A 53,204-nucleotide genomic window follows, 5' to 3' on the forward strand; every position below is an offset into this window, starting at 1 on the left:
CAACATGGTCCGAACGTTGCGGTCATGCCCTTTCGGCATGGTCGCACACATGACAAGGAATGGATTACCCTACTTTTAAAAGGAAATGTGGAACCGTTTCCGATCCCCCATTGATATCCTCGACGCAGCCAAGCCCGAAGACCCACAGCCATAAGCAAGTGATCAGCATAAGCTGATGGCAACGGCGCTATTAGTCCCCATGGACCTCAGTCGATCTACGCCGTTGACCTAAAGATAAGGCAGAGCGACCGGCGGGTCAAGGCAACGCCGGTCGTGTGGTAGTAAAGCCCCTGCCAAGCTTGATGGACCAAGCAACTCCCCAGCCAGGCGAACCCTCAACAGTCCATTGCCGCAACAGGCAGCCACCCACACGACAAGACGTACAGTGGTTCACATGCCCCTCACCGCAACAACCTCAGCGCATTCGTCGTCACCAGCACCGTCGCGCCCGTATCCGCGAGGATCGCCGGCCAGAGACCGGTGATGCCCATCACCGTGGTCACGAGGAACACCGCCTTCAGCCCGAGCGCGATGGTGATGTTCTGCTGAATGTTGCCCATGGTGCGGCGGGAGAGGGTGACCATGCGGGCGATGTCGGTGACGCGGGCGTGGAGGATGGCGGCGTCGGCGGTTTCGAGGGCGACGTCGGTACCACCGCCCATGGCGATGCCGATATCGGCGGCGGCAAGGGCCGGAGCGTCATTGATGCCATCGCCGACCTTGCCAACCACCAGGCCTTCTGCCTTCAGTTCCCGCACGATGCGCTGCTTGTCCTCCGGCAGCAGTTCGGCGCGCACATCGTCCATGCCGAGAAGAGTGCCGATCGCCTTTGCCGTGCGGCGGTTGTCGCCGGTCAGCATCACCGTGCGGATGCCGAGCGCCTTCAGCGCCCGCAACCCTTCCACTGCATCGGCGCGCGGCTCGTCGCGCATTGCCAGCGTGCCGGCGACGGAACCGCCAACCAGCAGGACCGACACGGTCTTGCCGGCGTCGTTGAGCGTCTGGATGTGCTGGGCGAGATCGGCCGGAAGCGTCACGCGCTCTGAAGCGGCCTGCGGGGCGCCGAGGAAGACCTCTTCGCCCTTCACCGTGGCGCTGACGCCCTTGCCGCCGATGGCGCGGGCATTGATGGCAGGCGGGACCATCACACCATCGGCGCCGGCGCGCGCGAGGATCGCCAGCGCCAGCGGATGGCTGGAGCCGGTTTCCAGCGCGGCGGCGAGCGCCAGCACATCCGCTTCCGTACGGCCGCGGGCAATGATGTCGGTCACCGCGGGCCGCCCTTGCGTCAAGGTCCCCGTCTTGTCGAGGGCGACCGCGCTCAACCGGCCCATGCCCTCCAGCACAGCCCCGCCCTTCATCAACAGGCCGCGCCGCGCGCCGGCCGAGAGGGAAGCCGCGATGGCGGCGGGCGTGGAGATGACGAGGGCGCAGGGGCAGCCGATCAAGAGCACCGCCAGACCCTTGTAGATCCATGCCGACCAGTCGGCCCCCGTGAGAAGCGGCGGCAGCACGGCCACCAGCGCCCCGGCCGCCAGCACGACGGGCGTATAAAAGCGGGAAAAGCGGTCGATGAAGCGTTCCGTCGGGCTCTTGGCCTCCTGCGCCTCCTCCACCAGCCGCACGACGCGGGCAATCGTATTGTCAGCTGCCGTCGCGGTGACGCGCACCGTCAGCACGGCTTCGCCATTGATCGTCCCGGCAAAGACGGCATCGCCCACCGCCTTGCGCACCGGCACGCTTTCGCCTGTGACCGGCGCCTCGTCGATAGCGCTTTCGCCGGAAATGATCAGGCCATCGGCCGGGACGCGATCGCCGGGACGGATGAGGATAACGGCGTCAAGGATCAGCGTTTCGGCCGGCACCTCCCGGGTCGACTCACCCTCGACAAGCCGTGCCGTCTTCGGCACCAACTTGCCAAGTGCCTGGATGCTGGCCCGCGCCCGGCCGGTCGCAATGCCTTCCAGGAGTTCTCCGACCAGAAAGAGAAAGACGACCGCCGCCGCTTCTTCCCCCGCATCGATGATGACGGCGCCGACAGCCGCAATCGTCATCAGCGTCTCGATGGTGAAGGGAATGCCGGCCCGCGCGGCCGCCAGCGCCCGCCGCGCGATGGGCACCAGCCCCACCAGCATGGCCGCCACGAAGGCGTAGGTCGAGGCCGCCGGGACAAGATGGCCAAGACCATAGGCCAGCACCAGCGCCGCGCCGCTCAAAAGCGTCAGTTGCGCCTTGCGCGACGCCCACCAGGGCCCGTCCGATGGCCTATGATCGTGACCGTGCAGGCCGTGGGGCGCGGCACCTGCCGTCGCAACATCCGGCTGATCGTGGTGGTGGTCGTGGCCGTTATGATCGTGATCGCAGGCAGCCGGCTCGTGCGCGACCGGTGCGGGATGCCCTCCATCCCGCGAAGCAACGCCGTAGCCGAGCTTGCGCACGGCCGTTTCCACCGCCGGCAGTTGCGCGGCATTTTCGAAGGCAAGGCTCATGCTGCCCGTGGTCGCCGATACCGATACGTCAGAGATGCCCGGCAGCCGGCCGACCGCCATCGCGATCTTGCTCGCGCAACTGCCGCAATCCATGCCCTCGACCTGATAGCGCTGGCGTCCCGTTTCCTTGCCCATCACACGGCTCCTTTCATTCTTTCTTCCGGCCTACATCCTCCAGCCGCTAGAGGAGCAAGAGGTTATTTCCGGCCGGGCTGAGAAAATGCGAGGCAGGGCGAGAGGCTTGAAAACGGCGCACGGAAGCGCCATCCTCCAGTGACTGGAGCATCTCGGCTCTGCGAAAGGACCGTCCATGAAGCCGCTGTCGATCAAGGATGCCGCCCGCGAGAGCGGTGTGAAGATACCAACGATCCGCTACTACGAGGAGATCGGCCTCTTGCCGGCGCCGGCGCGCGATGCCGGCAACCGCCGTGTCTTCAGCGCAAGCGAGCTTCGCCGCCTCGCCTTCATCCGCCATGCCCGCGCGCTCGGCTTCGAGGTGGAGGCGATCCGCACCCTGCTGGCGCTGCAGGACCGGCCGGACCAGCCCTGCGATACGGCCGACGCCATCGCGAAGGCCCGCCTTGCGGAGGTCAACCAGCGCATTGCCAGCCTGCTGGCGCTGAAAAGCGAGCTCGAAAGCATGGTCGAAGGCTGCCGCCATGGCCAGGTCTGCGAATGCCGGGTGATCGAAGTGCTCGCCGACCATGCCGAGTGCCTGCACGATCATCACTAGGCGCGCATGCGAGAGGGCAACCAAGACATAGCGCGGGTCTCTCCGCATCCCGAAACACAAAAGGGCCGCCCCGGGGGACGGCCCTTGAAGGATGTGACGATCGCAAACGCGATCGACGTCAGTTTGTGCCGAAACGCTTCACTTCCATGAAGTTGACGGCGGTGCCGCTGAAGCGGCCCGTATCGACGCGTACCGGTTCGTCGCTGGTAAAGCCGGCGGCATAGACGGTGGTCGGGGCGGCCCGCAGCGAACGGCTGACAAAACGCGGTGCCTTGACCGGCTTGGAGAGCGTCGCCATGCGGCCCGTCGACAGGGCCCACTCGGCAATGATCTTGTCCGTCAGCTTCGGCTCGGTGCGCTTCGCGCTGCGCGTTGCCGCCTCGGCATCGGTCTTCTTCGGGCGGGCACGCTTCTGCGGCTGCGTCTCGTCAACGTTGAGCGCCTTGTCGAAGGCGCCGCTGGCGGCCGGCGTCGCGCCGACGGGAGCGAAGGCGGCAAGGTCAGCCGGCTGCTGGTCCATGACCGAGCTCGGCGCGGCCAGCGCCACCTGCGTCTCGGCCTGGCTCGGCAGCTCGCGCGGACCGGCGGCAGAGGCCTGCTGGGCAAGGATCGCCTGCTGGGCAGGGCTCGTTCCGGCAACCGGCGCCATGGCAGCCACGGTCGCGGCCGCAACGGTGGACCGGTCAGCGGTCGCAGGTACCGCTACATTCATTTCGGCGACGCTCTGCAGCAGGGTCTCGTCCGCCGGACGCAAGCTCGGCACCGGCACGGAGGCGAGTTCCAAACCATCTTCCGTCTCCGCATCCGCCGCCGCAGCCAGTTGGCCGGCGAGGATGGCGCGGGCCTGCGGCACCGGCACCTTGTATTCGTTCAGATCGGCAAATTCGCTGCCGGCGGTTGCCGCCGGGGGCACGGCCTCGGCTGTGACGGCGGCAATCGCGGCCTGGCTCGCGGCCTGCTGTTCGTTGACAAGCGCGACAGCAACGCCGGGCTCTTCGACAGGCTGCTGGCGGAACGCCGGACGGTTGAGCGGTACGGGCGCATTCAGCGCTTCGGCGGTCTCGGTCTGCGGCTCGACAGCCGGCTGGGTCGCCGTAATGCCGGGCAGTGCCTCGTTGCGCGCGACGGCGGTCTGCGGCGCGGGCTTGGCGCGGGCTGCGGGTGCTTCCTCGTCATCACCGCCGGCACCGGGGCCTGCCGCGATCGCATCGGGTTCCTCATCCTCGTCGCCGCCGCCAAACAGCATGGCGAAGAGGTTTCCGGGACGCTTCTTCTGCACGTCGCCTTCGCCGGTCGCGCCGCCGCCAGCCACCTGGATGGCATTGGCTCCGACGCGCTTCTTGTAGTCGGCCACCGCCTGCGCGTAGCCCGGCAGCGGCTTGCCGTCGGAGGGAATGTGCATGGTCTTGCCATCGGGGAAGACGCGCGTGAGTTCCTGGCGCGTCATGCGCGGCCAGGCGCGCACGCCGCCGACATCCATATGCACGAAGGGCGAGCCGGAGGTCGGGTAGTAGCCGACGCCGCCCACCTGGAAGCGGATGCCGAGTTCACGCAACTTGGCGAGCTTGACGCCTGGAATGTAGAAATCCATCGCCTTGCCAAGCATGTGCTGGCTTTTCTTTGCGACGCCGCGCGAGCGGCTGCGCAGCATGTTGTTGGTGGCGGGAGAGCGATAGGCGGAAACGACGTGGATGTAGTCCTTGGCGCCGGCTGCCTGGTACACTTCCCAGACAAGATCGAAGAGGCGCGGATCCATGTTCGTCGGCTCGTTGCGACGCCAGTCGCGCAGGAACCGGTTGATCTGCTGCAGGCCCTTGCGATCGTAGCGACCATTGCGCTTGAAGGTAATGGCGGCCTTTTCGCCCGTATGCACGAAATAGAGCTTCAGCGTACGGGTCTGACCGGCGGCCTCGACCGGCGGGGCAAAACCCGGCGACACCATCGAAGCGGCCAGCACCAACGCCAGGGCAAAACGCGAAGCACGCTCCAGCAATGCTCCGCACGCGCTTTTCAGCGCCTGGCCCGCAGGCGTCATCAATCCGACTAAATTTGGCAAACTCAATCCCCGTCCGCAGGACAAACGCGCCGACCTGTCCCCTTTGACCGTGAAATAAGGTGACACAATGGCACTTTTGCAACAGTCGTCACCTATTCTTATAATATAGTGAACAGGTGCCTAACAAGGTCTAAACGACCTCAGGATTGAGGTAAGCCAAGTCAACCCTTGGAAAAATCGATTGTTTCGTGATCGGGCGCGGCCGAACCGTCCATCAGATGGGGCGCTCGACGGTCCGGAGAGGGCGCCAGCGCAGAATCAGGCGGCTTGCTCGACCGGATTGTCGGGATCGATTCCGTAATCCTTCAGTTTTCTGTAGAGCGTGGAGCGGCCGATGCCGAGCTTGCGCGCCACCTGGCTCATCTGCCCGCGATAGTATTTGAGGGCGAAGCGGATCAGTTCCTCCTCCACATCCGCGAGCTTGCGCACGTCGCCACCGTCATCGAGGGTAACGATCGCGTTGGCCGAGCGCATTTCCGCCGCCGCGGAGCGCAGGGCCGTCAGGTCCGGCTGGCCGAAATCGGGGAAGACGGTGGGACGCTGGGTGATCTCGACAGGCGCCGGCGGCGCAAGCGGGGCCTCTCCGAGATTGAGGCTGCCCATTTCCGTGACCACGAAGCCGGGGATCTGCGTGGCGATCTGCGGGAAATCGCGAACCGTCAGTTCCGGCCCCTCCGCCAGCACCACGGCGCGGAAGATGACGTTTTCGAGCTGGCGGATATTGCCCGGCCAGTCATAGGCCGTCAGCAGCGCCATCGCGCCGCGCGAAATGCCGAGCGTGGTCGTCAGGCGCTGTTCGTTGCTGAACCGCTCCACGAAGGCGCGCACGAGAACCGGAATGTCTTCCTTGCGCTTGCGCAGGGCCGGAATCGAGATCGGGAACACGTTCAGACGGTAATAAAGATCCTCGCGGAAGCGACCTTCGCGCACCTCTTCGATCAGGTCCTTGTTGGTGGCCGAGATCAGCCTGACATTCACCTTGCGCGGCTGGCTGGCGCCCACCGTCTCGATTTCGCCCTGCTGCACGGCGCGCAGCAGCTTGACCTGCACGTCGAGCGGCAGATCGCCGATCTCGTCGAGGAACAGTGTCCCGCCATCGGCTTCCACGAACTTGCCCGCATGGCGCTCGCTGGCGCCGGTGAAGGCGCCCTTCTCGTGGCCAAACAGGATGCTCTCGACCAGATTGTGCGGGATGGCACCGCAATTGACGGTAACGAAGGGGCGATTGGAGCGTTCGCTGGCGGTCTGAATGGCGCGGGCGACCATTTCCTTGCCGACGCCGGACTCCCCTTCCAGCACGACCGGAATGTTGGACTGCGCGGCGCGACGGCCAAGATCAAGCACGCGCAGCATCGCCGGGCTCGCGGACACGATGTCATCGAAGGAGAGATGCTGGCCGCGCGGGCGCCGCGCCGCGCTCTTGCGCGTCGAGCCTTCGGCCTCCAGCTTCAGGGCATTGCTTATCGCCACCGCGACACGCTCCGGCGTCAGCGGCTTGACCACGAAATCGAAGGCGCCGGCCTGCATGGCCTTGACGACGGTATCGATGCCGCCCTGCCCGGTTTGCACGATGATCGGCACCGTATAGCCATACTGGCGCGCCGTTTCGAGGAAGGTCTGGCCATCCATCTCCGGCATCATCAGGTCCAGCAACACCGCGCGAACGGGCGCACCCTTGCGCGAGAGCATGTCCAGCCCCAGGAGACCATTGTCCGCCTGCAGCGCCTCATAGCCGAGCCGCTCGACGATATTGACCAGCAGGCGACGCTGGATCGGATCGTCCTCAACAATGAGAATCCTGGTCATCAAAGCTCTCCTCACGCGAAATGGCGCGAAACGGGACGTCATGTGCCGTTCCATGACGCTATTGCTGCCAGAAAGGACTGAAGATCGGCTTTGGAGAAAGGCTCGCATTTTAACGGTTGCGCGCTTGCTCCCTCCGGCCCATATCCTGTCCACAAGCCATGGTCCTCTTTCGGGACCGGGCCTGCCTTGCCGCCGCCAACCCTGCGAGATGCCTCATGCCTGTCCAGCACCGTCCAGCCGCCCATTTCGACCGCCTCGCCATTCCCGCCGATGCCGGCGCAGCCAGAGCGAGCGAGAGCCTTGGCGAGCTTCCGGTCTGGAAGCTGACCGACCTCTATCCCTCGTCAACGTCACCGGAATTCACCAGTGACCTGAAAGCGGTGCGAAACGAGACGCTTGCCTTCGAGGCCCGATGGAAGGGCCATCTCGAAGCCGCGGCGGCCAAGACGGGCGACGAGGGGCTCGGCGCCGCCATCCGCGCCTTCGAGGCCATCGAAGAGCGCATGGGCCGCCTCGCCTCCTATGCTGGCCTCACCTATTTCTCCGACACGAGCGACCCGAAAAACGGCAAGCTCTACGGCGACGTGCAGGCGACGCTGACGGACCTCGGTTCGCACCTCGTCTTCTTCTCACTGGAGTTGAACCGCATCGATGACGCTGTGATCAACGCCGCTTTCGGTACCGATGCGCTGCTCGCCCACTACAAGCCTTGGGTGCTGGACCTGCGCCAGGACAAGCCCTTCCAGTTGGACGACAGGATTGAGCAGCTCTTCCTCGAAAAATCGATGACGGGCGCGGGTGCCTTCAACCGACTGTTCGACGAGACCATGGCGGCCCTGCGCTACACGATCGACGGCGAGGAGTTGCCCCTTGAAGTGGCGCTGAACCAGCTGCAGGATCCGGACCCGGAGGCTCGCCGCAAGGCCGCCGAGGCGCTTGCCAAAACCTTCCGCGACAATATCCGCACCTTCACGCTGATCACCAACACGCTCGCCAAGGACAAGGAAATTTCCGACCGCTGGCGTGGTTTCGAGGACATTGCCGACAGCCGGCACCTTGCCAACCGGGTCGAGCGCGAAGTGGTCGATGCGCTGGCAGCGGCCGTACGCGAGGCCTATCCGCGCCTTTCGCACCGCTACTATGCGATGAAGGCCCGCTGGCTCGGCATGGAGAGAATGGACTACTGGGACCGCAACGCGCCGCTCCCGGAAACGCCGAACGCGCTGATCGCCTGGCCGGAGGCGAAGAAGACCGTGCTCGACGCCTATAGCGGCTTCGCCCCCGAGATGGCCGCCATTGCGGGCCGGTTCTTCGAGGAAGGCTGGATCGATGCGCCGGTACGCCCCGGCAAGGCGCCCGGCGCCTTCGCCCACCCGACCGTGCCCTCCGCCCACCCCTATGTTCTGCTCAACTATATGGGCAAGCCGCGCGACGTGATGACGCTTGCCCACGAACTCGGCCATGGCGTGCATCAGGTTCTGGCCGGCGCGCAGGGCGCGCTGATGGCCTCCACGCCATTGACGCTCGCCGAAACGGCCTCCGTCTTCGGCGAGATGCTGACCTTCCGCGCCCTTCTCGACCGCACCACGGACAAGCGCGAGCGCAAGGCCATGCTTGCCCAGAAGGTGGAGGACATGATCAACACGGTCGTGCGCCAGATCGCCTTCTATGAATTCGAGCGCAAGGTACACACGGCCCGCCGGGAGGGCGAACTGACGGCCGACGATATCGGTCAGCTCTGGCTCTCCGTGCAGGAGGAAAGCCTCGGACCGGCCATTCGCATTTCCGAGGGGTACGAGACCTACTGGGCCTACATCCCCCACTTCATCCACTCGCCCTTCTACGTCTATGCCTATGCCTTCGGCGACTGCCTCGTGAACTCGCTCTACGCCGTCTACCAGAAGGCCGAGAGCGGCTTCCAGGACAAGTATTTCGACCTCTTGAAGGCCGGCGGCACCAAGCACCATTCCGAGCTTCTGGCTCCCTTTGGCCTTGACGCCACCGATCCGTCGTTCTGGGCCAAGGGATTGTCGATGATCGAAGGGCTCATCGACGAGCTGGAAGCGCTAGATAAGGCAGCCTGAACAGAGTTACATTTCGATGGGTGACCATGCCCCTTACGCGCTTTTCCGCGACGACCGCGCGGGAAAGAGCCTTGTCTTTGCCGATCCCGACGATCTCGTCATCGCCCGGACGGCGGCTGCGGTGCGCCCGGCGCTCGCCCGCATCGAAGCGGCGCGGCAGGCCGGCAAGTGGGTGGCGGGTTACATGTCCTACGAGGCCGGCTTCGTCTTCGAGGAGAAGCTCTCCCCGCTGATCGAGGACGAACGGCAAACACCCCTGATCGCCATGGGCATCTTCGATGCGCCGGCCAAAGACGATCATCCGCATGCAGCCGCCCCCTCGAACATCCCCAACGCACCCTTCCTGACACAGGCCCGCGCGGCCTGGGACCTCGACACCTACCGCGACCGCTTCGAGCGGCTGCACCAGCATCTGCGCAAGGGCGATTGCTATCAGGCCAACCTCACCATGCCCATCGAAGCCGAATGGAGCGGTGACCCGCGCGCTGCCTTCTGGTCGCTGGTCGGGCGCCAGCCGGTGCATTACGGCGCGCTGATCGATCTCGGCGGCCCGGTCATCCTGTCGCGTTCGCCGGAACTGTTCTTCTCCGTCGATGCCGACGGCTGGCTGGAAACGCGGCCGATGAAGGGCACCGCCCCACGCGGCGCTTCCCCGCAGGAGGATGAGGCGATCATCGCCGCCATGCTGGGCGATGAAAAGACGCAGGCCGAGAACCGCATGATCGTTGATCTCCTGCGCAACGATGTCTCCGTCATTTCGCAGGTCGGCACGCTCTCCGTCCCGAAGCTCTTCGCCATCGAGACCTATCCGACCGTGCACCAGATGGTGAGCTACGTGCGCGCCAAGCTGAGACGCGAGATCGGTCTTCCGGAAATTCTGGCCGCGCTGTTCCCCTGCGGTTCCGTCACCGGCGCGCCGAAAATGTGGGCCATGCGCATCCTGCACGGCCTCGAGGCCGGCCCGCGCGACGTCTATTGCGGCGCCATCGGCTGGTGCGATCCGGCCGGGCCGATGCGTTTTTCCGTTGCCATCCGCACCATCTCCCTGTTCAATCACGGCCGCGCGGTCTTCAATGTCGGCGGCGGCATCGTCTTCGATTCGAAGGCGGAGGACGAGTATGAGGAATGCCTGCTGAAGGCGCGGTTTGCCGTGGGTGATCAATGGATTTCTCGCTGATCGAGACGATGCGCTGGCAGCCGGGCGACGGGTTCGTGCGTCTCGACCAGCATCTGCGACGCCTGACGCGTTCGGCCGATGCGCTGGGCTTCCGCCAGCCAAAGGATCCGAAGAAGCAGCTTGCCGAGGCCGTCTCCGGCGAGACGCCGCTGCGCGTGCGGCTGGTCTCCAGCTTCCGCGGCAAGGTGGAGATCTCGACCACGCCCTTCGAGCCGCTGGCCGAGGAGACGGTCTGGCGCCTGAAAGTCGCCAAGACCCGCATGCCCTCCGAAGACGCGCTCTACCGCCACAAGACCTCGCGCCGTGATCTTTACGAGGCCGCCCGCGCCGAATTCACCAAGGAGGAGGCCGACGAGGTCATCCTGCTCAACGAGCGCGACGAGGTCTGCGAAGGCACGATCACCAACATCTTCGCCGAGGATACCGACGGCATGCTGGTAACCCCGCCCCTGACCAGCGGCCTGCTGCCCGGCGTGTTGCGTGCCGACCTCATCCGCGAGCGCAAGGCCCGCAGCGGCGTGCTCTCGCTCGCCAAGCTGAAGAGCCGGCCGCTCTACGTCGGCAATTCCCTGCGCGGCCTCATCCGCGCCGAACTGGTGGATTGACGCGGTGGAGGACGCCGCGCAAGGCGCGCGCCATCGCCCCACCCACACGCCCTATGACGGACGCTCGCAGGCCTTCACCATAGGGCTGCGGCAGATCGAGCCAGAGGCATGGCTCACGCCGGACGCGGAACTCTCCGCCTACCTTGCCGAAAAGCGCCGCCTGCTCGCCACTTGTCGCGAGACGGTGCTGCTGGTCGAGGAGGCCAGCTTGCCGGCCCAGCGCGAGCTTCTGGATTGGCTGGCAAGCCATCTCGAAGCCCACCATGGCGGCACACATCGCCGCGAGGGCGACCGTATCCACGTGGCCGGAGAGACGGTCGATCTCGGCACCGATCCGCCGATCCTCGCGGCCGGCCTGCTGGTCCAGGAAGACTTCGCCATCATGAGCCCCTCGCCGGAGGGCTGGCGGCTGACGGCGGCCTTCATCGCCTTCCCCTCGTCCTGGTCGCTGCCGGAAAAATTCGGCCGCACCATGGACGAGATCCACGAACCCGTGCCCGGCTTCGGTGCCGGCACGCGCAATGCCGACCTCGTCAACCGCATGTTCGACCGCCTGCCCGCCGACCGCATCGTCGAGCGCTTCAACTGGAGCATCAACGAGACGGGCGCGCTCCACACGCCAAAGACCAAGGCCGAGAGCGAGGCGGCCCTGCCGAGACCCTTCGAGCGCGACCGCACCTTCATCCGCATCGAGCGCCAGACACTGCGCCGCCTGCCGCGATCGGGCGCCCTGGTCTTTTCCATCCGCATCCACGCCGACCCGTTCGACATTCTGGAGCGCGCGCCGGACGCACCGGCGCTGGCCTTGAGCTTCATGCGCGAACTGGAAGGTCTGAGCCTGCCGGAAGCCGCCTACAAGGGGCTGGCCAGCCGTCGCGCGGGTCTGGTCGACGCACTGAAAAGAATAGCCGGCGAATAAAACGGACGCTTCCGGACGCCGCTTTTCAGGGGGCCTTGACCCCCGGCCTCTTTCTTGTGACATAAAACTGTGCTCTAGGGCCTGCAATTTCGCGGGCAACCGGATAGGGCTATGCCACCGGCTGGCGGAAAAAATTTCAGGAGAGAAGGCAAAATGTCAGACAGCAATTACCCGGTTTACGGCCAAATCACCGGCCCGATCGTCATGATCGGTTTCGGTTCGATCGGTCGCGGCACTCTGCCGCTGATCGACCGCCATTTCTCGTATGACCGGAACCGGCTGATCGTCATCGAGCCGCGTGAAGACGCTGCCAATGCCGAAATCTTCGCAAAGTATGGCGTGCGCCACATCAAGTCGCATGTCACGAAGGAAAACTACAAGGAACTGCTGAAGCCGCTCCTGAAGGAAGGCGGCGGCCAGGCCTTCTGCGTCAACCTGTCGGTCGATACCGGCTCGGTCGACCTGATGAAGCTGTGCCGCAAGCATGACGCCCTCTACATCGACACGGTCGTCGAACCCTGGCTCGGCTTCTATTTCGACAAGAACATGAAGAACTCCGAGCGCACCAACTACGCGCTGCGCGAAACCCTGCGCAAGGAGAAGGAAAAGAACCCGGGCGGCGCAACGGCCGTTTCGACCTGCGGCGCAAACCCCGGCATGGTCTCCTGGTTCGTCAAGCAGGCGCTCGTCAACCTTGCCAAAGACACCGGCCTCGAGATCGAGACCCCCGCGCAGGAAGACCGCGAAGCCTGGGCCAAGCTGATGAAGAAGCTTGGCGTCAAGGGTGTCCACATTGCCGAGCGCGACACCCAGCGCACCAAGAACCCGAAGCCGTTCAACGTCTTCTGGAACACCTGGTCCGTCGAAGGCTTCATCTCCGAAGGTCTGCAGCCGGCCGAACTCGGCTGGGGCACCCATGAAAAGTGGATGCCGAAGAACGCCAAGAAGCACAAGAAGGGCTGCCAAGCCGCCATCTACCTCGAACAGCCGGGCGCCAACACGCGCGTTCGCACCTGGTGCCCGACCCCTGGTCCGCAGTACGGCTTCCTCGTCACGCACAATGAATCGATCTCGATCGCCGACTACTTCACGGTCCGCGACAAGGACGGCGACGTGACCTTCCGTCCGACCTGCCACTACGCCTACCATCCCGCCAACGACGCCGTGCTTTCGCTGCACGAAATGTTCGGCAATGGCGGCACGCCGCAGCCGGTGCTGCACGTTCTGGATGAGCATGAACTGGTCGACGGCATCGACGAACTCGGCGTGCTGCTCTACGGCCACGACAAGAACGCCTACTGGTACGGCTCGCGCCTGTCGCTCGAAGAAACCCGCCGCATCGCGCCCTACCAGAACGCGACCGGTCTGCAGGTAACCTCGGCCGTTCTCGCCGGCATGGTCTGGGCCTTCGAAAACCCGACGGCCGGCATCGTCGAGGCAGACGAGATGGACTTCCAGCGCTGCCTGGAAGTGCAGTCGCCCTACCTCGGCCCGATCGAAGGCCACTACACTGACTGGACGCCGCTCGACGGCCGCCCGGGCCTTTTCCCGGAAGACCTGGACGAAAGCGATCCCTGGCAGTTCCGCAACATCCTCGTTCGCTGATCCGCGAACATCGAAAAGAGGGGCCCGGTCGCAAGCCGGGCCTTTTTCATGCCGTGTCATGGAAGCCGCAGGGGCGCGAAAACGACGTGGCACCGGCTGCCATCGCGACGGCCAAGCGCTTGCCTTGCCTCAGGAATCCGGGCATGCTGACGTCCAAGTCAATGCTCATCCCCGCGGGAGACACACCATGCACATCCGCACGCCCCTCATTCTTGCAGCGATCGCCGCAACCCTGTCGGCCTGCCAGTCCGAGCCGCGGGAAAGCTACCGTCCCATGCCGGTGGCACAGCAGCGCATCGGCGTCGACGGCGCCTGGAGCGATCCGAACGGCATCGTCTCGACCTTCACCGCAGGCACCTTCTCGACCCGCACGACGGACACCAACCAGCTTCTGGCGACCGGCACCTACATCAACGTGACCGACAAACTCGTCGAGATCAGCATGACCTCGCTGGTGCGCAACACGCAGCAGAAGGTCAATTGCGCGCTGGTGACCCCAAGCCAGCTCAACTGCACGACGGACAAGGGCGCGCAGTTCTCGCTTCAGCGCCGCGCCTGAGGGTGCACGCAGACGGAAAGGCATCGGAAACGACTGACCGCAGCGCAACGCGGCCTGTTCTCGTTAAAAGCTGCATGCAGGCGGCGTCTTTTCCCTTGAAGTTGTCGTAGCGGAATGGAAACATCCAGCGTGTCTGACGGCTTACGCGATGTCTTTTGCAGGACATCGCGACACTTTCACTGGAGAAGATGGATGAACCGACCTTTTCGCGCAGGCCTCTTTAGCGCTCTCCTGCTGGCTCTTTCCAGTGGAACCGCACTTGCCAATTATGAACTCAACATCCTGCACATCAACGATGTTCATTCGCGCATCGAGGCCATCAACCGCTTCGATTCCACCTGCACGCCGGAGGAAGCGAGCAAGAACGAGTGCTTTGGCGGCCTGGCACGCGTGAAGAGTGCCATCGATGCGGCCCGCAAGGCGATCCTTGATGCCAACGGCAACGTGCTGGTTCTGAATGCCGGCGACGAATTCCAGGGCTCGCTTTTCTACACGACCTACAAGAGCGGCCCGATCGCCGAATTTGCCAACGCAATCGGCTACGATGCCATGGCTGTCGGCAACCACGAGTTTGATGACGGCCAGCCCGAGCTCGTCAAGTTCCTCAATGCGCTGAAGATACCGCTTTTGTCCGGCAATACGATTGCTGCAGCCGACACGCCGATCGCCGGCCGCATCCCCGGATACATCGTCAAGGAAATCGGCGGCCAGAAGATCGGCATCGTTTCCGTCCTCGCCACCGATACGGGCGAAACATCTTCGCCGGGCAAAGGCGTGACCTTCGAGGACGAGATCAAGTACCTTAAGGAAACCGTTCCGAAAATCGAGGCGGAAGGCGTCAACAAGATCGTACTCCTTTCCCATGTCGGCTACCCGCGCGACAAGGAAATCGCCCCTGCGGTTGACGGCATCGACGTCATCGTCGGCGGCCACAGCCACACGCTGCTCTCCTCCACGGACGAGAAAGCCGCCGGCCCCTATCCGACACTCGTCAAGAACCCCTCGGGCACCGATGTTCCGATCGTCCAGGCCTATGCCTATTCCAAATACCTTGGCGAGTTGAAGGTCACCTTCGACGATGCCGGCAAGGTCATCTCCGCCGAAGGCGCACCGAAGCTGCTCGACAGTTCCGTTCCGGAAGATGCAAGTTTCAAGGCCCGCATCGCCGAACTCGGCGCGCCGATCGAAGAGCTGAAACAGAAGGAAATCTCCGAGGCGACCGACATCATCGACGGCAATCGCGATACCTGCCGCGTCAAGGAATGCTCGATGGGCAATCTGGTTGCCGATGCGCTCGTCGATCGCGTCAAGGACCAGGGCATCACCATCGCCATCCAGAATGGCGGCGGCCTGCGTGCCTCCATCGACAAGGGCGTCATCACCATGGGGGAAGTGCTGACGGTTCTGCCGTTCCAGAACTCCGTCGCCACCTTCCAGCTCAAGGGTTCGGATGTCGTCGCCGCACTCGAAAACGGCCTCAGCAAGATCGAGGAAGCGGCCGGGCGTTTCCCGCAGGTTTCCGGCCTGAAATACACCTTCGACCCGTCCAGGCCCGCCGGCAGCCGCATTGTCTCCGTCGAGGTCAAGGAAGGCCGCGCCTTCGTGGCGCTCGACCCGGAGAAGACCTACGGCGTCGTCTCCAACAACTACATGCGCGCGGGCGGCGACGGCTACAAGGTCTTCGCGACCAACGGCCTGAACGCCTACGACTTCGGTCCGAGCCTCGAAGATACGGTTGCCGCCTATCTTGAGAAGAACCGCCCCTACACGCCCTTCACCGATGGCCGCATTACCGAGGTGGCCGCGCCGGCAACGGAAACCGCGCCTGCAGCAACGGAAGGTGCTGCCAAGGCCGTAGAACCGACCCCGGCACCGGCCGCCACCGAGACGGCTGCCACGCCGGCGGAGACGGTTCCGGCTGCCACGACGACGACGGAGCCGGCCGCTGCGCCCGTCACCGGGAGCCACCGCATCGTTCCCGGCGACACGCTGTGGGATCTCGCTGCCAAGGCCTATGGCGATGCCCTCGAGTGGAAGACGATCTCCGAAGCCAACGGCAATCCGCACCCGCGCGCGTTGACCATTGGCAAGGAACTGGTCATCCCCGCCAAGTAAGCGGATCGACCAACCGCGACCGATTGGCCGCAGGGCATTGCGGCGGCCCGGACTTTCTCCGGGCCGCCGTTTATTTTATGGATGGGCCGTGAACCGTGCCGAGCGGATGCCGTATAGGCCCGCAGTGGACTGAAGATGCAGGGCCGGCAAGACGGCCGAGACAGGACTGATGATGAACCCGATGGATGCCGAGAACGCGGCGCAGATTGCTGCCATGACCGCCGTGAACCACCCGCCCGTGAAATTTGGCAAGGTCGGTGTGCTCATCGTCAATCTCGGCACGCCTGACGGCACGGACTATACCTCCATGCGTCGCTACCTGAAGGAATTCCTGATGGACCGACGCGTGATCGAGTGGTCGCCCTTCTACTGGTATCCGATCCTGTTCGGCATCGTCCTCAACCGCCGTCCGCAGAAGGTCGGCAAGGCCTACGAGGAGATCTGGAACCACGATCTCGACGAAAGCTACCTGCGCACCTACACGCGCAGCCAGTCCGACAAGCTCGCGGCCGCCTTTGCCGATCATCCCAAGGTGCGCGTCGACTGGGCCATGCGCTACGGCCAGCCCTCGATCCGCTCGAAGATGGACGAGTTGCAGAAGGACGGCTGCGAGAAGATCCTGCTTTTCCCGCTCTATCCCCAATATGCTGCCGCCACGACCGCGACCGTCAATGACGAGGCCTTCAAGGCGCTGCTCAAGATGCGCTGGCAGCCGGCGCTGCGGACCGTGCCGCGCTACCATGACGACCCCGTCTATATCGACGCGCTTGCCGTCTCCATCGAGAAGCACCTCGCCACCCTCGACTGGGAGCCGGAGGTCGTGCTGACCTCCTATCACGGCATTCCGAAGTCCTATTTCATGAAGGGTGATCCCTATCACTGCCAGTGCTACAAGACGACGCGCCTCCTGCGCGACCGTCTCGGCTGGTCGAAGGAAAAGCTGATGGTCACCTTCCAGTCCCGCTTCGGGCCGGAGGAATGGCTGCAGCCCTATACGGACAAGACAGTGGAGGAACTGGCGCAGCGCGGAATCAAGCGCATCGCCGTCCTCAATCCGGGCTTTGTGTCCGACTGCCTGGAAACGCTTGAGGAAATCGCGGGCGAAGCCGGCGAGAGCTTCCTGCACAATGGCGGCGAGAAGTTCGCCCATATCCCCTGCCTCAACGACAGCGCGGAAGGCATGAACGTCCTCGAACACATCGTGCGCCGCGAATTGCAGGGCTGGATCTGACCCAGCCTTTTCGCATGCCTTGCAAATAGAACCGCCACCTGCCACGTCTTAAAGGGAACGGGCCGTGCGACGCACGACCCTCCCGCGGTGCGGCACCCTCTGCGCCGCATGTCCCGCGCACGCGACGAGCCCTCGTGCGCCCTGGCAGGAGAGACCTATGGACATCCTCGATCTCGGCATCCTTTCCGGCACTGACATCGTCGTCATCGCCTTCGTCGTGCTCGTCATTCTCGTGCTCTTTGCCGGGATCAAGACGGTGCCGCAGGGCTATCGCTACACGGTCGAGCGCTTCGGCCGCTATACCCGCACGCTCGAACCCGGCCTCAACCTCATCGTGCCCTTCATCGACAAGATCGGCGCCCGCATGAACATCATGGAACAGGTGCTGGACGTTCCGACCCAAGAGGTCATCACCCGCGACAATGCCAGCTGCTCGGCCGATGCCGTCGCCTTCTATCAGGTGCTGAACGCCGCCCAGGCGGCCTATCAGGTTGCCGATCTCGAAAACGCCATCCTCAACCTCACCATGACCAACATCCGCTCCGTCATGGGCTCGATGGACCTCGACGAGCTCCTGTCGAACCGCGACACGATCAACGAGAAGCTGCTGAAGGTCGTGGACGAGGCCGCCAATCCCTGGGGCATCAAGATCACCCGCGTCGAGATCAAGGACATCCAGCCACCGAAGGACCTCGTCGATGCCATGGCGCGGCAGATGAAGGCGGAACGTGAAAAGCGCGCCCTGGTGCTCGAAGCCGAAGGCGCCCGCAATGCGCAGATCTTGAGGGCCGAAGGCGCCAAGCAGTCGGCGATCCTGCAGGCCGAAGGCCAGCGCGAAGCCGCCTTCCGCGATGCCGAGGCGCGCGAGCGTCTGGCCGAAGCCGAGGCCAAGGCGACGCGTGTCGTCTCCGAGGCCATTGCCTCCGGCGACGTACAGGCCATCAACTACTTCGTGGCGCAGAAATATACCGAGGCACTGGGCGCCATCGGCTCGGCGCCGAACTCCAAGGTCGTGCTGATGCCGGTCGAAGCCTCCGCGCTGATCGGCTCGCTCGGCGGCATCGGCGCCATCGCGCGCGAGGTCTTCGGCGATGGCGCGGCGCCCCCGACCCGCCCGGCCCCGCGCGCCCGCACCTCGACGCCCCAGACCGGCGCGACACCGCAGCCGACCAACGTCTTCCTCCCGCCGCAGCCGCAGAACGGGGACCCGGCATGATCGCCCGGATCATCACCGAACTCGGGCCCTGGGTCTGGTGGGTGGCAGGCTTCGTGCTGCTCGCCGCCGAAGTGGTGGTGCCCGGCGTCTTCCTGGTGTGGATCGGCCTTGCCGCCCTCATCACCGGGCTTGCCTCGCTTCTTCTCTGGGAGAGCGCCTGGTGGAGCTGGCATGTCCAGCTTGTCATCTTCGCGCTTCTGGCGATTGCTGTCACGCTGGCCGGTCGCCGCCTGCTTTCGGCGAGCGACAAGGGTTCGGACGAACCGCTGCTCAACCAGCGCACCGCAAGCCTTGTCGGCCGCACCGCCGTCCTCGAACAGCCGATCCGCGAGGGCCGTGGCCGCATCCGGCTGGACGACACGATCTGGTCGGTGGAAGGGCCGGATCTGCCCGCAGGCAGCCGGGTGCGCGTCGCCGGCGCCCATGGCGGCCAATTGCGCGTCGAGGCGCAATGAGAGGTTTGTAAAAGCATTTGGGTTCAAAGCCCTGAGCCAGTGTGAAAGCCGGCCTTTTAACGCCGCGTTAACCACGCCCGTTTACGATTGCGCAAGATTTGGTTTCGCCAGCATGGCGGGAACCGTTCAGGCTTGGCAATTGGAATCGGCGGCATGGCGTCAACGGGGCAGCATCGCGATCGCAAACGCAGGCGCGTGGCCGCTGCGCTCTCGGCCTGCGCCTTCACCTGCGCCATCACCGGCACCGCCCTGGCCCAGTCTGCGCCGCAAAGCCAGAGCCAGACGCAGGCGACCAGCGCTCTCGCCCTTGCCGCCGCCGCCAGCGTGACGTCGTCGCCCACGGCGACACCCGCGACCGGGACTGCAAGCGCAACGACGGCGAACCCTTCGGCGACGGTCGATCCGCAGGCCACCGGCTCGCTTGGCCGTGAGCCTCGCCTCGTCAGCGATCCCGATTTTGCCGCTGATGTCGGCCGCCTCAATGCGCGCGAAACCACGATTGACGGCCTTTCCAGGCGCACGCGACCGGATGACGGCACCGCCCCCGGCATCCGCCTCGGGAGTTTCATCCTCAAACCCTCGCTGACGACAAGCTACAACACCGAGACGACCCGCACCGGCGCGCGTCGCCAGACGCGCGGCTTCCTGGAAACCGGCCTCAAGGGCTCGCTGACCTCCGACTGGTCGCGCCATGAACTGGCGATCACCGGCGACGGAATCTTCCAGCGCAATCTGAGCGGCACGGGCGACGAAAAGCCCCGCCAGACGATCGACGCACGCCTGCGCCTCGACATCACCCGCGATACGGTCGCCACCCTCTCGGCCGGCTACGGTTTCGAACGGGAAAGCACGACCGATCCGAACGCAGTTGCCAACGCCCTCGAACAGGCCGGCATCAACACGTTCCGCGCCGGCGCAGGGATCACCCATGATTTCGGCCTGATCCGCGGCTCCATCAACACCAGTTTCAACCGCCGCACCTATGGCAATGTTGCCCTCGACAACGGTACGACGCTGACGCTGAAGGACCGCGACCGCAATGCGGTGACGCTGACGGGCCGTCTCGGCTACGAGCTCTCGCCCGCCCTTATTCCCTTCCTTGAGGCCTCGGTCGGCCGCACCCTTTATGATCTGCGGACCGACAGCCTCGGCTATGAACGTTCGGCCACCAGCTATGCCGGCCGCGCCGGGGTGCAGGTGGATCTCGGGGAAAAGCTGCGCGGCGAAATCGGCGCCGGCTACGAGACCGTGCGTTTCGACGACGGGCGTCTCGCCGCCATCGACGCCATCACCTTCGACGGTTTGATGAACTGGTCGCCACAGCGCGGCACCGATGTCGCCCTGCGCCTTGCGACCACGGTGGAGCCTTCCACCACCGCCGGCCAGAGCGGCTATGTCGCCTACCAGCTCTCGAGCGAGATCACCCATGCGCTGCGCGACAACCTCGTGGCCCGGCTCGCCGGCGGCGTCACCTTCCGCAATTATCCCTCCGGGTCGACTGGGACGGATGAGCGTGTCCTGACAGCGGGCGCGGGCCTGACCTGGGACTTCACCCGCTATCTCGCCCTGTCAGGCGATATCGGCTATGAGCGCACCACGCCCGCCGTCGGAAGCTCCACCGATGTCGCCCGCATCGGCGTTGGTCTGACACTGCGCCGATAGGGTCGTTCCTCAAACGGGCGGGAGGCGTCTCAGCCCGAGACGTCCAAGACGTCGCCGCTATGACAAAGGGCGCCCCGAGGAGCGCCCTTCAGTGTAACCAGATCCCGGTGAAGCAATCAGCGCGCGAGAAGCGCCTTCAACTGCTCCTCGACCGAGGGGCGGATATCCGCCCGGGCAAGCGCAAAGGCGACGTTCGCGAGGATGAAGCCATCCTTGGCGCCGCAGTCGTAGGTTTCGCCGCGGAAGTGGTAGGCCGCAAAGGCCTGCTTTTCGAGCAGCTTCAGCATGCCATCGGTCAGCTGGATCTCGTTGCCGGCGCCGCGCTCCTGGGTTTCCAGAATGTTGAAAATGTCCGGCTGGAGGATGTAGCGGCCGTTGATGAAGAAGTTGGAAGGCGCCGTACCCTTGGCCGGCTTTTCGACCATCTTTGTAATTTCGTAGCCGCCACCGACTTCCTTGCCGACACCGACGATGCCGTATTTGTGGGCCTGGTCCGGATGGCACTCCTCGACAGCCAGGACGTTGCCGCCGGTCTGCTCGTAGACTTCCATCATGCCCTTCAGGCAACCCTTTTCGCCGCGCATGATCATGTCGGGCAGAAGAACGGCAAAGGGTTCGTTCCCAACGATGTCGCGGGCGCACCAGACGGCGTGACCAAGGCCAAGCGGCGCCTGCTGGCGCGTAAAGCTCGTCATGCCGGCAGCGGGCAGAATGCCTTCCAGAAGCTCGATTTCGACCTTCTTGTTGCGTTCGCGCAGCGTCTGCTCGAGTTCAACCTGAATGTCGAAATAGTCCTCGATGACCGCCTTTCCGCGGCCCGTAACGAAGACGAGGTGCTCGATGCCGGCCTCGATGGCCTCATCGACGACATACTGGATGACGGGCTTGTCGACGACCGTCAGCATTTCCTTCGGCACGGCCTTCGTGGCGGGAAGGAAACGGGTGCCGAGCCCTGCGACAGGGAAAACGGCTTTGCGAACTTTATTCCTGGCACTCATTGACATCTCCGGTTCATGAGATTTGATCGTTTGGCCTAAGCTTCCCGGACGGCATAAGTTCCATTTGCTATTTTTTTAAGAATGGCCTCTGCCGAATGGGAGCATGGTAAAGAGTTTGTTGACTTCGTTTTCGTAATTTTGTCCGACCGGCGCCGAGGCGGCACCGGGCATTCCGAACGGCACGAGGCTCCAATCACGAGCAGTGCCGCAAACGTTAAAAACGCATGGTTGCGCGATCAACGCCATGTGCATGAGTACGGGAGCGACAAGCGATGTTCAAGCCGGCCAAGACCCTCCTTGCAAGGATCTCCGTTGCCACCTTCCTCCTCGTCGGCGCACCTTTCTCCTCGGGCGTCGCCCATGCCGATGCCGGCTTCCAGCAATGGATCCAGGATTTTTACAAGACGGCTGCCAAAAGCGGCATCACGGCCCAGACCTATCGCCAGGCCTTTGCCGGCGTGAAGACGCCGGACCCGACGGTGCTCGAAAAAGCACGCTACCAGCCAGAGTTCAAGCACAAGATCTGGGAGTATGTCGATTCACGCGTCAATCCTTACACGCGGGGCGTCGGTCAGGAAATGGCTGCCAAGCACGAGCGCACGCTGAACGCCATCGAGAAGCATTTCGGGGTCGACCGTACCATTCTGCTCGCCATCTGGTCGATGGAGTCCAACTACGGCGCGATCCTCGAAAAGGAAGACCGTCTGCACTATGTGCCGCGGGCGCTGGCGACACTCGCCTATGCCGATGACCGCCGCGCCAAGTTCGCCCGCACGCAGCTGATTGCCGCCCTGAAGATCCTGCAGTCGGGCGATATCACGCCGCGCGAGCTCACCGGCTCCTGGGCCGGCGCGATGGGCCACACCCAGTTCATCCCGACGAGCTACCTGCTCTACGCCATCGATGCGGACGGCAATGGCCATCGCGACATCTGGAACTCCGTACCGGACGCCCTTGCCACCGCCGCAAACCTTCTGAAGAAGAACGGTTGGCGCACCGGCGAGACCTGGGGCTACGAGGTCGTGGTTCCCGCCTCCGCCGCGCGCTATTCCGGCCAGTCGAAGACGCTCGCCCAATGGCAGAAGCTCGGTCTTGCCCGCCCCAACGGCAAAGGCTTCCGCAACCCGGACCAGCGGGCCGAACTGAAGATGCCGGCGGGGGGCAATGGGCCGGGCTTCCTGATGACGCGCAATTTCTTCGTCATCAAGCGCTACAATGCCTCCGATTCCTACGCGCTCGGCGTCGGCCTTCTTGCCGACCAGATCGCCGGCTACGGCGGCATGCAGCAGCGCTGGCCGCGTCCGGACGGATCGCTGGACGTCAGCGAAAAGTTCGAGCTGCAGAGCAGGCTGAAGCAGATGGGCTACTATGACGGCGAAGTGGACGGCAATTTCGGCTCCGGCTCCAAGGCCGCGATCCAGGCCTTCCAGCAGCGCAACGGCATGACGCCGGATGGCCAGCCCACCCAGCATCTCCTGAACCTTCTGCGCAAGTAACAGACGGCAGATCGCCGCGGCCCATAGGGGGCGCGCGGCGGCTCCCGCCCGAGGCATCATGACCGGGTCGATATCGAATGGACAGCGGCAGGCGAAACGCGCACGGATGCGATCGCTGCTGCGCGCGCTGCTGGCGTTCATCTGCCTTTCGCTTGGCTTCACGATCGCTGACACGGCCGGGGCGCAGGAACGCCGCCGCACGCTCTTCGACATGTTCTTCGGTCGTGAACGCATCGAGCAGGCGCCGCGCCGATTCGATGCCGGGCGAGGTGCCGACGCATTCCCCGAGCGGCCTGACGCGCGGCCACAGCGCAAGCGGCGCCCGGCAGCAGCGGCAGCCGGCAATGCCGTGCCCAAGGCGGCGCCGGCCGCTGAGAAGGCCGCCGATGCGAAGAAAGTTCTCGTGATAGGCGACTTCATCGCTGCCGGCCTCGGCGACGGGCTGAAGGAAGCCTTTGCGCAGGCGCCGGACATCGTCATCGAAACACGGGCGAACACCGCCTCCGGCCTCGTGCGCGACGACTATTACAACTGGCCTGAAAAGCTTGCCAGCGCCATCGCGCAGGTCAAGCCCGACGCCGTCGTCATCATGATCGGCGCCAACGACCGCCAGCAAATCCGCCTTGCGAATGGCACGCGCGAGAAATTCCGCACCGATGCCTGGCTTGCCGAATACGAGCGGCGTGTCTCCGCCTTCGCCGCCATCGGGCGGCAGACGGGCGCTCCGCTGATCTGGGTCGGCATGCCGCCATTCCAGACATCGTCGATGATGGCCGATATGGCGAGCTTCAATACGCTCTATCGCGAGGCAACCGAGACGGTGAAGGGCGATTTCATCGACATCTGGGATGGCTTTGTCGACGCCGACGGGAAGTTCATGGTGACAGGCCCGGATCTGAACGGCCAGCAGGTTCGCCTTCGCGGTTCCGACGGCATCAACATGACGCGCGCCGGCAAACGCAAGATGGCCTTCTATGTCGAAAAGGACATTCGTCGCATCCTCGGCGTCGGCATCGACCCCGGCCTGCCGCAGGCGACAGAGCAAGGACCCACGGACCTCAAGCCGACCCTCGCCCCGCCCTCCGAGATCACCCGCACGCCACCCATTGCGCTCACCGATCCCGCGCTGGACGGCGGCGATACACTGCTCGGCGCCGGCCCGACACCCGTCGCGGCCGACAAGAGCCCGATCGCCCGGCTGCTGGAAGGCGGCGAGACCGGCGAGGCCCCGAACGGCCGCGTCGATGATTTTCGCCTCGCCAAGCCGGCCAACGTCATCAGCAATCCCGTCATCCGGAACTGAACACCGGCGCCTTGCGGATCGCAAACAAAATGAAGGGCCGCGACGGCTGAACCGTCGCGGCCCTTCATGGTGATCCGGCAAATTGCGATCAGCGCGGCAGAACGCTGGCGCCCATCAGCGCTTCGTCGATCGCACGGGCAGCCTGGCGGCCCTCGCGGATGGCCCAGACGACCAGCGACTGGCCACGGCGCACGTCGCCGGCAGCCCAGACCTTGTCGACCGAGGTGCGGTAGTCGCGGTCGTTGGCGACCACGTTCGAGGAGCCGCGCTTGTCCGTGTAGATCGTCAGTTCGTCACCGAGGTCCTTCAGCACGCTCGAGGTGAACGGGCCGCGGAAACCGATGGCGATGAAGGCGAGGTCGGCCTTGATGATGAACTCCGTGCCCGGTATCGGCTTGCGGCGGTCATCGACCTGACAGCACTTCACGCCGGTCAGCAGACCGTCTTCGCCGACGAATTCGAGCGTGGCGACCTGAAACTCGCGCACGGCGCCTTCGGCCTGCGAGGAAGAGGTGCGCATCTTCGTCGCCCAGAAGGGCCAGACCGAAAGCTTGTCTTCCTTTTCCGGCGGCTGCGGACGGATGTCGAGCTGGGTGACCTTGACGGCGCCCTGCCGGAAAGCTGTGCCGACGCAGTCGGACGCGGTATCGCCACCACCGACCACGACGACATGCTTGCCACCGGCCAGGATCGGATCGGACGGCCAGCCGACGCTGTCGATCGTCTCGCGCCCGACGCGGCGGTTCTGCTGCACGAGATAGGGCATGGCATCGTGAACGCCGGTGAATTCGACGCCTGGAATGCCGGCATCGCGCGGCGTTTCGGAGCCGCCGCAGTAGAGCACGGCGTCGTGCTCGGCGATGAGGTCCGCCACCGGCTTGTCCACGCCGACATTGACGCCGTAGTGGAAGGTGACACCCTCGCCCTTCATCTGGTCGACGCGGCGATCGATGAAGTTCTTTTCCATCTTGAAGTCCGGAATGCCGTAGCGCAGGAGGCCGCCGGCCTTCGACTCGCGCTCGAAGACGTGAACCTCATGACCGGCGCGCGCCAGTTGCTGGGCAGCAGCCATGCCGGCGGGGCCCGAACCTATGATCGCAACCTTCTTGCCGGTCTTCACGACGGCCGGCTGCGGCACGATATAGCCCATCTCATAGGCCTTGTCGGCAATCGCCTGCTCTACCGTCTTGATGGTAACGGGCGCATCCTCGAGGTTCAGCGTGCAGGCTTCCTCGCAAGGCGCGGGGCAGACACGGCCGGTAAACTCCGGGAAGTTGTTTGTCGAGTGCAGGTTGCGGATCGCCTCTTCCCAGTTGCCGCTGTAGACGAGATCGTTCCAATCCGGGATCTGGTTGTGCACCGGGCAGCCGGTCGGGCCGTGGCAATAGGGCACGCCACAGTCCATGCAGCGCGCCGCCTGCTTCTGCACCTCGGCTTCCGACATCGGAATGGTGAATTCGCGGAAGTGACGGATACGATCCGACGCCGGCTGATACTTGGCGACCTGCCGGTCGATTTCCAGAAAACCTGTTACCTTGCCCATCTTCTTCCCACCTGTTTACCGGACCACGACAGCGGTGCCGGACGCCGAAACCATCAGCATCGACCCGCTGGAACCGGTCGAAATCGTCTCATAATCGATGTCGATGCCGACAATCGCATTGGCGCCGAGTGCGCGGGCTTCCGCCTGCAACTCGGCAATTGCCGTCTCGCGCGCATCGCGCAGAACCCGCTCGTAGGACCCCGAACGCCCGCCGACGATGTCGCGGATGCTGGCGAAGAAATCGCGGAACACATTGGTGCCGAGGATCGCCTCGCCCGTGACGATGCCCTTGTAGTCGACGATCTCGCGTCCCTCGATCGTGTTCGTCGTCGTGACGATCATGTCCATCCCTCCAGCGCGACGGCCTTACGCCATCCAGTTCTCGACCCTCAGCCCCGGCACCCGGGAAAATTCGCGTTCGTTGGCGGTCACGACAATCGCATCGGTCGCAACAGCATGCGTGGCGATCAGCATGTCCATCGTGCCGATCAGTTTTCCCTTCCGCTCCATCTCCGCGCGAAGCTCGGCGTAGACGTGGTCGAATGGCCTCTCCCAGTTTTCGACGACGATGCCGCCCAGAAACCGGTCGTAGGCCTCCTTGAGCCGCTTCGACGAGACCTTCGTGTAACCAAAGCGAAGCTCCGACACGACGATGATGCTCGTGAAGACATTCCCTGCCATGACTTCGGTCCGTACGCGCCGGGCAACCTTGCCCAGCGGATGGGCAATGACATTGGATATGATGTTCGTGTCGAGAAGATATCTCATCACGACCATCACAGATCGACGGGTTCCGGCAGCGGATCGTCTATCTCGGGAAACTCTTCCTCGAAAGGCTCCTGTGTTTCGAGCCAGTCCAGAACTTCCAGCAAGGACATCTTCTTCTCTTTGGGCGAGATGTGAATGATGCCCTTCTCGTCCTGGGACATCATCACGCTATCGCCCTCAATTTCGAAATCCGAGGGAATTCGAACCGCACGGCTGCGGCCGTTCCGGAAAATGCTGACTTCTCTTTCCTTCGTTGCACCCATCGCAGCCTCCGCCTTCGCCCTGACCTTGTCATATGCCAATGTCATATCACGAAGGCGGCGCTGCAACAAATCACTCGGCCGCGTCGGCCATCTTCATGCGCTCCATGTCTTCCAGCGCGCGGCGATATTCGACCGGCATCACCTTGCGGAACTTCGGGCGGAATTCAGTCCAGTTGTCCAGGATCTGCTTGGCGCGCGGCGAACCGGTGTAGTGCAGGTGGTTGGAGACCAGCTGGTAGAGCCGCTCCTCGTCGTGACGCGTCATGTCGCCGCTGACATCCACCATGCCCTTGTGCATGAGATCGCCGCCGTGGTGGTGCAGCTTCTCCAGCATGTCGTCTTCTTCCGGCAGCGGCTGCAACTCGACCATGGCCATGTTGCAGCGCTTGGCGAAGTCGCCGCTCTCGTCCAGCACATAGGCGACACCGCCCGACATGCCGGCCGCGAAGTTGCGCCCCGTCTCGCCGATGACCACGACGACGCCGCCCGTCATGTATTCGCAGCCGTGGTCGCCCACGCCCTCGACGACGGCGATGGCGCCGGAGTTGCGCACAGCGAAGCGTTCGCCGGCCACGCCGTTGAAGTAGCACTCACCGGCGATCGCGCCGTAGAGCACCGTGTTGCCGACGATGATCGACTGTTCCGGCACGATCTTGGAGTCAGACGGCGGGCGTACGATGATGCGGCCACCCGACAGACCCTTGCCGACATAGTCGTTGCCGTCGCCAATGAGGTCGAAGGTCACGCCCCGCGCGAGGAAGGCGGCAAAGGACTGGCCCGCCGTACCCTTCAGCGTCACATGGATCGTGTCGTCCTTCAGCCCCTTGTGGCCGTAGCGCTTGGCGACTTCGCCCGACAGCATGGCACCGGCGGAGCGATCGACGTTCTTGATCTCGACCTCGAAGGCGGTCGGGGTCTTGCTCTCGAGCGCGGGCTTCGCATGGGCGATCAGCGTGCGGTCGAGCACGTCGTCGATCGGATGCTTCTGCCGCTCGGTCCAGTAGGTTGCCTCCTTCGGCGCATCGACCTTGTGGAAGATACGGGAGAAGTCGAGGCCGTTCGCCTTCCAGTGGTTGATGAGGCGATCCTTGTCGAGAAGGTCGGTCGCGCCGATGATCTCGTCCAGCTTGGTGACGCCAAGCGAAGCCAGGATTTCGCGCACTTCCTCAGCAACGAAGAAGAAGTAGTTGATGACATGCTCGGGCGTGCCCTTGAAGCGCTTGCGCAGAACCGGATCCTGTGTCGCCACGCCCACCGGACAGGTGTTGAGGTGGCACTTGCGCATCATGATGCAGCCGGCCGCGATCAGCGGCGCGGTGGCAAAGCCGAACTCGTCCGCACCGAGCAGAGCCCCGATGATAACGTCTCGGCCGGTCTTCAGGCCGCCATCGACCTGAAGCGCGATGCGCGAACGAAGGCCGTTCAGCACCAGCGTCTGCTGGGTCTCGGCAAGGCCGATTTCCCAGGGGCTGCCGGCATGCTTCAACGACGTCAGCGGCGAGGCTCCCGTGCCGCCATCGAAGCCGGCGACGATGATGTGATCGGCGCGCGCCTTGGCGACACCGGCCGCAACCGTGCCGACGCCCACTTCCGACACCAGCTTGACCGAGATGTCGGCCTCCGGGTTGACGTTTTTCAGGTCGTAGATCAGCTGCGCCAGATCTTCGATCGAATAGATGTCGTGGTGCGGCGGCGGCGAGATGAGGCCGACGCCGGGCGTGGAGTGACGGGTCTTGGCGATCGTTGCATCGACCTTGTGGCCGGGCAGCTGGCCGCCCTCGCCGGGCTTGGCACCCTGCGCCACCTTGATCTGCAGCACGTCGGCATTGACGAGATATTCCGTCGTCACGCCGAAGCGGCCGGACGCCACCTGCTTGATGGCCGAGCGCTCGGGGTTCGGCTGGCCGTTGAGAAGCGGCAGATAGCGATCGCTCTCCTCGCCGCCCTCGCCCGTGTTCGACTTGCCGCCGATCCGGTTCATCGCCACGGCAAGCGTCGAATGTGCCTCGCGGCTGATCGAACCGAAGGACATCGCGCCGGTGGAGAAGCGCTTGACGATCTCGCTTGCCGGCTCGACGTCGTCGATCGAGACGGGCTTGCGCCCCCACTCCTCGGCCGCCTTGATACGGAACAGGCCGCGGATCGTGTTCATGCGCAGCGCCGACTCGTTGACGAGTTCGGCGAACTCCTTGTAGCGGTCGGCCGCATTGCCACGCACGGCATGCTGGAGCGAGGCGACGACGTCGGGCGTCCAGGCATGGCCTTCGCCGCGCATGCGGTAGGCATATTCGCCGCCGATGTCGAGCGTGTTGGTCAAAACCGGATCCGGACCGAAGGCTGCCTGATGGCGGGCAAAGGTTTCCCCGGCGATCTGGTCGAGGCCGATGCCCTCGATGGTCGTCGCGGTGCCGAAGAAGTACTTGTCGACGAGCTCCGACGAGAGACCGATCGCATCGAAGATCTGCGCGCCGCAATAGGACTGGTAGGTCGAGATGCCCATCTTGGACATGACCTTCAGAATGCCCTTACCGACTGCCTTGATGTAGCGGTAGACCACTTCCTCGCCATCGACTTCCTTCGGGAACTCGCCGCGCTTGTGCATGTCCGTGAGTGTGTCGAAGGCCAGGTACGGGTTGATGGCTTCCGCGCCGTAGCCGGCGAGGCAGCAGAAGTGGTGGATTTCGCGCGCTTCACCGGTTTCGACCACGAGACCGACCGAGGTGCGCAGACCCTTGCGGATGAGGTGATGGTGCACGGCCGCCGTTGCGAGCAGCGCCGGCAGCGCGACGCGGTCCGGGCCGATCTGGCGGTCGGAGAGCACGATGATGTTGTAGCCGCCCTTGACGGCCGCTTCGGCGCGCTCGCACAGGCGATCGAGGATTTCCGGCAGACCTTGAGCGCCACGCTCGACATCATAGGTGAAGTCGAGCGTCTTGGTGTCGAAACGGTCTTCGGTGTGGCCGATGGAGCGGATCTTTTCGAGATCGCCATTGGTCAGGATCGGCTGGCGCACTTCCAGACGCTTGGCATGGGCCGCGCCCTCATGGTCCAGAATGTTTGGGCGCGGACCGATGAAGGAGACGAGGCTCATTACCAGCTCTTCGCGGATCGGGTCGATCGGCGGGTTGGTGACCTGCGCGAAGTTCTGCTTGAAATAGGTATAGAGCAGCTTCGGCTTGTCAGACATCGCCGAAATCGGCGTGTCCGTCCCCATGGAGCCGATCGCTTCCTGGCCGGTCGTGGCCATCGGCGACATCAAAAGCTTCGTGTCTTCCTGCGTGTAGCCGAAGGCCTGCTGGCGATCGAGCAGCGACACGTCGCGGCGCAGCGCGCGCGGCTCGACGGGCTTCAGGTCTTCGAGGATGAGCTGGGTGTTTTCCAGCCACTTGCTGTAGGGATGGCGGGTGGCGAGCTGCGTCTTCACATCCTCGTCGGAAATGATCGCGCCCTTTTCCATGTCGATCAGCAGCATCTTGCCGGGTTGCAGGCGCCACTTCTTGACGATGCGGCTTTCCTCCACCGGCAGCGTGCCGGCTTCGGAGGCGAGAATGATGCGATCGTCGTCGGTGACGAGGTAGCGGGCCGGACGCAGGCCGTTGCGGTCAAGCGTCGCGCCGATCTGCTTGCCATCGGTAAAGCAGACCGCGGCCGGGCCGTCCCACGGCTCCATCAGGGCGGCGTGATACTCGTAGAAGGCCTTCCGCTCGGCGCCCATCAGCTGGTTGCCGGCCCAGGCTTCCGGGATCAGCATCATCACGGCATGCGCCAGCGAATAGCCGCCCTGCACGAGGAATTCGAGCGCGTTGTCGAAGCAGGCCGTGTCCGACTGACCCTCATAGGAGATCGGCCAGAGCTTGGAGATGTCGTCGCCGAAGAGCGGCGAGGAAACCGACGCCTGACGCGCCGCCATCCAGTTGACGTTGCCGCGCAGCGTGTTGATCTCGCCGTTATGGGCCACCATGCGGTAGGGATGCGCAAGCTTCCACGACGGGAACGTGTTGGTGGAGAAACGCTGATGCACGAGCGCGACGGCGCTCTCGAAGCGCGGATCGGTGAGGTCCTTGTAATAGGCGCCGACCTGATAGGCGAGGAACATGCCCTTGTAGACGATCGTCGAGGACGACAGCGACACGGGATAGAAATTGCTCTCCTTGCCCTCGTATTCCGCATAGATGCGGTTCGAGATCACCTTTCGGAGCGTGAAGAGACGGCGCTCGAATTCGGCGTTGGTCGCAGCGTTACGACCGGCACCGATGAAGATCTGCACGTGGCGCGGCTCGGTGGCGACGATGTCCGGCGCCTTCGACAGCGAGGAATTGTCGACCGGCACGTCGCGGAAACCGAGGAGGATCTGACCTTCTTCGGTCACGACATCGCGGATGACGGACTTGAAGTGTTCGACGAGGGCTTCGTCCTGCGGCATGAAGACATGGCCGACGGCATATTCGCCGGCCTTCGGCAGAACGACGCCCTGCGCCGCCATCTCTTCGCGAAAGAAGCGATCCGGAATCTGCACCAGAATGCCCGCGCCGTCGCCCATCAGCGGATCGGCACCGACCGCGCCGCGATGCGTGAGGTTTTCGAGGATGAAGAGGCCATCCTTGACGATCTGGTGCGACTTCTGGCCCTTCATATGGGCGACGAAGCCAACGCCGCAGGCATCATGCTCGTTGCGGGGATCGTAAAGGCCCTGCCGGTCCGGCAGGCCGGAGGGACGGGCGGCCGTTTTGACCACCGTCGCCTCATTGGCACGTCTTGCCTGAGACTCGAAAGATGGCGCAAATTCCGTCATCGTCTTCCCTCCTTGGTGCCCGGCTTGCCGGGGGGTTATCCTTCCACTCCACTTCCATCTGCGGCCATGAGTGTGCACCGCACGAAAGCGAATTCCAAATAAATCGTAAACCTGATCGGGTCGTGACAAAGTGTCCCGCGGCAGGCGCCTTCGAGACCGCAGGGCAAGATCGGCACCCGCAACAGGGTGTCCCGATCAGCCTGAAAGGTCGGCGCGCAGGATGCGACGGCCGACCCACTCGGTCAGAAGACCGAAATAGGACAGTCATGCTGTCCTATTTCATAGGCTCTATGCCAGAAACGTGACACCACCGCAAGGGAGCGGGCCAAAAATATTCGGGACAAGTGGTTCGAACATTTCGCAAAATTTCCGTTTCGCGCACGAAAATTACGCAAGGTGCGTATAATCTTTTCTTTGGTTTCAAAGTCCACCGGTTTTGGCACGAAGAGCCGCCGTCCGATTGCATCGCAACATCCAGCCGCTAATCTCCCCACGGCCCAACTCCCGGCCCATGACATCCCAGGTATCTTTCAATGATTTTCAGTTCGGACAATTGGGCTGGCGCCCATCCTGCCATTTCCGATGCGCTCGCTGCTGCCGCCAGCGGATATTCCCCCGCCTATGGCGCAGGCGAAATCGACCGGCGCGTGACGGCACGGTTTTCGGAAATTTTCGAGCGTGATGCCGCCGTCTTTTTCGTGTCGACCGGCACCGCCGCCAATTCGCTCGCCATGGCGGCGGTCAACCGGCCGGGTGGCCACATCCTGTGCCACCCCGAGGCGCATCTGGCCGTCGATGAGTGCAGCGCCCCGCAATTCTTCGCTCACGGAAGCAGGGTCACGGCCATTGGCGGCGCCTTTGGCCGAATGAACCCTGCCCCCCTCGAAACAACGCTCGCCACCCTTGCCGCGGGCAGGATTCCTGCCGGCCAGGCCATGGCGGTGACGATCACCCAAGGCACCGAAGCCGGTACGCTCTATGGCCTTGATGACATCGCCGCCATCGGCGACATCTGCCAGCGATACGCCCTGCCCTTCCATATGGATGGCGCCCGCTTTGCCAATGCGCTCGTCTCGCTCGGCACGACCCCGGCAGAGATGACCTGGAAGCGCGGTGTCACGCACCTCTCCTTCGGCGGCACGAAGAACGGCTGCTGGTGCGCCGAAGCGCTGATCGTGTTCGATCCGGGCAAGGCGCACGACCTGCCCTTCATCCACAAGCAGTCAGCGCAGGTGATCTCGAAGTCGCGCTTCGTCTCGGCCCAGTTCGAGGCCTATTTCAGGGATGATCTCTGGCTTGGCCTTGCGCGCACGGCCAATGCCGCCGCGGCGCGGCTCGCCGACGGCATCCGCCGCTCCCGTACAGCCCGCCTGGCCTGGGAGCCCGCCATCAATGAAGTCTTCGCCATCCTGCCGACGGCAACGGCCGCGGCGCTGCGCGCACGTGGCGCCGCCTTCTACGAATGGCCCGTTCCGACCGACCTTGCGCTCGGCGAAGGCGCGGAACTCTACCGCTTCGTCACATCCTTTGCGACAACCGATGCGGAGGTCGACGCCTTTCTCGCGGCCATCTGATGACGCCGCGGGCACAGATAGGCGGCACGAAGAAGGGCGGCGCCCTGCCGGACGCCGCCCCTGACAACACCTGACGAAATCCGTCAGCGAAAAAGAGGCTTTAGTGCGCCTGGGCCTCGATCTGCTTGGCCTGCGAAGTGGCCGACACGATCTCGATGCGGCGCGGCTTGGCGGCTTCCGGGATCTCGCGCACGAGGTCAATGTGCAGAAGGCCGTTCTTCAGCGAAGCGGCACGGATCTCCACATGGTCTGCGAGCTGGAAGCGGCGCTCGAAAGCGCGCTTGGCGATACCGCGATAAAGGAACTGGCCTTCATCGGCCTTGTCCTCGGCCTTCTCGCCCTTCACCGTCAGCGTGTGCTCACGTGCCTCGATCGAAAGTTCGGTTTCGTCGAAGCCGGCAACGGCCATTGTGATGCGGTAGGCGTTTTCGCCGGTACGCTCGATATTGTAGGGCGGGTAGCTCTGGGCCTGATCCGGCTGGCCGAGACTGTCCAGCATGGTGAACAGGCGGTCAAAGCCAACGGTGGAGCGATAGAGCGGCGAAAAATCAACGTGACGCATGGTGTCCTCCTTGGAGCAACGATTGCGGTTTCGATCCTCAACCTCCCGGTCAGCGGCGAGGCGGATCTTTGGAGCGCAGGCCCGTGAGGCACCTGCCATGCTCATTTGGGAATGCCGCTTTCGCGGTTCAAGAGGGTGGCGGCGCGAGATGCGGCATCGCTGAACGCGGCATGAACGCGCCGTTCCACCGGCATTCAGCCGCAGGCCGCTATCCCTTGCCGCATCGGAACATCGTTCCGGCGCTGAAGTGCAATGTCCCTTCTCCTTCAGCCGGGCGGCCGGCCCATTCACGTTCAAGGGGATCGCGTCTCCCCCGTCGCGATCGATCCGGACGAAAAGGCTGGCCGCCCCTTTTTTCTTCCGCAACCTCTCGCCTTTATGCTTCAAGGGCAGAAGCGGACCAACACCATGCGTGGCACAGAGCGATGAGCGACATCCTGTTCGAGACGGCAGACAATCCGGCACCTGGCGACGGGACGGCCGGCTTTTTGGATGGCGCGGGTGGCGCGAAAATCCGCTATGCGATCTTTCGCAGCGAAGGCAGCGCCCGCGGCACGGTGATCCTGCTGCAGGGGCGCAATGAGAGCATTGAAAAATATTTCGAGACGATCCGCGAGCTGAACGCCGCTGGCCTGTGGGTTGCCACCTTCGACTGGCGCGGCCAGGGTGGGTCGTCCCGCCTCCTGCGCAACGCCCCGCGCCGCGGCCATGTGCGCCGCTTCGCCGATTATGAATCGGACCTTCAGCTCTTTCTCGAGCGTATCGTTCTGCCCGACACGCGCATGCCGTTTTTCCTGCTCGCCCATTCCACCGGCGGCCTTGTCGCCCTGTCCATGGCGCCGAAGCTTTCCGGCCGGATCGATCGCATGGTGCTGTCGGCGCCGTTTCTGGCGCTCGGCGCCCAGGCGGTTGGCGAAGGTGCCATCGCGCGGCTCGCGTCCATTGCCTGCATGCTGGGGCTCGGCAGCCGCGCGCTGAACCGCGACCGTGGAAACAGGCCTTTCGAGACCAATCTGCTGACCTCCGATCCCATCCGGTTCCAGCGCAATGCGGCCCTTCTGGCCGCCCATCCCGACCTTGGCCTTGGCCCTCCCAGCGCCCGCTGGCTGCATGAGGCCTTCATCACCATCCGGCGGGTCGCGCGCCATGAACACCTGACGCGCATTACCATTCCAACGCTCGTGCTCGCCCCGACCGCCGACAGGCTCGTGCCTCATCTTGCGGTCGAAAATCTCTGCAGCATCTTCCGCGCCAGCCATATGGTGCCGATCGACGGCGCGCGCCATGAATTGTTTCAGGAAGCCGACCGCTATCGCAGCCAGGCCATGGCGGCCATCCTCGCTTTCATCCCCGGCAGCGTGGAGGAGGGTCCAGCCTCAATGGTCGGCAAGACGACCATCGCAGCCGGCTGAGCTCAGCCCTGAAGGACGGCAAGCGCTGCGGCGTGTAGCTCGGCGCTGCCGGCCGCGATGATCTCGCCGCCCATTTCGGCAGGTCCGCCATCCCAGGTCGTGATCACGCCGCCAGCCTGTTCGATGAGCGGAATGAGCCCCCCGACGTCATAGGGCTTCAAGCCGGCCTCGATGACAAGGTCCACATGGCCTGCAGCCAGCAGCGCAAAAGCGTAGCAATCGCATCCGTAGCGAAACAGCCGCACCTTGCCCTGCAGGGTTTCGAACGGCTTGAGCGCGCTGCCGGTAAACAGATGCGGCGAGGTGGTGAAGAGGATGGCATCGGCAAGGCCGACCCCCGTGCGGCTCTTCAGCCCGCTTTCACCGCCGGGGCCGCGATAGGTGGCAACGCCATCGGCGGCAAAGAAGCGCTCACCCGTAAAGGGCTGGTCCATCAGTCCCATGATCGCTTCGCCCTTGTGATAAAGACCGATCAGCGTACCCCAGACTGGGAGACCGGAGATGAAGGCCCGCGTGCCATCGATGGGATCGATGACCCAGACATAGTCCCGGTCAAGACCGACATTGCCGTGCTCCTCGCCCAGAATGCCGTGTTCTGGAAAATGCGTCTCGATCAGCGCGCGAATCGCCGTCTCGGCGGCGCGGTCGCCCTCCGTCACGGGGTCGAACCCGCCATCGAGCTTGTTGACGACGCCGGTGCCGGTGCGGAACCGCGGCAGGGTTTCGGCGCGGGCAGCATCGGCAAGGCGGTCGAAGAAGGCGCGGTCGGGCAGCATGGCAACACTCTATGGAGGAAGACGGAGGGATACGGACGCGAACCTAGCCGCTCGAACAGCGGACGGGAAGAGCCTCCAGCTGCATGAAATTCGGGCACGTCGCTGCCGGCTTCTTCAGCGACCGACGCTCCGACGCCAATTCGCGCAACGACTCCAAAGGACGACGAACGCGTCAATGTCTAAATTTTAAGCACGAATTGCAGACGTCTATTTTTTACACATTTTCCTTGACAATTGTGCGGCGCAATATTAGCGTATGGGTACAGTCACTTGTGGCTGTAAATACCCTCCTTGGGTGTTTCCTCCCTAGACTTGCCGCGCCAACAGGCGCGGTTTTTTTTGCCCGCACACCGGACGTCGACGCCGGATCTCCCGGCCACATCGGGAATAAAGCCAAGAATCGAGAGTAAAAGAGCGACCTATTCGGCCGCCAGCGGCAAATAGGCCGCCGCATCGTCCACATGGGCGGCAAGCGCGTCCACGAAGACCTGCAGGTCGGACGCCAGGGCAGCAAAGCCATGCTTCTTCTGCAGCGTCGCCTCGTCGATATAAAGACCGCGATTGATCTCGATCTGCAGCGCATGGAGGCCGCGCACCGGGCGCCCGTAATGCTCCGTGATGAAGCCGCCCGCATAGGGCTTGTTGCGCGACACGGTGTAACCGAGATCTTCGAGGAGCCCGACCGCGACCCGCGACAGTTCTGCCGCCGCGCTGGTGCCATAGCGATCGCCGACGATGAAATCGGGACGCTGGCTCGATCCTGCCACCCGGATATTGGCCGGCATCGAATGGCAGTCGATCAGGATGGCCATGCCGAAGGCGACATGGGTGCGCGCGATCAGCCGGCGAAGGCAGGCATGATAGGGCTTGTAGATCTCCTCGATCCGCCCCAGCGCATCGGCGACCGGCATACGGCTCCGGTAGATTTCCATGTTCTCCGCCACGAGCCGGGGAACGGTGCCAAGACCGCCAGCGACCCGGACAGAGCCCGTATTGGCATGCGGCGGCAGCGCGCCCTCGAACATGCGCGGATCGAGTTCGTAGGGTTCGCGGTTCACATCCAGAAAGGCACGCGGAAAATGCGCAAGAAGCAGCGGTGCGCCAAAACGCGGCACGAAACCGAAAAGCTCGTCCACATAGTGATCTTCCGACCGACGGATCGCCTGCCCGTCCAGCCGCGACTGATCGAGGAACGACTGTGGATAGACACGCCCGCTGTGCGGCGAGTTGAACACGAATGGCACACGCTGCGAAACGGGTTCGATCACCTCGAACGGCTTGCCATCGAAGGGCTTGCCGTCAGGGAGCCCGGTCTGGTCGTGTGTTCCCGCCATCGCTCCCCTTTACCATGTCCGCAAATCGGCCGTGCCGGTCATGTTGCCAGTCGCCCCCACCTGTGTCCATACTCTTTCACCACGGGAAGGGACCTTGATACGGCCCATTCACTGCATATTTACACTTGAGGTGGCTTAGTGATGCACACACCTCATCCCACATTGACGGACAGATGGCAGACCCCATGAGCCAGAAGATTCTTCTCGCCGAAGACGATAACGACATGCGACGCTTTCTCGTGAAGGCCCTCGAAAAGGCCGGCTACGAGGTTACCTCCTATGACAATGGCGCAAGCGCCTATGATCGCCTGCGGGAAGAGCCCTTCTCTCTGCTGCTGACCGACATCGTCATGCCCGAAATGGACGGCATCGAACTGGCGCGCCGCGCCACGGAGCTCGACCCCGACCTCAAGGTCATGTTCATCACCGGCTTCGCCGCCGTGGCGCTCAACCCGGATTCCAAGGCCCCCAAGGACGCGAAGGTCCTGTCCAAGCCCTTCCACCTGCGCGACCTCGTCGACGAGGTCAACAAGATGCTGGCCGCCGCCTGAAAACGGCACGGCTGCGGCTTCTCCACAGCCCCGTAAAAAATCCGTCACATGCCTATTGACGCGATTACGGGTTCTGTGGTGTAAGCCGCCCATCGAATGGGCGTGTAGCTCAGCGGGAGAGCACTACGTTGACATCGTAGGGGTCACAGGTTCAATCCCTGTCACGCCCACCATTCGATCAAAAATCCTACAGTATGGCGCGGCGCCTGAAGTGGCGGAATAGACGACAAGTTTTCGCCAGCTTGGCGACGGCTTGCGGGAAAGCACGACACTCGTGCGTCTTTCGGCAAGCCCATAGGCAAGCCCCGCCGAAGACCAGCCTGACCGGCGCGAACATTGTCGAAATTCAGATAACCCACCACCGCATCTGGTCGCCTTTGCGGACGTCAGGCAAACTCATCGAATGTCCGTTTCGTTGCCGCCACGATCGCGAAGACCAAAGCAAACGGCATTGTGCCTGCTCCACACCCTTTCATCATAGACGCCATTTCCCGCCGGGCTGTCGAGAAGCGGTGCCTCGCCGGCCTATTAACACCGCCGGACCGGCTGACCGTTATCCATGAGGCTGATGGCCGTTAACGTCGATCACAGATACGCCCACCCCGCCCTTGACGCCATCAACAGCCTCGGCAAACTTCCGACAAGGGTCGACGCCACTCGGCGGCACCATCGGCAGTAGACTCGACGGGTATTTATCGACTATCCAAGAAAGCAAATGCACCCCTCGAGAAGTCTCGCAACGAAAATCACGCGAATATTTGATAGCTAAATTACCTAATGTAGAATTTTAATTCCAAAATTACTTGACAACCGTTCAGTTTATTAAGAATCGGAAATTAAAAGTGAAAAATTCTGGCGTAGAATTACTGAGAATTTTTGCCATTTTTGCGGTTGTGATCATTCATGCAAAGGCTTATCCCGTTCGCACAGGTGTTAACCACATCTAGCGCTCACGCATGACGTGTCTCCCCTGCTCGGCTATACGAGCAGGATGAGCGAAAGCCTGTTTCCAACCCGTTGGGCCGAGGATCGGCCTCCATCGCTGGAGAAGTTCACATCGGACTTCGCCGACGACTACGCGTGTGCGGAATACCTGGCCAAGAAACGGTGGCGCAGCGGCTTCAAATGCCCGAAGTGTGGCGGCAACCGGGCCTGGCGGCTTGAGGCACGGCCATGGGTCTGGGAATGTCAGGGCGTTCGGGAGGATGCCAAGGGTCAACGGACGAGGACCGGCTGCCGTCATCAGACCTCGCTGATCGCGGGAACGGTCATGCACGGAACACATCTTCCGTTGCGCAAGTGGTTCCTGGCCGCCTACCTCATGGCGACCCATTCAAACGGTATGTCAGCCCTCCAACTTCAGGCCAAGCTCGGCATCGTCAGCTACAAGGCGGCCTGGCTCCTCCTCCACAAGCTCCGTCGCGCCATGGTCAATCCGGAGCGGCGACCGTTGAGCGGCGTCGTCGAGATGGACGAGACCAACGTGCCGTACCGCAAGAAGACGGACCCCGTCACAGGAGGACAAGGCCGTAGCCGCATAGGGAAGATGGTGCTCGTCGGCGCGGTCGAGATTGTCGATAAACACTATCCAGGCCGCATGCGGTTGCAGCGTGTCCAGGTCGCGGATCGCGAGACGCTGCAGCGGTTCATCGCCCAGAACACCGTTCGCGGGACACAGATCATCACCGACGGCTACAGCGCCTACGAACGGCCGCCTGAGCGGAAACACAAGGCGCATAACCTGAGTGCTAAGAATGCGATGCCAGCCCATATCGTGCTGAAGTGGGTTCATCGCATCTTCTCCAACTTCAAGCGCTGGGCCATGGGTACGTATCATGGCCTTCGTGAGAAACACGTCGACATCTACTGCAACGAATTCGTCTTCCGATGGAACCGCCGCCGAAGCTTCCAGACATCCATCGACACCCTTCTATGCCTTGGCCAGAAGATCGGCCCCATCACATGGCGCGGCATCGTCGGGGACACCCGCAAGTGGAAACAAGAGCACCGTACGCAGGTGCTGAAGATGGTTGATCCCAAGCGGCTGAAACGCGCCCAGGAATACGCCTTCGAGAACGGCATGGACATCTTCGACGCTCTGGACGACATCCGACGTGACGAGGAACGGCATAAGTATTTCCGTCGCGAGCCAATGCGCCCAGCGCTACCGCCACGGAGACCAGGCGAGGAACACAACACCCGCCGATATATTCATCCGCCGAGCCTGGCACCGGCGGAGATCGCCGCTGGGTATCTGCGCCACATCCCCGTCGGCTCCAAACTCACGTCACCGCGATTGAAGTCGCCTGTGGACGGAAGAGCCAAAGCCTCGGCCTAGCCACCTCTCCGATCGACGCACCGCAGCGAATCTGTCCATGTCCCTAGTGAAGCTGGGGGCCGAAGGACTTCTTTGCACTTTGTGCAAAGAACGCGGCATCTCGAATAGCAGACCTTCGACCTTGTTTTGCTACCAATGATAGAGATCGCCTCCTGAATTTAAGAGGTGCCTAATTCTCAATTAGTAGTGTGAACCTGTGCGAACGGGATAAGCCTTTTCATGCAAATGGCCTCGGCATGTTCTCTGAGAACAAGACAGCCGGATTTATTTTGGATGAGGCGTCGCGGTTTGCGGTTCCGTGCTTCTTTATCATATCCGGCTTTTTCTGGAGACCGGACCGGATCAGCGATGTCATACCGGCCTCTCTTTCAATTCTGAGAAAGATCGGCTTCTTCTTTGTTATCTGGACCATTTTCTACTTTGCGGTCGAGTTCAGCGGCATCTACCAGCCGGTCTTCACTGCAAAGCTCCGGAATTTCATCATTGCACTCGGAACAGGTGGGCCGGGATACCATCTCTGGTTCCTGCCAGCCCTTATCATGGGGTCCATATTGGTCTGGACTTCGCTGCGTATGCTCGGCACGAAATACACGGTCATTGCGTGCGCAGCCCTGTATTCAATCGGCGTTGCCATCGGAGCCTACGGGCCGCTGATCGGGGTCAAAGTGCCCACGTTCGTCTATCGCAACGGCATTTTCGAAGCGCCTTTGCTGCTCCTGTGCGGATACCTCATGCAGGCGAAGGCAACCTATGTCAGCCGACTGTGGTTCTTCTTGCTCGCCGTTGCAGGCATGATCCTGCATCTGCTGGAGGGTGGATTGACGGGAAAATTCCCGTCGGGCCACGATTATTCGTTCGGGACCCTGTTCTTCGCCATCGGTCTTTTCGGCCTGTTCAGGACATTGTCGGCTCCGGTCGGGCGATGGGGCGCAGACGTGCTCGGCGCCTACCTGATCCACCTCTTCCTCATCCGCATCGTGAACGAGACCTTCAGTTTCTCGAACATCGGCAGCGCCTTGTTTGCAACGCTCTGCGCGGCAGTCCTGTCGCTTCTCATTTCACGGGCCATGAAGATGACGGCCGTGACGCGGCGGCTAGTCACCCCTTGATCCATCGACGAATTGAACCATGGCCGGCTTGACGAAAACCGCGCGCAGAACGGCGCGAGACAAGACGATATCCGCGCGCCCGCAGGGCCTTCTCGCGAGGTCTTCTGGAAAAACCGGCCGCGGCCGCGGTTAACCACACCGCCTGACGCCCTGCGGCCATAATGAGAAATGCCTTGCACAGGAGGTGATTTGCGGTATCTTCCCGGCTGATTTTGAACGTTTTATATTTTGTTAATTGTTGAGGCCGTTATGATTTTAGACGGATTTAATCTCACCAATATTGGTGGCATGAATATCACGACCCTTTCACGGAAAGGGATTACCAAGGCTCTGGTCGAGGATTGCCTGGCACGAAACGCGGAGACGGACGGTTCCAAGCCGAAAGTTCTCTTCGACGTGAATGGCCAGGGGCTTTCGCTTTATCACACCAACGCATCCTTTCGCTCTGCGATGCAGCAAGCGGACATGATCCATGCCGATGGCGGCTTCCTCGTCACGCTTTCAAAGTTCTTCAAGGGGCCGGCCATCGAAGAGCGCAGCGCGACGACGGATTTGATTCACGACATCGCTGCGGAATGCGTCGCCAAGGGCCTATCCTTCTACCTGCTCGGTGGGGAGGAGGAACTCAACAGGGATTGCGCGATCATCCTTCAGAAGATGTATCCTTCCCTGCGCATCGTTGGGCGTCGGAACGGATACTTCACGGCCGCAGAGGAAGCGGACGTCGTTGCGGACATTAACCGCGCAAATCCCGATTTTCTTTGGGTCGGCATGGGCAAGCCTCGCGAGCAGACCATCTCGATACGCTGGAAGACCATGGTCAATGCCCGCTGGATCGTGACATGCGGCGGCTGCTACAACTTCATCACGGGTGGATACACGCGCGCGCCCCTGTGGATGCAGAACGCGAATCTGGAATTTGTCTATCGCGCTGCAACGAACCCGAGAACACATCTCTGGCGATATCTGGTGACCTCGCCGCATGCTCTGTGGATTGCCCTCACGGTCCGCGACAAGAACAACTCTCGGAACGATTTCAGCAAATGACAGACAAGATCCTTTTTCTGTGCACCCAGAAAGAAGCGGGCGGCGTCCAGACGCGCGCCACGCAGATGCAGGCCTCCATGGCGCAATTGGGATATGACACGGATGTCGTCTTCCTTTACGCAAAGCGTGAGCCGTTCCCGCCGAATGTGAACCACATTTCGCTGCTGCCGCATCCACCCCGCGGCGTTGCGGATATGATCCGGATTTTCTGGCGCCTCTTCAAGTACATGCTCTCGAACAGGCCCAAAGCGGTCGTGGGCTTCGCACACTACGCCTCACCCATCGCGGCCATTTTCGGCTTCATGACCGGCGCCAGGACCCGCATTGCCACCCAGACCAATCCGATCTCGTCCGTTCCGAAAATCGGCCGGGTCCTTGACTACATCTGCGGCATGACCGGCCTTTTCACGTCAAATATTTCGGCCTCGAAAGCGGTCCTCAACGGCTTCGCCGACTATCCCGCACGCTACAAGTCGCGGCTGAAGCTGATCTATAACGGCGTCCAGTCGCGCGTATCGCCTTTGAGCAAGGCAGAAAGCCGTCAAACATTCGGCCTCAGCGACACGATCAAGCTGATGGTGTGTTGCGGCAGGTTGTCCCAGCAGAAGAACCACGTGTTTCTGCTGCAGATTCTTGCAGAGTTGCCGGATGTCCATCTCGCAATCCTCGGCGATGGCGAACTGCGCCAGACAATCGAAGACGAGGCGACACGGCTGGGTGTGCGTGACCGCCTGCATCTCGTTGGTGAACTGCCGGCAAAGGAAGTGGGACGCTTTCTCAGGGCGGGCGACGTCTTCGTGTTTCCATCGCGGTTCGAGGCCTTCGGCTTGGCGCTTGCAGAAGCCATGCTTGAGGGCCTGCCCGTTGTAACGTCAAACCATCCAGCCCTCATGGAAGTGGTCGGCGAGGCAGGGTTCGTTTTGCCGCTTGAGAAGGAAGAGTGGAAATCGGCTGTTGAGCGCCTGACCAGCGATGCTGACCTGCGCGAGGAGATGGGACTGAAGGCCCGCGCGCAAGCCAAGAAATTCACTTACGAGGCGATGTTCGCAGGCTATCTGAACGAAATCGTGGGCTCGAACGGCAAGGGTTGACAATGCACCCGTTGATCAGAAAACTCGTCCGCGCGCCCAAGACGGCCTTTGAACAGATCTCCGCCGCCGCACTGCAGAGGTCGGTTGCAAAAACAGATCTTTCGAAGATAAAGGCACGCCCGCACCGCCTTCCTGGCAGGCTGATTGTATCGCTGACATCGTACCCGCCGCGCTACAAGCACCTCTATTACACGCTGATGTGTCTTCTTTCCCAGACGGTCAAGGCCGACGACCTGATCCTGTGGGTTTCAGAGAGCGATGAAAAGCAGCTCACTCCGGAAATCCGGTCGTTGCAGGCCCATGGACTGACAATCGGCATCTGCAAGGATTACAAGTCCTACAACAAGATCGTCCATACGCTGGAGGCCTATCCGGATGCCTTCATCGTGACCGTGGACGACGACCTGTACTACCGCCCGACTCTGCTGGAAGAGCTTCTGCAGCATTACAAGGGTGATCCCCACACGATCATTTGCCATCGCTGCCATCGCGTGAAGCTCGGGCCTGACGGCACGCCGGAACCCTATGCCGCCTGGGACTATAACATTTCCGCCTCTGCACCGAACTGGGATGTCTTTCCCACCGGGGTCGGGGGCATTCTCTATCCTCCGGGCTCCCTTCCAAAGGAAACCCTGGATAGTCAGACCTTCACCAAAATCTGTGCCAGTGCGGACGATGTCTGGCTTTACTGGATGGCGCTGCGCAATGGGAGCCTGTTCACGAAAGTCGGCCCCCCCAGACCGGTCCGGGCATGGCCGAGTTCACAGAAGATCGGCTTGCACCGGCTCAATACGCTTGGCGTGAACCAGAACGATACCAATATCGCGCGCATGCTCGAACATTTCGGTAAGCCGTTTTGACCGGGTCGCTCAGAGATCGCTCCTTCGTCGCCGTTCGATGGTCCGCGCTGTCGATGCTGGGAAAGGCAATCATTGCGTTTTTGCAGTTGATGCTTCTGGCTCGAATCCTCACGCCGGCCCAGATCGGCCTTCTCGCGCTGACGCTGACCGTGACGAACACGGCGCAGATGATCTCGGACATCGGCATCAGCAATGCCCTCATCCACTTTTCAGACCAGACCGAAAACGAGTTGCGGAGTCTTTACTGGCTGAATCTGCTGACCGGCTTCATCATCACCGTCATCGTCGCGCTGCTGTCCGAACCGATCGCAGCATTCTACCGAGCGCCCGAAATCGTTCCTCTTCTTCTGCTGGCGAGCATCTACTTTGTGGTCTGGGCCTCAGCGCAGCAGTTCAGGGTTCTGGCGGAACGCGATCTGGATATCTCGACACTGGCGAAGATCGAGCTGCTGTCGTTCTTCCTCGGCTTCTGCATCACCATCAGCCTGGCTCACCGTCTCGGCCCGATGGCTGTCGTGCTGGGTTTCATTGCCAATGCCGTCATCAATTCCGGCCTGGTCTGGGTTTTCCTTCGGAAAAACTTCTCCTTTGCTCCCCGGCTCCGCTTCAACGAGGTTTCTCGATACGTTCTTTACGGCGTGAAAATTCTGCTGACGAACGTTGTGAATACGTTCTCGCTACAGTCCGATGTCATCGTCGTCGGCCGCGTCTTCGGCAGTTCGACTCTCGGCCTGTATTCACAGCCCCGCGAATTCGGCCTCAGAATCATGTTTGTGATCAACCCGATCATCACACGTGTCGCATTCCCGCTGATGGCCAAGGCAAAGGACGATCGCGGCCACATCCAGCGGATCTATCACAAGACGCTCAGAATGACGGCGTCCATCAACTTCCCGATCTATTTCTTCATTGCAGTCTTTGCTGAAGATGTGACGGCGATCGTCCTCGGGCCTCAGTGGCAGCAGGCTGCCGGCTTGATGAGGCTGTTTGCCATATGGTGCGCCTTCCGCTCCGTCGGAAATCCAAGCAGCAGCCTCCTGTTCTCGACCGGCCACACGACACGCGCCCTGATGTCGGCAACCCTGGTCATGCTTTCGCTGTTCGGACTTGCCTGGATCGGTTCGTCCTTCAGCCATGAAGCCGTCATCTATCTCATGATTGGGTTCTACATCTTCCTGATCCCGGCGTTTTGGGCCGGCCTCGTCAGACCCGTCTGTGGAAGCTCGTTCTGGAATTATCACAAGCAAGTGATCATCCCCGCGGTTTGTGCCTCCTGTGCCGCGGTTGTCGCATTCTTTGCGACGCGGTATCTTGACCCCGGTTTCATAAGGCTCGGTGTGGGTGGCTCCGTCGGGGGGCTCGTCTATCTGGCTTCGAGCTACATCATCAATCGCGAATGGCTCGACGAAATGGTCGAATTCGCATTGAAGCGAAAACGCCGTCGCGGCGACGCAAGCTAAGGCTTTTTTCCAAGAATTTTAAAGTGTTAAGCCTTTTATCGACTGCATTTTAACGAAGAGGAAAAGACAATGACCTTGTCTCTGAACCGTCCATTCGTCAGACTGACCATTGCAACCGCAATCGCATTCGGTCTCCAGGCAGGATTGGCTAACGCACAGGCTCCCTCACCTCAGATTGAAGCGCTGCAGTCTGCCGCGGACAAGGGAGACGCTGAGGCCCTGCTCCGCCTCGGCTATGCCTATGAAGGCGGTAATGGCGTTGAAAAGAGCCCTGAAAAGGCATTTGACCTCTACACACGGGCCGTCGCAGCCGGGAATGCGGCTGCAAAGGTTGCCCTCGCAAAGGCGTATATTGCAGGGGTCGGGACAACGCCCGATGCCGCCAAGGGCGTCGCCCTGCTTCGGGAGGCGGATGAGGCCGGTCAGAGCGAAGCAGCTTTGCAACTCGGTTATCTCTACAGCGGAGGCAAGGCTGTACCGCAGGATATGCCCCTTGCGGCAAGCTACTATGAGAAGGCCGCAAAGAGCGGCAATGCGTCCGCTCAGGTTGCGCTTGGTCAGCTGTATTATAACGGCCAGGGCGTTACGATGGACCCTCAGAAGGGGTTTGCCCTGTTCAAGCAGGCAGCCGACGCCGGAAATGTGCGCGGCCTCGTCGCGGCCGGCAAGGCCTATGCAAGCGGCTCGGGTACCACTCAGGATCTCACGGCAAGCATAGACCTGTACAGGCAGGCCGCCGAAAAGAACGATCCCGAGGCTCTGCTCCTCCTGGGCTATGCCTATGGGGACGGCAAGGGCGTTGCGGCAAACCCGGAAGTTCCAAGGGGCGCGCGACATTCGCCCTGCTTCTTTGCTACGCCATCTTCGGCTTTTTCGAGGTGTCGGGGGGAGCACTCCCCAGCATCGGACTCTTGACGACGTTGATTTTCGTCATGGCTCTTCAAAGGCAACAAGTCGTGGCGGCAGAGCCTGAGCCGATTGCAGGGAAGGACCTGGAGCCGGCGAAGGCGCATGCGGGCTTCTCCAGCAGAAGCGTGAGGGCTTCGGTTTTGGACCATGGCGCAAAAACAAGAGAATAGGGCCTATCATGCGGCTGTGTGCGGGGCTTCGTGATCGCGATCTGCCCCACATAACCCCATTGACGGGCTTGAGCCACCGGCTCAACATATCGTATGTAATCCAACGACTTGCAATCGCGCGCCGCCTCCCGCGCACGCTTCTCGCTTAAAGGCAATCAGATGCAAAAAACAGTCCTCGTCGTCGGCGGCGCCGGATACATCGGCTCGCACACCTGCATGATGCTGGCCAAGCGCGGCTATATCCCGGTCGTCTTCGACAATCTCTACAATGGCCACGAGGAATTCGTACGCTGGGGCATCCTCGAGCGCGGCGACATCCGCGATCGTGCCCGCATTGCCGAGGTGATCGCCACGCACAAGCCGGACGCCATCCTGCATTTTGCGGCCCTCATCGAGGTAGGTGAATCCGTCAAAAACCCGCTTGCCTTCTACGAAAACAACGTCATCGGCTCACTGAACCTGCTGCAGTCGGCGATTGATGGCGGCGTGAAGCACATCGTCTTTTCCTCGACCTGCGCGACCTACGGACTTCCGGAAACGGAGACGCTGGACGAAACCCACGGACAGAAGCCGATCAATCCCTATGGCCGCACCAAATGGATCGTGGAACAGGCGATCCGCGACTATAGCGACCTTCTGGGACTGAGCGCCGTGATCCTGCGCTATTTCAATGCTGCCGGCGCGGATTTCGAAGGCCGCATCGGCGAGTGGCACAAGCCTGAGACCCATGCCGTGCCGCTGGCGATCGAGGCGGCCATGGGACGCCGACAGGGCTTCAAGATCTTCGGTACGGATTACCCGACCCGCGACGGCACCTGCGTACGCGACTACATACACGTGCTCGACCTCGCCGATGCCCATGTGCGCGCTGTCGATTACCTGCTGGCAGGCGGCAAGACCGAAGCCATCAATCTCGGCACCGGTGTCGGCACAACGGTCCGCGAACTGCTCGACACCATCCGAGCCGTTTCTGGACGGGATTTCACGGTGGAAGAGGCTCCACGGCGCGAGGGGGATTCCACACTGCTGGTGGCCGACAACAAGAAGGCGGCCGCCCTTCTGGGCTGGGCGCCGCGCTACGGCATCGAGGATATCGTCCGCTCCGCCTGGAACTGGCACTCGAAGCACAACGCGCCGCATTGATGCGTCGAGATATGGGATTTCTGGCGCGGCAGGCCCTTTTTGCAGGCGGCACCGGACATCCCGGTCCCGGCTGTGTTAACAATAGTTTGAAGATTGGGATGGGCCGTCATGACAGTGCCGCGCCCCACCTGTAAAAGCATGGGATGAGGGTTGCACATCCGTCCCGCATCTCACACCCGAACCCGTTTTGAATCGACATTTTATATTTTTGAAGATCATTAAGAAGGCTCGTTTTCCCATGAAGATTGCCGTGATCGGTCTGGGCTATGTTGGCATTTCCAACGCAGTCCTGCTTGCGCAGAACCACGACGTCGTCGCCCACGATATTTCCGAGGCGCGTGTCGATATGGTCAACCGGGGCATTTCGCCCGTCGAGGATGCGGATGTCAGCACCTTCCTCGCCACCAGGCCGCTGAAGCTGACGGCGACGAGCGACAAGGCGACGGCCTACAGTGGTGCCGACTACACCATCATCGCCACACCCACCAATTACGATCCAAACGCCAACTTCTTCGACACGTCCTCCGTCGAAGCGGCCATTCGCGACGCGCTGGCCTTCAATCCGGAAGGCACCATCGTCGTCAAGTCGACGATCCCCGTGGGCTTCACAGAGCGCATGCGTGCCGAATTTGACACCGACACCATCCTCTTCTCGCCGGAGTTCCTGCGCGAAGGCCGGGCGCTGCATGACAACCTGCACCCGTCGCGCATCATCGTCGGCGACCGCACCGATCGCGGCCGCATTTTTGCGGAGCTGCTGCATGAAGGCGCAGTCACGAAGGCGGTCGAGGTCCTGCTGACCGGCTCCAGCGAAGCCGAGGCGATCAAGCTGTTCTCCAACACCTATCTCGCCATGCGCGTCGCTTTCTTCAACGAACTCGACACCTACGCGGCCACCCGCGGCATGGACAGCCGGGAGATCATCACCGGCGTCTCCCTCGACCCGCGCATCGGCAATTATTACAACAATCCCTCTTTCGGCTATGGCGGCTACTGCCTGCCGAAGGACACCAAGCAGCTTCTGGCCAATTACGACAATGTTCCCCAGAACCTGATCCGCGCCATCGTCGATTCCAACTCGACCCGCAAGGATTTCATCGCCGCCGACATCATCCGCCGCAACCCGAAGACGGTCGGCATCTATCGTCTGACCATGAAGGCCGGCTCCGACAATTTCCGCGACAGCTCGATCCAGGGCGTCATGAAGCGGCTACGTGCCAAAGGCATCGAGGTGGTGCTGTTTGAACCGATGCTGAAGGAAGACACCTTCTTCCGGGCCCGTGTCCTGCGGGATGTCGAGACGTTCAAGGCCGAATCCGACGTCATCATTGCCAACCGCATGAGCGACGACATTCGCGATGTCAGCGAAAAGGTCTACACCCGGGACCTCTTCAGCAAGGATTGATCGAGGCACCGACCTAGCGAGCACGATGGCCCGATCATCCGCAAGGGTGGCCGGGCCTTGTCGTCAGCGCGACAGGATAACCGACGGGGCGCCGTCCTTGATGCGCACACCGGCCAGTCGCCCTGTCTGGTAGGCGCACAGGTCCACATTGATGCGCTTGCCGGAAAGGTCGATCCGCTCCACCGGGGTGTGGCCATGCACGATCGTGTGGGTCCCCTTGTAGAGGCTCCAGTCGAAGATGTGCGGCCGGCTGGTCATCAGCACCATGTCGTCCTGCTCTTCGAGCGGCAGTCGCGGATCGATGCCCGCATGCGCAAAACAGAATGTGCCCACGGTCGCCATCACCGGCAGGCGGCGCAGGAAGTCGATATGTTCGTCCGGGATATAGGCTTGCAATTTGGTCGCCAGACCACGGGCCGCGGTGTCGGGATAGATGCCGTAGGAGGCCAGCGTTTCCCAACCACCCAGTTGCAGCCAGGCGGCGTCCTTGCTGGGCGCAGCAAGGAAATCGAGGAACATCTGGTCGTGATTGCCGGTGAGGCAAAGGCGACGGAACCCGGCCGGTAAAGGCGTCAGCAGCCTGTCGATCACGCCGGCGGAAGCCGGGCCGCGATCGATGTAATCACCCAGAAAAATCACCAGCTTGTCGCCGGCAAGATCGGAGCCGTCGGCAAGGATCACGTCCTCCATCCGCTCCAGTTCTTCTTCGCACCCATGCACGTCACCGACCGCATAGATTGCGCTGAACGTGTCTTCCATTTTAAGCCGCGGGCGCGGCGGAACCTCGGGAACCACGACCGGCTCGCGCCGCGCAAAAAGGGAGGAAAGAAAGCCGCTCATGATGTGGAATCCCGAAAACTGTTTCCTTGGCCGCGGCGCTTGTCTTTACCGGATCTCTCCAGCCCTCGGCCGACACGATTGACCGGCGGCCATCAGCAAGGGAGATGACGCCAGGGTACCGGAGCGCATCCCGGACTATGCAAGCCGCATGCTTCTGAAAGGGTAAATGCTGTCAAGCGCGAATGCCATCTGGCGTTCATTTCGTAAAAATTCCAGGCAGCGTCGCCGGTGCGCTTGGGAAGGCTTGGGAGCCGGGATCAGCCCGTATGTCCCGCACGGGCTGCGGCCGCATGCGCGCATCGTTGGCGAATGCCGGTCTATTCCGTGCCCCTTTTTCCCCCCTCGCCATTTTGACTTTAGCCTAATTTGCAGTCAAATGGAGTGCGATCAATGAAACGGCATCACCGGTTACAATGGACGACAAAGAGGGTTTACTTAAGGACGCGGCGGCGTCAGGTCATGGCTTCCTGGTCATCAACAGAAGGGGGCTTCTGATGCTTGGTCTTGGCGCAGGCATTATCGGGCTTTCAGCCGGCATTCTTGCACACCACCCCTCCACCCAGCTCCTTCCGGAACTCCCGCAAGGCTTTGCCTATGTCGTTGCCGACGGTCAATTCGTGACCTATGACGGCGCCTATCTCATCTTGGAGCTGTAACATGGTCAACACGCTCGATCTCAAGGATATCGGCGCCGGTCAGGCGCGTCTGTACGGCCTGCTTTCGGCAGAGTATCCCCTGCCGGCCAATGCGAGCCAGTTTCCGCTCGCTGCAGGCCAGTTCTATGGCCAGGTGGCGACCAACTGCCGCCTGAGCGATTCCAAGGCCGCCTCCAACAAGTCCTTCATGGCGCGCTCCTACCACGTGGCACGCAGCGATATCACGGAACTCGCCATTGTCCTGCCGAACTGGTACTGGGACATCGGCCCGACCAAATTCGAGCTTCCCAACGGTGCCGGTGTGCAGTTTACCTGCTCCGTCGAATATCCGGCGGGCACTTACACCCGGCTGCGCTTCGACGACCAGACGCGCGGGTTCTGCCGTGATTTCGAGCAGCTCGTCTCCGACTTCGCAGCCGTGACGATTCCCGCTGGCCAAGGTTTCTGGGTCAATGTTTGGTGCCTTCATACTCTCGGGACGCTGATTTTCCAGACATCTGCCCAGAACGCCTCTGTCGGCGAAAAGATGCACCTGAGTACGTCGAGCACGACCGATCTCACCATGACGGCGCACAACGGAAACGCGCAGCAGACAGCCGGCTTCTGGCCGACGGCGGTTATCGGAAGGACGAGCGGCAATCCGGTCCTGATCGTGGGTGACAGCCTCCAGCGCGGCATCGGCGACGCGCCCGACGCAGCCAACGCCGTCGGCATCATTCCGCGCGCCATCGCGCCGCAACTGCCCTACATCAACATCGGCAGCTCCGGCGACCGGATCCATCTCTTCCTGGAAACCTACAAGAGGCGGCTTCTGGCTGCCAACTACACCAGAACCATCATCGCCGCCCACGGCACCAACGATATTCGTCTCGGCCGCAGCGCGGCCCAGATCAAGGCCGACCTGCTGACCTACTGGACTCTGCTGAGGTCCAGGCTGCTCTTCGGAGGCAAGCTCTTCCAGTGCACCCTGACGCACACGACCACGTCGACAGACAACTGGGCAACGACCGAAAACCAGACGAAGGCGCAATATTTCGACACGGGCGTGCGCGAGGAGATCAACGACTGGATGCGTGACGGCGCACCGCTTGTTTCGGACACGGCTGCCGCGACAGGGACCGAGGGTGCAACGCGCGCAGGTTCCGGAACACATCCGCTCAGCGGCATCTTCGACGTGGCTGTGGCGCTTGAGACCGCGCGCAATTCCGGGATCTGGAAGGTGGATGGAACGGCCGGGAAGTGGACGGCAGACGGCGTGCATCCCAGTCCGTTCGGCTATATCGAGGCCGCCGCCTCCGGCAAGATCGATCTTGCCCGGTTGACCGTGGCCTGATCACGGCACCGGACACCATCAAGACCGCCCAAAAAGAAAGAGCCTGCCCGAAGACCATCGCGTCATCCGGGCAGGCGCTTTCGTTTTCATCGGAACGGGTCGCTGCCTTGGCGCCTCGGCTGAAAGCCAGGCCCGGCCGGCAGCACCGGATTTGAAAAAGACAGCGGGCGGCCTGCGCCGCCCGTCATCCCGTCAACTGTTGTAATATTCCGAATACACGTTGCTCTTCGAGAAGCTTGCCATGTCCTGCTGGTTAAGCACCGTGTAAATCTGCGTGTTGCTGCCAATGTTGTCCTTCAGCGCTTCCAGCGAGCGCTTGGCGACGGTCTGTGGCGTGGTCGCCCACTTCACCACGAAGAACACCACGTCGGCATTGCGTGCGAGGTAGAGACCATCCACCACCGGATCGATCGGCGGCGTATCGAGGATGATATAGTCGAAGTGCTTGCGCGCCGTGGCGAGAACACGGGCGAGACGCTCGTCCATGAAGAACTCATCTGTGCCGATGTCGCTGCTGCGGCCGCCGAGCATCAGAATGAGATCCGAGAGCGGATCGTTCACCAGAACGTTCGGCATCGAGGCGTTGCTCTCGGTGTCGTGGTGACGCAGGAAGTCGATAAAGCCGGCATTCGGCTGGAGGCCGACATGCTTGTGCAGGGTCGGTTTGCGCAGGTCGCAGTCGATCAGCAGGGTCTTGCGGCCTGACAGCGCATACATGCGGGCCAGAGCGAGTGCCAGCGTCGACTTGCCTTCGCCCGG

The 53,204-nt window shown here is 62.5% G+C and carries 41 protein-coding genes, 1 tRNA gene and 1 pseudogene; 29 read left to right on the forward strand and 14 right to left on the reverse strand.

The window, feature by feature from the left end:
• Nucleotides 1–401: 401 nt before the first annotated feature.
• Nucleotides 402–2,624 (reverse strand): heavy metal translocating P-type ATPase, encoded by a 2,223-nt coding sequence (locus tag F3H41_RS08480; RefSeq protein ID WP_149738103.1) that lies wholly within the window; start codon nucleotides 2,622–2,624, stop codon nucleotides 402–404.
• A 175-nt stretch (nucleotides 2,625–2,799) separates the two neighbouring features.
• Here F3H41_RS08480 and F3H41_RS08485 point away from each other — a divergent pair, with 175 nt between their 5' ends.
• On the forward strand, nucleotides 2,800–3,222 hold the full coding sequence (locus F3H41_RS08485) for a helix-turn-helix domain-containing protein (protein WP_149738104.1): 423 nt from the start codon (nucleotides 2,800–2,802) through the stop codon (nucleotides 3,220–3,222).
• A gap of 118 nt (nucleotides 3,223–3,340) precedes the next feature.
• Here the strand turns inward: F3H41_RS08485 and F3H41_RS08490 are convergent, their stop codons facing one another.
• Nucleotides 3,341–5,164: a DUF882 domain-containing protein gene (locus tag F3H41_RS08490; RefSeq protein ID WP_244616141.1), complete on the reverse strand. Its 1,824-nt coding sequence runs from the start codon at nucleotides 5,162–5,164 to the stop codon at nucleotides 3,341–3,343.
• A 372-nt stretch (nucleotides 5,165–5,536) separates the two neighbouring features.
• The gene (locus tag F3H41_RS08495) at nucleotides 5,537–7,087 is read right to left on the reverse strand and encodes a sigma-54 dependent transcriptional regulator (protein WP_149738106.1); all 1,551 of its coding nucleotides are present in this window, start codon (nucleotides 7,085–7,087) and stop codon (nucleotides 5,537–5,539) included.
• Nucleotides 7,088–7,299: 212 nt separating this feature from the next.
• Here F3H41_RS08495 and F3H41_RS08500 point away from each other — a divergent pair, with 212 nt between their 5' ends.
• The 11 genes from F3H41_RS08500 (at nucleotide 7,300) to F3H41_RS08550 (ending at nucleotide 20,712) form a co-directional block, all read left to right on the forward strand.
• Nucleotides 7,300–9,168, forward strand: coding sequence for a M3 family oligoendopeptidase (locus tag F3H41_RS08500; RefSeq protein WP_149738107.1), 1,869 nt, complete (start codon nucleotides 7,300–7,302; stop codon nucleotides 9,166–9,168).
• A gap of 16 nt (nucleotides 9,169–9,184) precedes the next feature.
• Nucleotides 9,185–10,345: an aminodeoxychorismate synthase component I gene (locus tag F3H41_RS08505; protein WP_149738108.1), complete on the forward strand. Its 1,161-nt coding sequence runs from the start codon at nucleotides 9,185–9,187 to the stop codon at nucleotides 10,343–10,345.
• Nucleotides 10,330–10,950 carry an aminotransferase class IV family protein gene (locus F3H41_RS08510; protein ID WP_149738109.1) on the forward strand — a complete coding sequence of 207 codons (621 nt, stop codon included), beginning with the start codon at nucleotides 10,330–10,332 and terminating at the stop codon, nucleotides 10,948–10,950. Before F3H41_RS08505 ends, F3H41_RS08510 begins: the two co-directional genes overlap by 16 nt.
• Nucleotides 10,951–10,954: 4 nt before the next feature.
• The gene (locus tag F3H41_RS08515) at nucleotides 10,955–11,869 is read left to right on the forward strand and encodes a DUF3445 domain-containing protein (protein ID WP_149738110.1); all 915 of its coding nucleotides are present in this window, start codon (nucleotides 10,955–10,957) and stop codon (nucleotides 11,867–11,869) included.
• A 153-nt stretch (nucleotides 11,870–12,022) separates the two neighbouring features.
• Complete coding sequence (locus F3H41_RS08520) at nucleotides 12,023–13,474, forward strand: homospermidine synthase (protein WP_149738111.1); 1,452 nt, start codon at nucleotides 12,023–12,025, stop codon at nucleotides 13,472–13,474.
• A 187-nt stretch (nucleotides 13,475–13,661) separates the two neighbouring features.
• Entirely contained in the window at nucleotides 13,662–14,033 is a 372-nt protein-coding gene (gene omp10 / locus F3H41_RS08525; protein ID WP_149738112.1) for an outer membrane lipoprotein Omp10, read from the forward strand.
• A 192-nt stretch (nucleotides 14,034–14,225) separates the two neighbouring features.
• Entirely contained in the window at nucleotides 14,226–16,148 is a 1,923-nt protein-coding gene (locus F3H41_RS08530) for a 5'-nucleotidase C-terminal domain-containing protein (protein ID WP_149738113.1), read from the forward strand.
• 181 nt (nucleotides 16,149–16,329) lie between these two features.
• The gene (hemH, locus tag F3H41_RS08535; RefSeq protein WP_149738284.1) at nucleotides 16,330–17,379 is read left to right on the forward strand and encodes a ferrochelatase; all 1,050 of its coding nucleotides are present in this window, start codon (nucleotides 16,330–16,332) and stop codon (nucleotides 17,377–17,379) included.
• Nucleotides 17,380–17,536: 157 nt separating this feature from the next.
• Nucleotides 17,537–18,595: an SPFH domain-containing protein gene (locus F3H41_RS08540; protein WP_149738114.1), complete on the forward strand. Its 1,059-nt coding sequence runs from the start codon at nucleotides 17,537–17,539 to the stop codon at nucleotides 18,593–18,595.
• Complete coding sequence (locus tag F3H41_RS08545) at nucleotides 18,592–19,050, forward strand: NfeD family protein (protein WP_149738115.1); 459 nt, start codon at nucleotides 18,592–18,594, stop codon at nucleotides 19,048–19,050. Before F3H41_RS08540 ends, F3H41_RS08545 begins: the two co-directional genes overlap by 4 nt.
• 153 nt (nucleotides 19,051–19,203) lie before the next feature.
• Nucleotides 19,204–20,712, forward strand: a complete 1,509-nt coding sequence (locus tag F3H41_RS08550) for an outer membrane beta-barrel protein (protein ID WP_149738116.1) — start codon at nucleotides 19,204–19,206, stop codon at nucleotides 20,710–20,712.
• A 116-nt stretch (nucleotides 20,713–20,828) separates the two neighbouring features.
• On the opposite strand, the gene galU is transcribed toward F3H41_RS08550, so the two are convergent.
• The gene (gene galU / locus F3H41_RS08555; protein WP_149738117.1) at nucleotides 20,829–21,710 is read right to left on the reverse strand and encodes a UTP--glucose-1-phosphate uridylyltransferase GalU; all 882 of its coding nucleotides are present in this window, start codon (nucleotides 21,708–21,710) and stop codon (nucleotides 20,829–20,831) included.
• A gap of 272 nt (nucleotides 21,711–21,982) precedes the next feature.
• On the opposite strand from galU, the gene F3H41_RS08560 reads away from it, so the two are divergent.
• Entirely contained in the window at nucleotides 21,983–23,206 is a 1,224-nt protein-coding gene (locus F3H41_RS08560; RefSeq protein WP_149738118.1) for a lytic murein transglycosylase, read from the forward strand.
• Between the two features lie 106 nt (nucleotides 23,207–23,312).
• The gene (locus F3H41_RS08565) at nucleotides 23,313–24,509 is read left to right on the forward strand and encodes a DUF459 domain-containing protein (protein ID WP_244616105.1); all 1,197 of its coding nucleotides are present in this window, start codon (nucleotides 23,313–23,315) and stop codon (nucleotides 24,507–24,509) included.
• Nucleotides 24,510–24,597: 88 nt separating this feature from the next.
• On the opposite strand, the gene F3H41_RS08570 is transcribed toward F3H41_RS08565, so the two are convergent.
• From F3H41_RS08570 to gltB, 5 genes are all read right to left on the reverse strand, one after another.
• Nucleotides 24,598–26,052, reverse strand: coding sequence for a glutamate synthase subunit beta (locus F3H41_RS08570; protein WP_149738120.1), 1,455 nt, complete (start codon nucleotides 26,050–26,052; stop codon nucleotides 24,598–24,600).
• Between the two features lie 15 nt (nucleotides 26,053–26,067).
• Complete coding sequence (locus F3H41_RS08575) at nucleotides 26,068–26,394, reverse strand: heavy metal-binding domain-containing protein (RefSeq protein ID WP_149738121.1); 327 nt, start codon at nucleotides 26,392–26,394, stop codon at nucleotides 26,068–26,070.
• Between the two features lie 24 nt (nucleotides 26,395–26,418).
• Entirely contained in the window at nucleotides 26,419–26,829 is a 411-nt protein-coding gene (locus tag F3H41_RS08580; RefSeq protein ID WP_149738122.1) for a type II toxin-antitoxin system VapC family toxin, read from the reverse strand.
• Nucleotides 26,829–27,083 carry an AbrB/MazE/SpoVT family DNA-binding domain-containing protein gene (locus F3H41_RS08585; RefSeq protein WP_149738123.1) on the reverse strand — a complete coding sequence of 85 codons (255 nt, stop codon included), beginning with the start codon at nucleotides 27,081–27,083 and terminating at the stop codon, nucleotides 26,829–26,831. Before F3H41_RS08585 ends, F3H41_RS08580 begins: the two co-directional genes overlap by 1 nt.
• Before the next feature lie 70 nt (nucleotides 27,084–27,153).
• A complete protein-coding gene (gltB, locus tag F3H41_RS08590; RefSeq protein ID WP_149738124.1) occupies nucleotides 27,154–31,875 on the reverse strand; it encodes a glutamate synthase large subunit in 4,722 nt (1,573 codons plus the stop codon).
• A gap of 533 nt (nucleotides 31,876–32,408) precedes the next feature.
• Between gltB and F3H41_RS08595 the strand changes: the two genes are divergently transcribed.
• Complete coding sequence (locus tag F3H41_RS08595; RefSeq protein WP_149738125.1) at nucleotides 32,409–33,449, forward strand: beta-eliminating lyase-related protein; 1,041 nt, start codon at nucleotides 32,409–32,411, stop codon at nucleotides 33,447–33,449.
• Nucleotides 33,450–33,549: 100 nt separating this feature from the next.
• On the opposite strand, the gene F3H41_RS08600 is transcribed toward F3H41_RS08595, so the two are convergent.
• Nucleotides 33,550–34,011 (reverse strand): Hsp20 family protein, encoded by a 462-nt coding sequence (locus tag F3H41_RS08600; protein WP_149738126.1) that lies wholly within the window; start codon nucleotides 34,009–34,011, stop codon nucleotides 33,550–33,552.
• A 425-nt stretch (nucleotides 34,012–34,436) separates the two neighbouring features.
• Here F3H41_RS08600 and F3H41_RS08605 point away from each other — a divergent pair, with 425 nt between their 5' ends.
• Nucleotides 34,437–35,423 (forward strand): alpha/beta hydrolase, encoded by a 987-nt coding sequence (locus F3H41_RS08605; RefSeq protein ID WP_149738127.1) that lies wholly within the window; start codon nucleotides 34,437–34,439, stop codon nucleotides 35,421–35,423.
• 2 nt (nucleotides 35,424–35,425) lie between these two features.
• Here F3H41_RS08605 and hisN read toward each other — a convergent pair whose 3' ends face one another.
• Nucleotides 35,426–36,199, reverse strand: coding sequence for a histidinol-phosphatase (gene hisN / locus F3H41_RS08610; protein WP_149738128.1), 774 nt, complete (start codon nucleotides 36,197–36,199; stop codon nucleotides 35,426–35,428).
• Between the two features lie 419 nt (nucleotides 36,200–36,618).
• Nucleotides 36,619–37,533 (reverse strand): N-formylglutamate amidohydrolase, encoded by a 915-nt coding sequence (locus F3H41_RS08615; protein WP_149738129.1) that lies wholly within the window; start codon nucleotides 37,531–37,533, stop codon nucleotides 36,619–36,621.
• 185 nt (nucleotides 37,534–37,718) lie between these two features.
• Here F3H41_RS08615 and cpdR1 point away from each other — a divergent pair, with 185 nt between their 5' ends.
• From cpdR1 to F3H41_RS08670, 11 genes and pseudogenes are all read left to right on the forward strand, one after another.
• Nucleotides 37,719–38,084: a response regulator CpdR1 gene (gene cpdR1 / locus F3H41_RS08620; protein ID WP_149738130.1), complete on the forward strand. Its 366-nt coding sequence runs from the start codon at nucleotides 37,719–37,721 to the stop codon at nucleotides 38,082–38,084.
• Between the two features lie 98 nt (nucleotides 38,085–38,182).
• Nucleotides 38,183–38,257 (forward strand) — tRNA-Val (locus F3H41_RS08625).
• Between the two features lie 818 nt (nucleotides 38,258–39,075).
• A pseudogene (locus tag F3H41_RS08630) lies at nucleotides 39,076–40,062 on the forward strand (IS1595 family transposase); the annotation flags it as partial.
• Between the two features lie 596 nt (nucleotides 40,063–40,658).
• Nucleotides 40,659–41,531: an acyltransferase gene (locus F3H41_RS08635; protein WP_149738131.1), complete on the forward strand. Its 873-nt coding sequence runs from the start codon at nucleotides 40,659–40,661 to the stop codon at nucleotides 41,529–41,531.
• A gap of 249 nt (nucleotides 41,532–41,780) precedes the next feature.
• Nucleotides 41,781–42,578: a WecB/TagA/CpsF family glycosyltransferase gene (locus F3H41_RS21505; RefSeq protein WP_149738132.1), complete on the forward strand. Its 798-nt coding sequence runs from the start codon at nucleotides 41,781–41,783 to the stop codon at nucleotides 42,576–42,578.
• Between the two features lie 392 nt (nucleotides 42,579–42,970).
• Nucleotides 42,971–43,669 carry a glycosyltransferase family 4 protein gene (locus tag F3H41_RS21510; protein WP_280177040.1) on the forward strand — a complete coding sequence of 233 codons (699 nt, stop codon included), beginning with the start codon at nucleotides 42,971–42,973 and terminating at the stop codon, nucleotides 43,667–43,669.
• Between the two features lie 2 nt (nucleotides 43,670–43,671).
• On the forward strand, nucleotides 43,672–44,529 hold the full coding sequence (locus tag F3H41_RS08650; protein ID WP_149738134.1) for a glycosyltransferase family 2 protein: 858 nt from the start codon (nucleotides 43,672–43,674) through the stop codon (nucleotides 44,527–44,529).
• Nucleotides 44,526–45,989 carry an MOP flippase family protein gene (locus tag F3H41_RS08655; protein ID WP_149738135.1) on the forward strand — a complete coding sequence of 488 codons (1,464 nt, stop codon included), beginning with the start codon at nucleotides 44,526–44,528 and terminating at the stop codon, nucleotides 45,987–45,989. Before F3H41_RS08650 ends, F3H41_RS08655 begins: the two co-directional genes overlap by 4 nt.
• A 69-nt stretch (nucleotides 45,990–46,058) precedes the next feature.
• A complete protein-coding gene (locus F3H41_RS08660; protein WP_149738136.1) occupies nucleotides 46,059–46,904 on the forward strand; it encodes a tetratricopeptide repeat protein in 846 nt (281 codons plus the stop codon).
• Between the two features lie 323 nt (nucleotides 46,905–47,227).
• Nucleotides 47,228–48,211 (forward strand): UDP-glucose 4-epimerase GalE, encoded by a 984-nt coding sequence (gene galE, locus F3H41_RS08665; protein WP_149738137.1) that lies wholly within the window; start codon nucleotides 47,228–47,230, stop codon nucleotides 48,209–48,211.
• 238 nt (nucleotides 48,212–48,449) lie between these two features.
• A complete protein-coding gene (locus F3H41_RS08670) occupies nucleotides 48,450–49,616 on the forward strand; it encodes a nucleotide sugar dehydrogenase (RefSeq protein WP_149738138.1) in 1,167 nt (388 codons plus the stop codon).
• A 63-nt stretch (nucleotides 49,617–49,679) separates the two neighbouring features.
• Here the strand turns inward: F3H41_RS08670 and F3H41_RS08675 are convergent, their stop codons facing one another.
• Complete coding sequence (locus tag F3H41_RS08675; protein WP_149738139.1) at nucleotides 49,680–50,456, reverse strand: metallophosphoesterase family protein; 777 nt, start codon at nucleotides 50,454–50,456, stop codon at nucleotides 49,680–49,682.
• A 413-nt stretch (nucleotides 50,457–50,869) separates the two neighbouring features.
• Here F3H41_RS08675 and F3H41_RS08680 point away from each other — a divergent pair, with 413 nt between their 5' ends.
• Both F3H41_RS08680 and F3H41_RS08685 read left to right on the forward strand, forming a co-directional pair.
• Nucleotides 50,870–51,112 (forward strand): hypothetical protein, encoded by a 243-nt coding sequence (locus tag F3H41_RS08680; RefSeq protein WP_149738140.1) that lies wholly within the window; start codon nucleotides 50,870–50,872, stop codon nucleotides 51,110–51,112.
• Nucleotide 51,113: 1 nt separating this feature from the next.
• Nucleotides 51,114–52,445, forward strand: a complete 1,332-nt coding sequence (locus F3H41_RS08685; RefSeq protein WP_188129375.1) for an SGNH/GDSL hydrolase family protein — start codon at nucleotides 51,114–51,116, stop codon at nucleotides 52,443–52,445.
• A gap of 192 nt (nucleotides 52,446–52,637) precedes the next feature.
• On the opposite strand, the gene F3H41_RS08690 is transcribed toward F3H41_RS08685, so the two are convergent.
• A partial coding sequence (locus tag F3H41_RS08690; RefSeq protein WP_149738142.1) for a CpsD/CapB family tyrosine-protein kinase occupies nucleotides 52,638–53,204 on the reverse strand: 567 nt, incomplete at its 5' end.

This window comes from Rhizobium sp. RU20A (assembly GCF_900155885.1).
Lineage (GTDB): Bacteria > Pseudomonadota > Alphaproteobacteria > Rhizobiales > Rhizobiaceae > RU20A.

Coding starts and splice junctions, on each gene's coding strand:
- F3H41_RS08480 (WP_149738103.1), bottom strand. CDS start 2,624: ATGGGCAAGGAAACGGGACGCCAGCGCTATCAGGTCGAGGGCATGGAT.
- F3H41_RS08485 (WP_149738104.1), top strand. CDS start 2,800: ATGAAGCCGCTGTCGATCAAGGATGCCGCCCGCGAGAGCGGTGTGAAG.
- F3H41_RS08490 (WP_244616141.1), bottom strand. CDS start 5,164: ATGGTGTCGCCGGGTTTTGCCCCGCCGGTCGAGGCCGCCGGTCAGACC.
- F3H41_RS08500 (WP_149738107.1), top strand. CDS start 7,300: ATGCCTGTCCAGCACCGTCCAGCCGCCCATTTCGACCGCCTCGCCATT.
- F3H41_RS08505 (WP_149738108.1), top strand. CDS start 9,185: ATGGGTGACCATGCCCCTTACGCGCTTTTCCGCGACGACCGCGCGGGA.
- F3H41_RS08510 (WP_149738109.1), top strand. CDS start 10,330: ATGGATTTCTCGCTGATCGAGACGATGCGCTGGCAGCCGGGCGACGGG.
- F3H41_RS08520 (WP_149738111.1), top strand. CDS start 12,023: ATGTCAGACAGCAATTACCCGGTTTACGGCCAAATCACCGGCCCGATC.
- omp10 (WP_149738112.1), top strand. CDS start 13,662: ATGCACATCCGCACGCCCCTCATTCTTGCAGCGATCGCCGCAACCCTG.
- F3H41_RS08530 (WP_149738113.1), top strand. CDS start 14,226: ATGAACCGACCTTTTCGCGCAGGCCTCTTTAGCGCTCTCCTGCTGGCT.
- hemH (WP_149738284.1), top strand. CDS start 16,330: ATGGATGCCGAGAACGCGGCGCAGATTGCTGCCATGACCGCCGTGAAC.
- F3H41_RS08540 (WP_149738114.1), top strand. CDS start 17,537: ATGGACATCCTCGATCTCGGCATCCTTTCCGGCACTGACATCGTCGTC.
- F3H41_RS08545 (WP_149738115.1), top strand. CDS start 18,592: ATGATCGCCCGGATCATCACCGAACTCGGGCCCTGGGTCTGGTGGGTG.
- F3H41_RS08550 (WP_149738116.1), top strand. CDS start 19,204: ATGGCGTCAACGGGGCAGCATCGCGATCGCAAACGCAGGCGCGTGGCC.
- galU (WP_149738117.1), bottom strand. CDS start 21,710: ATGAGTGCCAGGAATAAAGTTCGCAAAGCCGTTTTCCCTGTCGCAGGG.
- F3H41_RS08560 (WP_149738118.1), top strand. CDS start 21,983: ATGTTCAAGCCGGCCAAGACCCTCCTTGCAAGGATCTCCGTTGCCACC.
- F3H41_RS08565 (WP_244616105.1), top strand. CDS start 23,313: ATGCGATCGCTGCTGCGCGCGCTGCTGGCGTTCATCTGCCTTTCGCTT.
- F3H41_RS08570 (WP_149738120.1), bottom strand. CDS start 26,052: ATGGGCAAGGTAACAGGTTTTCTGGAAATCGACCGGCAGGTCGCCAAG.
- F3H41_RS08575 (WP_149738121.1), bottom strand. CDS start 26,394: ATGATCGTCACGACGACGAACACGATCGAGGGACGCGAGATCGTCGAC.
- F3H41_RS08580 (WP_149738122.1), bottom strand. CDS start 26,829: ATGGTCGTGATGAGATATCTTCTCGACACGAACATCATATCCAATGTC.
- F3H41_RS08585 (WP_149738123.1), bottom strand. CDS start 27,083: ATGGGTGCAACGAAGGAAAGAGAAGTCAGCATTTTCCGGAACGGCCGC.
- gltB (WP_149738124.1), bottom strand. CDS start 31,875: ATGACGGAATTTGCGCCATCTTTCGAGTCTCAGGCAAGACGTGCCAAT.
- F3H41_RS08595 (WP_149738125.1), top strand. CDS start 32,409: ATGATTTTCAGTTCGGACAATTGGGCTGGCGCCCATCCTGCCATTTCC.
- F3H41_RS08600 (WP_149738126.1), bottom strand. CDS start 34,011: ATGCGTCACGTTGATTTTTCGCCGCTCTATCGCTCCACCGTTGGCTTT.
- F3H41_RS08605 (WP_149738127.1), top strand. CDS start 34,437: ATGAGCGACATCCTGTTCGAGACGGCAGACAATCCGGCACCTGGCGAC.
- hisN (WP_149738128.1), bottom strand. CDS start 36,199: ATGCTGCCCGACCGCGCCTTCTTCGACCGCCTTGCCGATGCTGCCCGC.
- F3H41_RS08615 (WP_149738129.1), bottom strand. CDS start 37,533: ATGGCGGGAACACACGACCAGACCGGGCTCCCTGACGGCAAGCCCTTC.
- cpdR1 (WP_149738130.1), top strand. CDS start 37,719: ATGAGCCAGAAGATTCTTCTCGCCGAAGACGATAACGACATGCGACGC.
- F3H41_RS08635 (WP_149738131.1), top strand. CDS start 40,659: ATGTTCTCTGAGAACAAGACAGCCGGATTTATTTTGGATGAGGCGTCG.
- F3H41_RS21505 (WP_149738132.1), top strand. CDS start 41,781: ATGATTTTAGACGGATTTAATCTCACCAATATTGGTGGCATGAATATC.
- F3H41_RS21510 (WP_280177040.1), top strand. CDS start 42,971: ATGACCGGCCTTTTCACGTCAAATATTTCGGCCTCGAAAGCGGTCCTC.
- F3H41_RS08650 (WP_149738134.1), top strand. CDS start 43,672: ATGCACCCGTTGATCAGAAAACTCGTCCGCGCGCCCAAGACGGCCTTT.
- F3H41_RS08660 (WP_149738136.1), top strand. CDS start 46,059: ATGACCTTGTCTCTGAACCGTCCATTCGTCAGACTGACCATTGCAACC.
- galE (WP_149738137.1), top strand. CDS start 47,228: ATGCAAAAAACAGTCCTCGTCGTCGGCGGCGCCGGATACATCGGCTCG.
- F3H41_RS08670 (WP_149738138.1), top strand. CDS start 48,450: ATGAAGATTGCCGTGATCGGTCTGGGCTATGTTGGCATTTCCAACGCA.
- F3H41_RS08675 (WP_149738139.1), bottom strand. CDS start 50,456: ATGAGCGGCTTTCTTTCCTCCCTTTTTGCGCGGCGCGAGCCGGTCGTG.
- F3H41_RS08680 (WP_149738140.1), top strand. CDS start 50,870: ATGGACGACAAAGAGGGTTTACTTAAGGACGCGGCGGCGTCAGGTCAT.
- F3H41_RS08685 (WP_188129375.1), top strand. CDS start 51,114: ATGGTCAACACGCTCGATCTCAAGGATATCGGCGCCGGTCAGGCGCGT.